Annotated in this window: 48 protein-coding genes and 2 tRNA genes (1 of these 50 running past the window's edge); 21 read left to right on the top strand and 29 right to left on the bottom strand. The window is 32.8% G+C overall.

The window, feature by feature from the left end:
• Positions 1-1705 carry the 3' portion of a ComEC/Rec2 family competence protein gene (locus tag DPN68_RS06890; protein ID WP_113988919.1) on the top strand. It extends 308 nt beyond the left edge of the window, so the window shows 1705 of its 2013 coding nt (coding positions 309-2013); the start codon falls outside the window, past its left edge; the stop codon is at positions 1703-1705.
• A gap of 4 nt (positions 1706-1709) precedes the next feature.
• Here the strand turns inward: DPN68_RS06890 and DPN68_RS06885 are convergent, their stop codons facing one another.
• The 4 genes from DPN68_RS06885 to DPN68_RS06870 are packed head-to-tail and all read right to left on the bottom strand — an operon-like array spanning position 1710 to position 7760.
• Positions 1710-2171: a thioredoxin family protein gene (locus DPN68_RS06885; RefSeq protein ID WP_113988918.1), complete on the bottom strand. Its 462-nt coding sequence runs from the start codon at positions 2169-2171 to the stop codon at positions 1710-1712.
• Between the two features lie 50 nt (positions 2172-2221).
• The gene (locus DPN68_RS06880) at positions 2222-4039 is read right to left on the bottom strand and encodes a peptide MFS transporter (protein WP_113988917.1); all 1818 of its coding nucleotides are present in this window, start codon (positions 4037-4039) and stop codon (positions 2222-2224) included.
• A 3-nt stretch (positions 4040-4042) separates the two neighbouring features.
• Positions 4043-5587, bottom strand: a complete 1545-nt coding sequence (locus DPN68_RS06875) for a peptide MFS transporter (protein WP_113988916.1) — start codon at positions 5585-5587, stop codon at positions 4043-4045.
• A 1-nt stretch (position 5588) separates the two neighbouring features.
• On the bottom strand, positions 5589-7760 hold the full coding sequence (locus tag DPN68_RS06870; protein ID WP_113988915.1) for a S9 family peptidase: 2172 nt from the start codon (positions 7758-7760) through the stop codon (positions 5589-5591).
• 121 nt (positions 7761-7881) lie between these two features.
• On the opposite strand from DPN68_RS06870, the gene DPN68_RS06865 reads away from it, so the two are divergent.
• The 3 genes from DPN68_RS06865 (at position 7882) to DPN68_RS06855 (ending at position 14697) form a co-directional block, all read left to right on the top strand.
• Positions 7882-12279 carry a PAS domain S-box protein gene (locus DPN68_RS06865; RefSeq protein WP_113988914.1) on the top strand — a complete coding sequence of 1466 codons (4398 nt, stop codon included), beginning with the start codon at positions 7882-7884 and terminating at the stop codon, positions 12277-12279.
• Between the two features lie 41 nt (positions 12280-12320).
• Positions 12321-13637: a hydroxymethylglutaryl-CoA reductase, degradative gene (locus DPN68_RS06860; protein ID WP_113988913.1), complete on the top strand. Its 1317-nt coding sequence runs from the start codon at positions 12321-12323 to the stop codon at positions 13635-13637.
• A 136-nt stretch (positions 13638-13773) separates the two neighbouring features.
• The gene (locus tag DPN68_RS06855) at positions 13774-14697 is read left to right on the top strand and encodes a GYDIA family GHMP kinase (RefSeq protein ID WP_113988912.1); all 924 of its coding nucleotides are present in this window, start codon (positions 13774-13776) and stop codon (positions 14695-14697) included.
• Positions 14698-14731: 34 nt separating this feature from the next.
• Here DPN68_RS06855 and DPN68_RS06850 read toward each other — a convergent pair.
• Positions 14732-14804, bottom strand: a tRNA-Phe gene (locus DPN68_RS06850).
• A 122-nt stretch (positions 14805-14926) separates the two neighbouring features.
• On the opposite strand from DPN68_RS06850, the gene DPN68_RS06845 reads away from it, so the two are divergent.
• The 7 genes from DPN68_RS06845 to DPN68_RS06815 all read left to right on the top strand — a co-directional run bounded on the left by DPN68_RS06845 (position 14927) and on the right by DPN68_RS06815 (position 22578).
• Positions 14927-15664 carry a type III pantothenate kinase gene (locus DPN68_RS06845; protein WP_113989001.1) on the top strand — a complete coding sequence of 246 codons (738 nt, stop codon included), beginning with the start codon at positions 14927-14929 and terminating at the stop codon, positions 15662-15664.
• Positions 15657-16931, top strand: a complete 1275-nt coding sequence (locus DPN68_RS06840; RefSeq protein ID WP_133256576.1) for a hypothetical protein — start codon at positions 15657-15659, stop codon at positions 16929-16931. The genes DPN68_RS06845 and DPN68_RS06840 overlap by 8 nt, the downstream gene beginning before the upstream one ends.
• 22 nt (positions 16932-16953) lie before the next feature.
• The gene (locus DPN68_RS06835) at positions 16954-18318 is read left to right on the top strand and encodes a tetratricopeptide repeat protein (protein WP_113988910.1); all 1365 of its coding nucleotides are present in this window, start codon (positions 16954-16956) and stop codon (positions 18316-18318) included.
• 34 nt (positions 18319-18352) lie between these two features.
• Positions 18353-18877 carry an LPS export ABC transporter periplasmic protein LptC gene (gene lptC, locus DPN68_RS06830; RefSeq protein ID WP_239987050.1) on the top strand — a complete coding sequence of 175 codons (525 nt, stop codon included), beginning with the start codon at positions 18353-18355 and terminating at the stop codon, positions 18875-18877.
• Positions 18878-18928: 51 nt separating this feature from the next.
• Positions 18929-19111 carry a hypothetical protein gene (locus DPN68_RS06825; RefSeq protein WP_113988908.1) on the top strand — a complete coding sequence of 61 codons (183 nt, stop codon included), beginning with the start codon at positions 18929-18931 and terminating at the stop codon, positions 19109-19111.
• A gap of 6 nt (positions 19112-19117) precedes the next feature.
• Positions 19118-20386, top strand: coding sequence for a hemolysin family protein (locus DPN68_RS06820; RefSeq protein ID WP_113988907.1), 1269 nt, complete (start codon positions 19118-19120; stop codon positions 20384-20386).
• Positions 20387-20475: 89 nt separating this feature from the next.
• On the top strand, positions 20476-22578 hold the full coding sequence (locus tag DPN68_RS06815; protein WP_113988906.1) for a peptidylprolyl isomerase: 2103 nt from the start codon (positions 20476-20478) through the stop codon (positions 22576-22578).
• 46 nt (positions 22579-22624) lie between these two features.
• On the opposite strand, the gene DPN68_RS06810 is transcribed toward DPN68_RS06815, so the two are convergent.
• From DPN68_RS06810 to lepA, 4 genes are all read right to left on the bottom strand, one after another.
• A complete protein-coding gene (locus DPN68_RS06810; RefSeq protein WP_113988905.1) occupies positions 22625-23065 on the bottom strand; it encodes a LexA family protein in 441 nt (146 codons plus the stop codon).
• Positions 23059-24324 (bottom strand): Y-family DNA polymerase, encoded by a 1266-nt coding sequence (locus DPN68_RS06805; protein ID WP_113988904.1) that lies wholly within the window; start codon positions 24322-24324, stop codon positions 23059-23061. The genes DPN68_RS06810 and DPN68_RS06805 overlap by 7 nt, the downstream gene beginning before the upstream one ends.
• Before the next feature lie 49 nt (positions 24325-24373).
• Positions 24374-28633: a T9SS type B sorting domain-containing protein gene (locus tag DPN68_RS06800; protein ID WP_133256575.1), complete on the bottom strand. Its 4260-nt coding sequence runs from the start codon at positions 28631-28633 to the stop codon at positions 24374-24376.
• Between the two features lie 126 nt (positions 28634-28759).
• Positions 28760-30556: a translation elongation factor 4 gene (lepA, locus tag DPN68_RS06795; protein WP_113988902.1), complete on the bottom strand. Its 1797-nt coding sequence runs from the start codon at positions 30554-30556 to the stop codon at positions 28760-28762.
• 349 nt (positions 30557-30905) lie between these two features.
• Here lepA and dusB point away from each other — a divergent pair, with 349 nt between their 5' ends.
• Positions 30906-31901, top strand: coding sequence for a tRNA dihydrouridine synthase DusB (gene dusB, locus DPN68_RS06790; protein WP_113988901.1), 996 nt, complete (start codon positions 30906-30908; stop codon positions 31899-31901).
• 4 nt (positions 31902-31905) lie between these two features.
• Here the strand turns inward: dusB and DPN68_RS06785 are convergent, their stop codons facing one another.
• The 7 genes from DPN68_RS06785 to DPN68_RS06755 form a co-directional block, all read right to left on the bottom strand.
• Positions 31906-32265 (bottom strand): nuclear transport factor 2 family protein, encoded by a 360-nt coding sequence (locus DPN68_RS06785; RefSeq protein WP_113988900.1) that lies wholly within the window; start codon positions 32263-32265, stop codon positions 31906-31908.
• Between the two features lie 94 nt (positions 32266-32359).
• On the bottom strand, positions 32360-33253 hold the full coding sequence (locus DPN68_RS06780) for a pseudouridine synthase (protein WP_113988899.1): 894 nt from the start codon (positions 33251-33253) through the stop codon (positions 32360-32362).
• 103 nt (positions 33254-33356) lie between these two features.
• Positions 33357-34277: a geranylgeranylglycerol-phosphate geranylgeranyltransferase gene (locus DPN68_RS06775; protein ID WP_113988898.1), complete on the bottom strand. Its 921-nt coding sequence runs from the start codon at positions 34275-34277 to the stop codon at positions 33357-33359.
• Between the two features lie 88 nt (positions 34278-34365).
• A complete protein-coding gene (locus tag DPN68_RS06770) occupies positions 34366-35304 on the bottom strand; it encodes a mevalonate kinase family protein (protein WP_113988897.1) in 939 nt (312 codons plus the stop codon).
• 32 nt (positions 35305-35336) lie between these two features.
• A complete protein-coding gene (locus DPN68_RS06765; RefSeq protein ID WP_262510106.1) occupies positions 35337-35621 on the bottom strand; it encodes a type II toxin-antitoxin system RelE/ParE family toxin in 285 nt (94 codons plus the stop codon).
• Positions 35622-35629: 8 nt separating this feature from the next.
• On the bottom strand, positions 35630-35839 hold the full coding sequence (locus DPN68_RS06760) for a hypothetical protein (protein ID WP_239987048.1): 210 nt from the start codon (positions 35837-35839) through the stop codon (positions 35630-35632).
• 42 nt (positions 35840-35881) lie between these two features.
• Positions 35882-36961: a diphosphomevalonate/mevalonate 3,5-bisphosphate decarboxylase family protein gene (locus tag DPN68_RS06755; RefSeq protein ID WP_113988894.1), complete on the bottom strand. Its 1080-nt coding sequence runs from the start codon at positions 36959-36961 to the stop codon at positions 35882-35884.
• Positions 36962-37043: 82 nt separating this feature from the next.
• Here DPN68_RS06755 and DPN68_RS06750 point away from each other — a divergent pair, with 82 nt between their 5' ends.
• Positions 37044-37520, top strand: coding sequence for a TspO/MBR family protein (locus DPN68_RS06750; RefSeq protein ID WP_113988893.1), 477 nt, complete (start codon positions 37044-37046; stop codon positions 37518-37520).
• A 48-nt stretch (positions 37521-37568) separates the two neighbouring features.
• Here the strand turns inward: DPN68_RS06750 and DPN68_RS06745 are convergent, their stop codons facing one another.
• Complete coding sequence (locus DPN68_RS06745; RefSeq protein WP_113988892.1) at positions 37569-38153, bottom strand: hypothetical protein; 585 nt, start codon at positions 38151-38153, stop codon at positions 37569-37571.
• 143 nt (positions 38154-38296) lie between these two features.
• Between DPN68_RS06745 and DPN68_RS06740 the strand changes: the two genes are divergently transcribed.
• On the top strand, positions 38297-39943 hold the full coding sequence (locus tag DPN68_RS06740; RefSeq protein WP_133256574.1) for a tetratricopeptide repeat protein: 1647 nt from the start codon (positions 38297-38299) through the stop codon (positions 39941-39943).
• Positions 39943-41301: an LPP20 family lipoprotein gene (locus tag DPN68_RS06735; protein WP_113988890.1), complete on the top strand. Its 1359-nt coding sequence runs from the start codon at positions 39943-39945 to the stop codon at positions 41299-41301. Before DPN68_RS06740 ends, DPN68_RS06735 begins: the two co-directional genes overlap by 1 nt.
• Here the strand turns inward: DPN68_RS06735 and DPN68_RS06730 are convergent.
• Positions 41282-42502, bottom strand: a complete 1221-nt coding sequence (locus DPN68_RS06730) for a BaiN/RdsA family NAD(P)/FAD-dependent oxidoreductase (protein ID WP_113988889.1) — start codon at positions 42500-42502, stop codon at positions 41282-41284. The two genes, DPN68_RS06735 and DPN68_RS06730, sit on opposite strands and share 20 nt — an antisense overlap.
• A complete protein-coding gene (locus DPN68_RS06725) occupies positions 42499-43179 on the bottom strand; it encodes a glycerophosphodiester phosphodiesterase (protein WP_113988888.1) in 681 nt (226 codons plus the stop codon). Before DPN68_RS06725 ends, DPN68_RS06730 begins: the two co-directional genes overlap by 4 nt.
• 73 nt (positions 43180-43252) lie before the next feature.
• Between DPN68_RS06725 and DPN68_RS06720 the strand changes: the two genes are divergently transcribed.
• A complete protein-coding gene (locus DPN68_RS06720) occupies positions 43253-43693 on the top strand; it encodes a hypothetical protein (RefSeq protein ID WP_113988887.1) in 441 nt (146 codons plus the stop codon).
• 19 nt (positions 43694-43712) lie between these two features.
• On the opposite strand, the gene DPN68_RS06715 is transcribed toward DPN68_RS06720, so the two are convergent.
• From DPN68_RS06715 to rplU, 5 genes are all read right to left on the bottom strand, one after another.
• Positions 43713-45071 carry a metal-dependent hydrolase family protein gene (locus DPN68_RS06715; RefSeq protein WP_239987046.1) on the bottom strand — a complete coding sequence of 453 codons (1359 nt, stop codon included), beginning with the start codon at positions 45069-45071 and terminating at the stop codon, positions 43713-43715.
• Positions 45072-45105: 34 nt separating this feature from the next.
• Entirely contained in the window at positions 45106-45987 is an 882-nt protein-coding gene (locus DPN68_RS06710; protein ID WP_133256573.1) for a hypothetical protein, read from the bottom strand.
• Between the two features lie 67 nt (positions 45988-46054).
• Positions 46055-46136: transfer RNA gene (locus DPN68_RS06705), tRNA-Leu, on the bottom strand.
• A gap of 133 nt (positions 46137-46269) precedes the next feature.
• Positions 46270-46530: a 50S ribosomal protein L27 gene (rpmA, locus tag DPN68_RS06700; RefSeq protein WP_111567425.1), complete on the bottom strand. Its 261-nt coding sequence runs from the start codon at positions 46528-46530 to the stop codon at positions 46270-46272.
• Between the two features lie 18 nt (positions 46531-46548).
• The gene (gene rplU, locus DPN68_RS06695) at positions 46549-46968 is read right to left on the bottom strand and encodes a 50S ribosomal protein L21 (RefSeq protein WP_113988885.1); all 420 of its coding nucleotides are present in this window, start codon (positions 46966-46968) and stop codon (positions 46549-46551) included.
• Between the two features lie 190 nt (positions 46969-47158).
• On the opposite strand from rplU, the gene DPN68_RS06690 reads away from it, so the two are divergent.
• Both DPN68_RS06690 and DPN68_RS06685 read left to right on the top strand, forming a co-directional pair.
• The gene (locus tag DPN68_RS06690; protein WP_113988884.1) at positions 47159-48484 is read left to right on the top strand and encodes a M16 family metallopeptidase; all 1326 of its coding nucleotides are present in this window, start codon (positions 47159-47161) and stop codon (positions 48482-48484) included.
• A 9-nt stretch (positions 48485-48493) separates the two neighbouring features.
• On the top strand, positions 48494-50545 hold the full coding sequence (locus DPN68_RS06685; RefSeq protein WP_113988883.1) for an insulinase family protein: 2052 nt from the start codon (positions 48494-48496) through the stop codon (positions 50543-50545).
• Positions 50546-50592: 47 nt separating this feature from the next.
• On the opposite strand, the gene DPN68_RS06680 is transcribed toward DPN68_RS06685, so the two are convergent.
• Positions 50593-51462, bottom strand: a complete 870-nt coding sequence (locus DPN68_RS06680) for a DMT family transporter (RefSeq protein WP_113988882.1) — start codon at positions 51460-51462, stop codon at positions 50593-50595.
• 103 nt (positions 51463-51565) lie between these two features.
• Between DPN68_RS06680 and DPN68_RS06675 the strand changes: the two genes are divergently transcribed.
• Positions 51566-51910, top strand: a complete 345-nt coding sequence (locus DPN68_RS06675) for a heavy-metal-associated domain-containing protein (RefSeq protein WP_113988881.1) — start codon at positions 51566-51568, stop codon at positions 51908-51910.
• 84 nt (positions 51911-51994) lie between these two features.
• Here DPN68_RS06675 and gldD read toward each other — a convergent pair whose 3' ends face one another.
• From gldD to mutY, 4 genes are all read right to left on the bottom strand, one after another.
• Positions 51995-52543: a gliding motility lipoprotein GldD gene (gene gldD, locus DPN68_RS06670; protein WP_113988880.1), complete on the bottom strand. Its 549-nt coding sequence runs from the start codon at positions 52541-52543 to the stop codon at positions 51995-51997.
• A gap of 15 nt (positions 52544-52558) precedes the next feature.
• Positions 52559-53851: a gliding motility-associated protein GldE gene (locus DPN68_RS06665; protein ID WP_113988879.1), complete on the bottom strand. Its 1293-nt coding sequence runs from the start codon at positions 53849-53851 to the stop codon at positions 52559-52561.
• 69 nt (positions 53852-53920) lie between these two features.
• On the bottom strand, positions 53921-54307 hold the full coding sequence (locus DPN68_RS06660) for a single-stranded DNA-binding protein (RefSeq protein ID WP_113988878.1): 387 nt from the start codon (positions 54305-54307) through the stop codon (positions 53921-53923).
• A 46-nt stretch (positions 54308-54353) separates the two neighbouring features.
• Complete coding sequence (gene mutY / locus DPN68_RS06655) at positions 54354-55382, bottom strand: A/G-specific adenine glycosylase (RefSeq protein ID WP_113988877.1); 1029 nt, start codon at positions 55380-55382, stop codon at positions 54354-54356.
• 121 nt (positions 55383-55503) lie between these two features.
• Between mutY and DPN68_RS06650 the strand changes: the two genes are divergently transcribed.
• Positions 55504-55809 (top strand): HU family DNA-binding protein, encoded by a 306-nt coding sequence (locus tag DPN68_RS06650; RefSeq protein ID WP_262510105.1) that lies wholly within the window; start codon positions 55504-55506, stop codon positions 55807-55809.
• Positions 55810-56128: 319 nt separating this feature from the next.
• On the top strand, positions 56129-57671 hold a 1543-nt coding region (locus DPN68_RS06645), incomplete at its 3' end, for an Rne/Rng family ribonuclease (RefSeq protein ID WP_133256572.1).

The raw sequence follows: 57671 nt of genomic DNA, 5'->3' as shown, positions 1-57671 counted from the left end.
TTCCAAAGTATTGAAATCGAGTGCCAAAAATCACAAATACGAATTCGAAATTCAATCGGTTAACCAAAAACAAGCTATTGGAAAAATCCTGATTTACAATAAAAAAGACAATCCAACACAACTAAAACCAGGTGATGTAGTACTTTTTGAATCGCAATTGCAAAGTGTTCCAAAAAATTTGAATCCGTACCAATTTGATTATGCCAATTATCTAGCGAATCAACATATTTTTCACCAAGTTTTCTTGAAGCCGAATGATTTTAGAATCATTGGAAACCAATCCACATTTGCATCATTTACCCATTTCACCAGAGTAAAACTGACTTCAAGTTTTCATCATTTAAATTGGAAACCCGAAACACAAGCTTTCATCAACGCTTTGCTTTTTGGGCAAAAAAATCATTTGGAACAAGACACATTAACTTCTTTTACTGATGCTGGTGTCATGCACGTTTTAGCCATTTCAGGATTACATGTTGGAATCATTTACATGTTCATTGCTTTTGCTTTAAAACCTTTGAAACGTTACAAAAAAGGTAGATTAATCGAATTGCTTCTGACTTTATTTCTACTTTGGTCATTTGCGGCATTAACTGGATTTTCGGCTTCTGTGAGTCGGGCTGTGACTTTATTTAGTATTATTGCTATTGGAAGATTTTGGAACAAAAGAAGTTCGGTTTACAATTCCATTGCAGCATCGGCTTTGCTTTTGTTACTTGTAAATCCGAATTTTATCTTTGATATTGGCTTTCAATTGAGTTATTCGGCGGTTTTGTCGATTGTTTTATTTCAGCCTTTTTTCGAACGGTTTTACTTCAGTAAAAATAAAATTAGTCGCTATGTTGTGGATTTGATTTTGGTTTCTGTTGCGGCACAAATTGGTGTTTTACCATTGAGTTTGTATTATTTCAATCAGTTTCCAATATTATTTTTGGTAGCTAATATTTTGGTCATTCCATTCGTGACATTACTTTTATTACTTGGTGTTTTGACCTTGATTTTGAATTTTATATTTCCAATGTTAGCCCAATTTCCAGCTTTTGCCATAGAGAAAATAATCGATTTCATGACATTTTACGTCGGTTGGATTTCAAAATTTGACACGTTTATCATTCGGAATATTTCATTTTCGGCGAGTTTGTGTTTGGTAGCTTATTTGATGATTGCTTGCTTTTTGTATTGGTTGTATCAGAAAAAGAACAAAGCGCTGATCTATTTTTTGGTCAGTATCATTTTGGTTCAAATTACGTATGTTTTCTCACAAACTTCTGCGCAATTGCAGCACGAAATGCTAATTTTTAATACCAAAGGAAGTTTATTTGCCATAAAAAAGAATACCGAAACAACATTTTTCAGCACTTCACCCGAAGAGCAAATTGCAACTATTTCGGATTACAATAGAGGCAATTTTACAGAAAATAGCACCATTTTACCCATTGAAAATGTATATCTATTTGGGAATCGAAAAATATTGGTAATTGATGATTCGGGCTATTTTAAAATTGGGATAAATCCTGATGTTGTCGTTTTGATAGACAATCCAAAAATCAATTTAGAGCGTGTAATTAAAGAGCTACAACCTAAAACTATCATTGCCGACAATAGTAACGGTTTTTATAGAATTAACCAATGGAAGGCAACTTGCGAGCAAGAAAAAATCCCTTTTCATGCCACTGCCGAAAAGGGATTTTATAGGATAAAATAATTTCTTATTTCTTTTTTAAGATATCATTGGCAGTTGCCAACCATTTATCAGGTCCGCCAGCTACATAACCTGTATTTCCTAAACCATTTAAGTTGATTGTTCCGTCTTTTTTCTCTGGATTTACGAACCAAATAGTTGGATAACCCTGCACACGAAACATTGCTTGTAATTGCTGATTTTGCGTTTTAATCTCCTCTGGTTGAGGTGTTCTTCTTGGATAATCCAAATCAACCAAAACTACATTGGTTTTTGCCCATTTTTCGAATTCTGGTGTTTTAAAAACTTCCTTTTGCAAACGAATACACCAGCCACACCAATCCGAACCTGTAAAGAACATCAACAAAGGTTTTTTCTCTTTCATGGCAATTTCTGATGCTTTGCTTACATCGGTATGCCAAGTCAATTCTTGCGCGTTGATGGTTGTTGTACTTAAAATCAAAAACGCTATCAATAGTAATTTTTTCATATATAATTTCATTTTAAATTTATAAAGTCAAAAAGAATGCCAAATGTTTTTTAACGCACGCCGTGCATTAGTTTTTTGATGATTGGTGACATCACAATTGATAAAACTCCAATAGCTACAGAAACAAAAGTTAACATCCAGAAGAAATAACTAATTCCGTTTTTGTCAGCAATTGCCTCAACTTCCTCTCCAAACATACCAGCTCCTTTCATACCAATAGCAACTGCCAAATACCAAACACCAAACATAAAAGCAATCATTCTTGCTGGAACTAATTTACTCACGTATGATAAACCAACTGGTGAAATACACAATTCTCCCATGGTATGAAAAAGATATACTAAAATTAACCAAATCATACTCACCGATGCTGTTTGAGCTCCTGGTTCAATACCCATTGCTCCAAATGCAACACATGCCATTCCTAATGCCAACAAGAACATTCCAATTCCATATTTTACATTAGCATTTGGATTGTATTTACTTTCCCAAACTTTTGAAAATAATGGCGCTAAAGTAATAATAAACAAAGAGTTAAGAGTTGAAAACCAAGTTGCTGGGACTTCTGTTAAAGCTTCTGTTGTTTTCTTAATTCTTAAAAACTCTAAGGTAGCATCAGATAATTCCAAGTATCCAGCAGTGTAATAATCTTTAACTAACATCCATAATGCAATAATCCAAATAATTACAAAACTGATACTTAATACAATACTTGCAACTGAATATTTAGCAAATGTTTTTCTAAACAATAAAAACATTACCCAATTAATAATGATCAGAGGAACAATTGTCATTAAAGAATTAATTACCAAAAATATGGCGCTGGAATTCCCTGTTAAGATTCTATTTGTATATTTTTCAGCAAAAACTGTTAAACTATTTGGTGATTGTTCAAAAATTGCCCAGAAGAAAATAGTAATAAATGCAAAAAAAGTAACAGCAATTAATTTTTCTCTTGTAGTTTTTGAATATTGAGTAATTCTATAAACCAATAAAATTATAAATAAAACTAAGGCTGTGAGAATGGCTATTGCATTTCCGTTTTCGCCTAGAAAACCAAAAACATTAAAATTTCCACCTGATATTTTTGAAATTTTAGTTGCTGGCGCATTTATTATCCAAAGTAAGCCTAAAGTCGTTGATATAGCAATCACAACTAATTGCCAAGGAGTGAAAGGAACTCTTTTGTCAGTATCAAGTTTAGCAAGTTCTTCAACATCTTTTTTAACTGGTTTCAATCCAATATCACCAAAAATACTTTGGGACAACCAAAACTGAACCAATCCTAAAAACATAAAAATTCCTGCTAATCCAAAACCATAGCCCCATCCCACTTTTTCACCTAAATAACCACAAAGTAAAATTCCGAAGAAAGCACCAGCATTTACACCCATGTAAAAAATAGTGTAAGCTCCGTCTTTCTTTTCAGGTCTGTCTTTGTACATTTCTGAAATGATTGAAGTCATATTAGGCTTAAAAAATCCATTGCCAAAAACAAGTAAAACAAGTCCAAGATAAATAGTGAATTGCGTTTCAAATGCCATAGAAAAATGACCCAAAGTCATCAACAAAGCGCCAATAACTACAGCCCATCTATAACCAATTTTTTTATCAGCAAAATAACCTCCGAGCATAGTCGAAAGATAAACTAAACCAACATAAGATCCGAAAAGTGAAGATGCTGTTCCTTGATCCCAACCCCAACCTCCATCAACAACAGAAGCCATGAAAAATAGAACTAGCAATGAACGCATTCCATAAAAAGAAAATCGTTCCCACATTTCGGTAAAAAACAATACAAATAGCCCCGATGGATGTCCTAATACGGTATCTTTAAAAAAGTGGTCTGTTGAATTTGTTTGACTCATAGTTTATTTATTTAATTCTTTGTCTACTCCGTGCATTAATTTTTTGATAATTGGTGATATGATTAATAAAAATACCCCAATTCCAACTCCAGTATAAAACAAGTAAGTGAATAATTTTAAATAAGCAGGTTTCGCTACATCTAAAGCTAATGTTTCTCCTACATTCGTATCAATCGCTGCGATATTTGCTAAAACTCCTGCTATAAATTCTGAACTTGCCGTAGCTAAGAACCAAACACCCATCATAAAACCTACAATCTTAGCCGGTGATAATTTAGTAACTGCTGAAAGTCCAACTGGTGATAAACAAAGTTCTCCCATAGTGTGTAAAAGATAGGTCAATACTAACCAAATTGCCGCTACTTTTCCAGCTTCAGAAACTGAAATTCCGAAAACTAAAACACCAAATCCTAATCCAACAAAAATTAAAGCTAAAGCAAACTTAACCGCAGTATTCGGATTGTACTTACCTAATTTAACCCAAATCCAAGCGAAAACTGGTGCTAAGAAAATAATGAATAAAGCATTCAAACTTAAAAACTGGTTAGGCTTCCAATCTACTCCAAGAAATCTTGTATCTAATGCTCTATCAGCAAAAAGATTCATTGAAGTATAAGCTTGTTCAAATAACGCCCAAAACACAATAGTGAAAACAATTAAAATTGTTAATGCCAATAAACGTTCACGAGCAATTTTATCTAATTTGGTAATTGCATAATATAAAATATAAATGAAAGAAATTAACCCTGAAACAATCAAAGCATTCTGAACAATAGAATGACTTTGTACCATTTGCCAGATAATCAATGTAGATAATGTTCCTAAAATGTAAATCCAATACTCTGTTTTTAAGCCAAAAGTTACTTTATTTAATGCCTCTGGATAATTGCTTTCACCTTTTCCTTTAAAATATCTTTTTCCATAAATAAAAGTCAGCAAACCAAAGAACATTCCAACTCCAGCAGCTCCAAATCCGTAGCTCCATCCGTATTCATCTCCTAACCAAGCACAAATGATAGTAGCTAAAAACGACCCTAAATTGATTCCCATATAGAAAATAGTGAAACCAGAATCTCTTCTCACATCACCTTGCTCATACAATTCACCAACTAAGGAAGAAATATTTGCTTTCAAAAAACCAACTCCCATAACAATGAAAGCCAACGACAAATAAAACACTTGTAAAGCAAAATTATCTCTAACAATTTCACCTGTTACTGATTTTGTTGCGGCATTTCCTTCAAAAGCCATTCCAATATGACCTAAAACCAATAAAATTGCACCAAAAACGATGGCTTTTCTAAATCCTAAATATTTATCGGCTAAATAACCACCAATTACTGGAGTTGCATAAACTAAAGCCGCATAACTTCCTACCAATAAATTACCTTCTGTATCTAAAAACAAATGATATTTTACCAAATAATAAATTAATAACGCTTTCATTCCATAGAACGAAAAACGCTCCCACATTTCAGTTAAGAAAAGGATGAATAACCCAGTTGGATGTCCGAATAATTCTTTTTGATCAGTTGTAGTTGTGCTCATATTATAATTTTTCTTTAATGAAATTGGTCATTTTGGTATACAATTGCAAACGAGTTTTTCCGCCGTAAATACCGTGGTTTTTATCAGGATAAATAGCCCAATCGAATTGTTTGTTAGCTTGAACTAAGGCTTCAATCATGACCATTGCGTTTTGCACGTGCACGTTATCGTCAGATGTTCCATGAATTAATAAGTAATTTCCTTTCAATTTACTCACGTGATTGATTGGTGAATTTTCATCGTAACCCGAAGCGTTTTCTTGCGGTGTTTGCATGTAACGCTCGGTGTAAATGGTATCGTAGTATCTCCAACTCGTAACTGGTGCCACTGCAATTGCTGCTTTGAACACATCGTTTCCTTTTAAAATACAGTTGCTACTCATAAATCCGCCGTAGCTCCAACCGAAAATTCCAATTCTTGATTTATCCACATACGGATAATTTCCGATTAATTTGGCAGCATCGATTTGGTCTTCTACTTCAAACTTTCCTAGTTCTTTGTACGTGCATTTTTTGAATTCGGCACCTTTGAAACCGGTTCCTCTTCCGTCTACGCAAGCTACGATATAGCCTTGTTGGGCTAACATCATAAACCAATAATCATTTGTTCCGTTCCATTGATTGGCTACTTGTTGCGAACCTGGACCCGAATATTGGTACATAAAAACAGGATATTTTTTATTTGGGTCAAAATCTTTAGGTTTAATAAACCAAGCGTTTAATGTATGACCTTTTTCTGTAGTAATAGTTGTAAATTCTTTTGGAGCTACATCGTATTTTGCTAATTTTTGTTCCAAAGCTTCGTTAGAAACTATCGTTTTAATCACATTTCCAGATTTGGAATCGTTTAATGTGAACATTGGTGCTTTGGTAGCACTCGAAAAGGAATTGATAAAATATTGGAAATTTGGACTAAATGTTGCTCGATTAGTTCCAACTGCTGTAGTTAATCGTTTTTTGTTTTTTCCGTTGATGTTGATTGCGTAAACATCTCTATTGATTGAACCATTTTCAACCGATTGGTAATACACCGTTCCTGATTTTTCATCGAAACCGTAGTAAGCGGTTACTTCCCAATTTCCAGTTGTGATTTGTTTTTTTAGTTTACCCGTTTTATCGTAGTGATAAATATGATTGAAACCGCTTTTTTCTGAAGTCCAAATGAAACTGTTGTCTTTCAAGAACGTTAAATTATCCGTAACATCAACGTAGGTTTTGTCTTTTTCGTTTAAAACCACTTTGGAAGTTCCCGAATTTCCGTCAATGAACAATATATCTAAATTGTTTTGGTGACGATTTAAAACTTGAGCCGAAAGCACATTGGCATCGTTTGTCCATTGGATTCTAGCAATGTAAAAATCGTTGTAATTCGATAAATTTACGGTTTGCGTTTTATTGGAAGCTACATCAAACAAATGTAAAGAAACTACTGCATTTTTCTCGCCCGCTTTTGGATATTTGAACACTTCTTGTGCTGGATATAATCCTCTGTTGTATAAATCCATTGAGAATTCTGACACTTGTGATTCGTCGAATTTTATGTACGCTAATTTTGTTCCAGTTGCATTCCAATCAAAGGCTCTTACAAAACCAAATTCTTCTTCGTAAACCCAATCCGTAATACCGTTTATGATGCTGTTTTTCTTGCCATCGGTTGTGATTTGTTGGGTTTTCTTGGAAGCAATTTCGTAAACATATAAATTGTTTTGGTAAGCAAAAGCAATTTTGGTTCCGTCAGGCGAAAAAGTTGGTTCTTGAATTTTGTACTCCGCAATTTTTGTAAGCGATTTCGAAGCAATATCATATAAAAAGTAATCAGAAACTGCCGAATGTCTGAAAATTTGCTCTGAATTATTGGCAATTAAGATTTGATTTTCCTTTTTATTGAACGTGTAACTATCGATTCCTTGCAATTGCGAAAAATCTTTGGAAGAAAGCAACGTGCTTACTTTTTCTAAAGTAGCGAAGTCGTATAAATCAATTTGCGAACTTCTGCTGGCCCTATCGAAGTTTAAAACGGTGTATTGGTTGGTGGTTTTCATGGCGTTTAGTTCATCCATTCCTTTGGTTCTAAAGGCTCCACCCCAAATTTCTTCAAGCGTAATTTTTTCTTGGGCTACTATTGAAAACGATGACAATAGTAGTAAAACAACTAATTTTTTTATATTTTTCATTTTTATGGGTGTAAAAAACCACCAATTTTAGTGAAAATATATGAATTAACCATATTTTTATCCTAATTTAACAAAGGAAAAAGATTTTTTAATATCTTTAAATAAGATTTAAAACAAGGCAATGTTTTGTAATTACTTTCTAATCAAATATTTCGACCTAGCACTTGGGCTTTCATTTGAGCAGGTGCCTTTTTCCTTGTTTACTATTTTCGAAAACTCTGTTATTGCTAGCTGTGTATTACTTTACAGTTTAGCAATAGGAGTATTGATTTTGTTCTTATATATCAATAAGAAAAAAACATTACCAAAAAATTATAGCTTTATTGACGAATTAAAAGAAAGTTTTTCCAAAAACGAATATTCGTATTACTTTTTGTATTTAAGTATTATCTTTCCAGTAGCTGAGCTATTTTATCAAATCTTTGATTACCACAATCATGAAGAGTTAATTTATTCATATTTATTGGGCTTGGTTTGTATGATAGGCTATTTGCTTACCTCTTACACGAGTTTAAAAAAGTATGCAATGTCACTTTTTTCTATTTGTTTCTTTGGTTATTTTGCTCACATAACTATATCAACAGCTTCTCAAACTATTAATTTTACCCTTTTCTCAGAGTATTTGTTACTTCTTTTCTTTTCGTTTGTTATTTTTAAAAGTTTTAAAAATCATTTGATTTTTATTTCACTCACATTTGTATATCTATTTGCTTTACTATTACTAAATACGACTGAAAAGGAAACAATAATTGCTTTAATTAATGCTAATTTTATCTTACTAATTATAAATTTTGCTAGACGATTAAATACAATTCAAAACAATCGAAAGTTCTTATTTACCAATGAAATCATAAACAATACCAATTCCATAATCATAGCAACAGATAAATTTGGCAATGTATTATTTTGCAACGAAACCATTCTTAAGATTTTAGGATTTTCCAACACTGAAGTATTACGTGACGGATTTTGGAAATTAACAGAAGACAAGGATTTTGAACCCATAGATTACAATTTAAAGTTTGTTCCAAATCAGCTATACATAAGAAAACTAAAATGTAAAAATGGTGATTACAAATACATTCAATGGACCGACGTAAAGCATAACGACAATTTATTTGTAGCTACCGGACAAGATGTTACTAGCAAAGTAGAATTAGAAAAAAAGTATTACGATTTAATCCAAAGCGCTAAAGATATTATTTATGAAAGCGACCAATGGGGTTACATTACTTATGTAAATAAATTTTCAACCGAATTATTAGGATACGATTTTGATGAAATCATTGGTAAACATTTTAGTTATTTTATTGTAGAAAATTACAAAGAAAAAATCATTGATTTTTATCGTCCTGAAAACTTAGATTATAATGACTTTGACATCTTAGAATTTCCAATACGCAAGAAAAACAACGAAATTATCTGGGTTTCACAAAAAGTAGCCGTAAAAAGAAATGAAATATTTGAAATCATTGGTTATTCTTCTATCATTCGCGACATTACCATAACGAAAAACTTGGAAATTGAAGAAAAAGAGCGCATGGATCGCATTTCGAAATTAAATGAAATATCCAATCGCTTATCAACCCTAAACTTTCTTACTTTCAAAGACCTAAAAACCTTGATTGAACATATCTCTGTCGAAGCTTCTGCAGGACTTGGAGTTGATAGAGTGAGCTTGTGGGATTATTTTGAAGATTATATTGTACTAAGTAATATCTTCGTTAAGAGCGAAAACAAACACTATAATGATCTAACGCTTTATAAAAAGGATTTTCCTAAGTATTTCAAAGCTATAGAAGAGATTCCTGTTTTAGTAGCTTCAAACGCACTTACTAATGTTCATACTGAAGAATTTGTAGAAGTTTATTTCAAAAATTATAACATAAAATCACTTTTAGATGTTCCCATTTATATTTCAGGAAAACTAGTTGCAATCAGCTGTTTTGAAGCTACCAATGAAATCAAAAACTGGACAAATGAAGACATTAATTTTGCTAAAACGGTTTCCGATATTATTGCGCTAGCCATTGAAACTTTAAAACGTAAAGAAGCTGAAAATCAAATTTTATATAAAAATAAGATTCTTATAACTTTAGCAGAAGTAACTTCAAATCTAATTCGAAAACAAAGAATTGAAGACTTGTTTGATGAGTCTTTGGTTGTGATTGCTAGAACAATAGAAACAGATAGGTTCTATTATTTCGAAAACAACTTAGAAACAAACCTAATTAGCCAGCGCTTCGAATGGGTTTCCGAACAAGAATTTACAGAAATTGACAACCCCGAACTACAAAACATGTCTTTAGATGCTTTTCCTGAATTCAAAGAATCCGTAACAAAAAACGATTTTTTTTCAAGAATCGTAAGCCAAATGCCAGATTCAAACATGAAAGTTGCTTTAGAGAGTCAAAATATCCTGTCAATCTTAATTATTCCTCTTTTTTACAAAGATGTTTTCCTAGGCTTCATAGGATTTGATGATTGCAAAAGTGAACGTATTTGGAAAGAGGAAGAAATTAATATCTTAAGAACCCTTGCCAATAATATTGCAACCACAATTATCCGTATTAAAAACGAAAATGCTATTCAAGAAAGTGAAGAGAAATTTAAACTTTTAGCTAATAACATTCCTGCTGCTGTATATTTAGTTAAATATGATGAAGCAAGATCTAAAGTATATTTAAACAATGAAATTGAAAAACTCACAGGCTATTCTAAAGAAGAATTTTTAACAAATCGTATAAAATTATCCGATTTATACCATCCAGAAGACAAACAAAAGGCGCTAACTATTATTGAAAAAGCAGTAAAAAACAAAAAATCGTTTGTAATCACTTGTCGCTTAATCAAAAAAGACGGTTCTGAAGTTTGGATTGAAGAATATGGCGAAGCTATTGTAATGAACAATAAAGTAGAATACCTAGAAGGCGTTTTATTAGATATTACTGAAAGAAAAAGCGCTCAAGAAGCCATATTAGCAAGAGAAATAGCCGAAAACTCCAACAAAGCAAAATCAGAATTCTTGGCCAATATGAGCCATGAAATTAGAACACCTTTAAATGGAATCATTGGATTTAGTAAATTGCTATTGAATACAGGAATCAACGAAACACAAAAGCAATACTTACAAACAGTTAATCAATCTGCAGAAAGCTTATTAGATGTTGTTAATGATATTTTGGATATTTCAAAAATAGAAGCCGGAAAACTAAGTATTGAAAACTCAAAATCCAGCTTAATAGACATTGTTTACGACTCTGTAGACATGATGAAATTTAATGCACATCAAAAAAACTTAGAACTCATTGTAAATATTGATAATGACGTAGATTGCGCCATTTGGACAGATCAAATTCGACTCAAACAAATTCTGCAAAACTTATTAAGTAATGCCATCAAATTTACACCAAAAGGACAAATTGAAATAAAAATAGAAACAGTTGAAAAAAAAACAGATTGGAGCAAAATAAAATTCGCTGTAATAGATACTGGAATTGGAATTAAAGAAGAAAATAAATTAAAAATACTTGAACCTTTCTCTCAAGAAGACACTTCAACTACAAGAAAATTTGGTGGTACTGGACTAGGTTTATCTATTACCAATAGCTTGTTAAAACTAATGAAAAGTGAGCTCAATATTGAAAGCACAATTAACGAAGGTAGTACTTTTAGCTTCATTTTAGAAACCAAAACCGAAAATTGCGAACGCCACAAAATACTAGAAAACAACGCTATAAAAGAAGCTCTTCTTATAGAAGATAATCCATCAACAGCAGCGGTTATCATAAAAATGTTTGAGGATTTTGACATACAAGTAGATCGTAGTACTAAAGAAAAAATTATTGAAGACATCTCAACCAAACCTTCCGTTCAATTAGTTATGCTTGATTTAGAGTACATTTCAAAAGCTAAATGCATTGAAATTTTAAAAGAACTAAATCATTTTCCGAACATTGCTTGTTTAGTTATGCAAAACGTAACGAGCTCATTTATTATCAATGAAAATTTAAAAAACAAAAAATATTTTTCGGTTATTAAACCAATTAAAATAAATGTTATTCAGAATATTTTAAACAAAATAAACAATCCAGCGGCAATTGCTAAACAAAATGAATTAACAAAATCAACTAAAAACAAAAGTCGCGCTTCTTTATTAATAGTTGAAGACAACAAAATTAATATGTTACTAACCAAAACCTTAGTGCAAAAATCATTTCCAAATCTTACCATATCTGAAGCCACAAATGGTTTAGAAGCCGTTGAATTATTCAACACAAACGTATTCGATATTGTACTTATGGACATTCAAATGCCTGTTATGAATGGTTACGAAGCATCATTACGAATTAAAGAACTTCATCCTAAAACAATTATAATCGCCTTAACTGCTGGAATTATAGCTGGCGAAAGAGAAAAATGTATGGATATTGGTATGAACGATTTTATCGTAAAACCAATTGATAAAACCATTTTCGAAAACACACTAATTAAATGGTTAAATAGGAATGAAAATTAATTCAATTAGTATCTTTGTACTTCTAAAGTTGCTAAAAGAATATGACACAAATAAATAAAGGCTTTTCAAAATTATCGAAAGAAGAAAAAATCGATTGGATTGTTTCTCAATATTTTACCAATCCACAAGAAGCAAAACAAACCGTTACTCAATATTGGAATTCCGATGAAAACATTCAAAAATTACATGATGAATTCATCGAAAACACCATTTCCAATTTTTATTTGCCATTAGGCGTTGCACCAAATTTCATTATCAACGGAAAAAATTACACCATCCCAATGGCGGTTGAAGAAAGTTCGGTTGTAGCAGCAGTTGCAAAAGCAGCCAAATTCTGGAGCGAACGCGGCGGTTTTAAAGCAACCGTTTTGAACACGGAAAAAATTGGACAAGTGCATTTTCTGTTTTCAGGAAATTTTGAAAAATTAAACAGTTTCTTCCAAAGCATTAAAACACAATTCTTCGCTGATACCGAAAATTTCACCAAAAACATGCAAAAACGTGGCGGCGGAATTCTCGATATCGCTTTGGTAGATAAAACCAATGAATTGCCAAATTACTACCAATTACACGCTACTTTTAACACAAAAGACAGCATGGGAGCCAATTTCATTAATACGTGTTTGGAACAATTTGCCAAAACTTTAGAAAATCAAGCCCAACAAAACGAAGCTTTTTCGGAAGAAGAGAAAAAAATACAAATCATCATGAGTATTTTGAGTAACTATGTTCCTAATTGCGTAGTTAGAGCCGAAGTTTTTTGTCCAGTCGAGCAATTAAGTGACGATGCCAATATCGATAGCAAAGAATTTGCAGAAAAATTTGTAACCGCCATCAAAATTGCCGAAATTGAACCGTATCGCGCAGTAACACACAACAAAGGCATTATGAACGGAATCGATGCTGTAGTACTAGCAACTGGAAATGATTTCAGAGCCATCGAAGCCGGAGCGCACGCATACGCTAGCCGAAACGGAAAATACAGCAGTTTATCACATGCCAAAATAGAAAACGGTATTTTCACTTTCTGGATTGATATTCCACTAGCACTAGGAACCATTGGCGGATTAACTAATTTGCATCCATTAGTAAAATTTTCATTGGAAATGTTAGGAAAACCAAACGCCGAAGAATTAATGAAAATCGTTGCTGTTACTGGCTTAGCACAAAATTTCGCAGCCGTTCGCTCATTAACTACTACTGGAATTCAAAAAGGCCACATGAAAATGCATTTAATGAATATTTTGAACCAACACCACGCTACCAAACAAGAGAAACAACAAGTATTAGATTATTTTACCAATACTACAATTTCCCACAGTTTAGTCGTGGATTATTTAGAAAAAATTAGAAGTTAATTATTTTTTAGGAGCTATTTCCCGCTATCCGTTACAATCTTTTTTTAAACCTAACAGGTTTTTGAAACCTGTTAGGTTTAAAAAAAGGATTTCCACTGCTATCGGGGCTAGGGCAATTGAATTTCAATAGAACAACATGCAAAATCAAACTTTTTACAGCAACGGAAAACTACTACTAACCGCCGAATATGTGGTTTTAGATGGTGCAAAAGCATTGGCAGTTCCCACAAAATTCGGGCAAAACTTGATAGTAAAACCAGGTAAAAACCAAGAAATTCATTGGACAAGTTTTGATTCCGATAGTACTATTTGGTTTGAAGACACCATCACATTCGAAGAAATCAAAAACAAAACCACTTCCGATAAAAATTTGGCTGTAAAAAACACATTAATTGAAATTTTACACCAAGCCTATTTACAAAATCCAGATTTTCTGCAAGCAAACGGCTATGTTGTAGAAACGCATTTAACATTCCCTAGAAATTGGGGTTTAGGAACTTCTTCCACCTTAATTAATAACATTGGACAATGGCTAAAAATTGATGCTTTTGAATTGTTACGCAAAAGTTTTGGCGGTAGCGGTTACGATATTGCTTGCGCCCAAACAAACGAACCCATTTTATATTGGTTAGAAAATGAAAAAGTGCATTTCGAAGCCATAGCTTTTGATCCTGAATTTAAAGAGAATATCCATTTTGTGTATTTGAACCAAAAACAAAGTAGCAAATCAGCCATTTTAAATTATAGGAACAAACAACACAGAGTCCACAAAATTATTCCAGAAATCAATCAAATTACGGAAGAAATTTTACAATGTAATGATGGTAGAAGTTTTGCTTTATTAATGGAAAAACACCAAGCCATTATGAGTAATCTTTTAGAAACAATTACGATTAAAGAACAACTTTTTTCGGATTTTAAAGGAATTGTAAAAAGCCTAGGTGCTTGGGGCGGCGATTTTGTAATGGTTATTTCCAAAGAAAATCCTACTCAATATTTCAAAAACAAAGGATACGAAACTGTACTTTCATACAAAGAAATGATTTTACAAAAGGTATAAAAACAAAAAATCCCAACAAAGTTGGGATTTTCAGTGGTACCTCCAGGGATCGAACCAGGGACACATGGATTTTCAGTCCATTGCTCTACCATCTGAGCTAAGGTACCTTTCACAATTTCAAACAAACTGCTTGATGATTGCGGGTGCAAATATAGAACCTATTTTATATTTTCCAAAACAATTTTTAAAAAAAATCAATTTGTATATTTGTCAGCAAGAAACAAACACTATGCTTTTAGCAATCGACATTGGGAATACTCGAATTAAATGTGCTGTATTTGAACAGCATACAATTATTGAACACTTTGTTTTTGAAAAAGAACTTGCTGAAAAAAAATTTAAAGAAATTTTAAAATCACATCCTAAAATCACACATGGCATCACATCTTCGGTTGGAAAAATGGAAGAAAGTGTGATTAAAAACTTGGAAAAAGTAATTATTTTAGAGAAAATCAATCATCAAACAAAAGTTCCATTTCAAAATTTATACGCTACACCGACCACTTTAGGAATCGATAGAATTGTATTGGCAGCAGGCGCATCATTAAAATTTCCAAATCAAAATCGGCTAATTATTGATGCTGGAACCTGCATAACTTATGATTTTGTAGATTCAAACAACAACTATTTTGGAGGTGCCATTTCTCCTGGGTTATCTTTAAGATTAAAGGCATTGCACAATTACACAGCTAAATTACCGTTATTAGAAGCAGCTTATCCCGAAAATTTTATTGGCAACACTACAAATGAGGCAATTTTATCTGGCGTAGTAAATGGGATTTTCCATGAAATAAATGGCTTCATTGCGCAATATTCTGACAAATATGAAGATTTAACAATAATTTTAACAGGAGGCGATGCCATTTTTTTGGCTAAAAACATAAAAAACACCATATTTGCCAATTCAAATTTTCTATTGGAAAGTCTGAATGAACTTTTTATATACGCAAAAAATCAAAATGACTAAAAAAATAGTTTTATCATTCACCTTGTTAGTTACAGGGTTATTAGGATTTTCACAAGAAAACACATCTTCACCATACTCCTATTACGGGCTTGGAGATGTAAGATTTAGAGGGACACACGATGCAAGAGCCATGGGCGGTTTAAATATAACTGGTGACAGTATTTCTCTTAACTTACAAAACCCTGCATCTTATTCAAGACTTTATTTAACAACTTTTGCAGTTGGCGGAAGTAGCAACTTTAATAATTTAAAAAATAACACAACAACCGAACAAGCACAACGAACAAGTTTAGACTATTTAGCTGTTGGAATTCCTATGGGAAAATTTGGAGCATCATTTGGATTAATCCCCTATAGTGCGGTTGGTTACAAAATAAACTTAAGAACAACCGATGAAAACAACATTCTTAGAAATAGACAATTATTAGGAAGTGGAAATGTTAATAATTTTTTTGTTGGTGGAGCCTACAATTATAATCAACATTTGAGCTTTGGATTTAATATTGAATATAACTTTGGAGTAATCAATAATACTTCAAAACAAACCATGTTTGACTTAAACACAAATACAATTGTCCAACTAGGCACAAAAGAAGAAAATTCTTATAATATATCTGGTTTTTCTTATAATTTAGGAATATTATTTAATAAAAAAATTCAAAACAATTTAAATCTTTATTCTAGTCTTACCTACAGACCTAAATCTGAATTTAAAACAAATAAAACGAGAAATCTATCTTTAATTGCATTTGATAATTTAGGAAACGAATTCCAAGTTACTGAACCAGTAGAAATAGAAATACCAGACGAGAACATTGTCTTACCTTCAAAATTAAGTTTAGGCTTTGGAATTGGAAAAACTAATACGTGGATGTTGGGTTCAGAAATTAGTTTTTCTAATTCTAGTAAACAAAATAATTTATTTATAGAAAACTCAAATTCAACCTACAAAAATTCTCAAAGATATACTATCGGAGGCTATTATATTCCAAAGTATGATTCCTTCAACAGCTATTTAAGTAGAGTTGTTTATCGTGCTGGTTTCCGATATGATACTAATGGACTAGTGATAAATAATCAGACCATAAATGACTATGGCATGAATTTTGGTTTAGGATTACCACTAGGAGTTTCTAAAATTGATGTTGGTTTTGAATTTGGTAAAAGAGGAACAACTTCAAGTGGCTTAATTCAAGAAAACTATTTCAATCTTAGTATAGGATTATCCTTAAGTGATAAATGGTTTAAAAAGACCCTAATAGATTAATTAACCTGAAAATTAAATAAAAATGAAAAAGACGTTAACTTTATTAGCACTTACAGCAATTAGCTACATAGGTTACACTCAAAATGCTGAAGCTTGTACTGAGAACATCAGTTTACTTGCCACATCAGTAAAAGCAAAGGATGGTGCCGCTTATGATTATTTAACTACGTTAAGAAAAGACTGCCCTTCTTTTCATAAAGGCATTTACAACTATGGTGAATTTGCAATCAAACAACGTATTGATACAGCTAAAGATAATGCTGAAAAAGAAAAATATGTAGCTGATTTATTGAAATTATACGAAGAATTTTTTAAATATTTCCCAAATGATGGAGCTGGGGTAGATATGAAGAAAGGATTAGCTTTATTTAGCTATGCGCCTGAAAAGAAAGTAGAAATCTACAACTATTTTGATAATGCATTTAAAAGTGATAATGCTAATTTTAGCTCAACAAGAGGATTATATGCTTATTTCGAAATTTTCGTAAACGATTACAAAGCAGGAACGAAAGGAATTACATTACAACAAGTTTTCGATAAATATGATGATATTTCTGAAAAACTTGCTGAACTAGAAAAAGTTGATTCTGAAGCTAAAGACATTTTAATTGCAAAAGAAGAAGCAGGCGCTCAATTAGATTCTAAAGAAGCTAAAAGAAAAGCCAAATTGGAAGAAAATTTAGAAAACATAACCATTGTAACTTCTAGTATGGATGCTATTATTATAGAACTTTCAAGCTGTGATAAATTAATTCCTTTCTACCAAAAAGGATTTGAAGAAAACAAAAATAACGAAGTTTGGTTAAAAAGAGCCGCTGACCGTTTAGAGTCTAAAGAATGTGATACTGATCCATTGTTTTCTAAAATTTCTGAAGCACTTTACAAATTAAACCCAAGTGCAGATGCAGCATACAAATTGGGGGTTGTTGAAATGCAAAAGAAAAATACAACTAAAGCAATGAGTTATTTTGAGCAAGCCGCTAACTTGTACACCGATAACACTAAAAAAGCGACAGTTTACATGAAAATTGCTTCAACTTACATGAATTCAAACAAAAGTCAAGCTAGAGCTTATGCTAGAAAAGCTTTACAAGTGAAGCCATCATACGGAAGAGCCTATTTATTAATCGCTCAATTGTATGGAAACAGCATCAATGATTGTGGAAAAACGCCATTTGACAAAAGAGCAATGTATTGGTTAGCAGCTCAATATGCAGACAAAGCAGCAGTAGCAGATTCATCTCTAAAAGAAGCAGCAAATAAAATGGCAGCAAGCTACAGAGCAGCAGCTCCTTCTAGAACCGATATCTTTAATGAAGGTATGTCTGGAAAAAGAATTGCCTTTGATTGTTGGGTAGGCGAAAGTGTTGTAGTACCAACATTATAAGATGAACCAAAAAATTAAAAATATATTTTTAAACATGGTCACGGTATTTATCGTGACTATGTTTTTTTCATGTGAAGGTTCTTTAAAAGATGTGCAACGCTTTAATCAATCGTCATTTGTTCCTTCAGGTGAAGCCGACACTATTAATCTTCGTTATACAGACTCAGGTAAAATAAAGTCTATTTTACAAAGTCCAAAAATGTTGGATTACGCCACTATAGAAAACCCTTTTACCGAATTTCCAAAAGGAATTCTAGTAACCATGTTTGATGATAAAGGAAACACTACTATTATTAAATCCAATTACGCCATTACCTATAAAAAAACAGATATCATTGATTTACAAGGCGATGTTACCATTACTTCTCACGATGGAAAAAAACTAGAAACATCGCAATTGTATTACGATCAAAAAAACGAATGGTTTTTTACGGAGAAGTTTTTTAAATTTACAAAAGAAGACGGTGGTTATCTTCAAGGACCAGGCGTAGATTTTAGCAAAGATTTCAAAATCTTCAACATGCAACAAAGTAGCGGTGAAGTAAATTCTTCTGAGTAATTCGTTTTACCAACTCAAATAATTTACCTACTTTTGGTAAAATTTCACATCATGACATATTTAAAATTTATTCAATATTTCTATTTAGCTTTTGCTATTTTTTCTTTTGGTTTTGCTTATACACAATGGCAAGCAGGTGAAGATTTTATACTTCCAATCGTTGTTGGAGTGGTTTGCATTGGCATGTTCTTTTTTAGAAGACATTTCTACAAAAAATATCAAAACCGTCAATAATTACCTATGGAAATTACGGTAATTGTAATTTGTCTTTTACTCTCAGCCTTTTTCTCTGGAATGGAAATAGCATATGTTTCTTCAAACAAAGTATACCTTTCCATAGAAAAAAAACAAAACAATTTCAATGCAAAAATTCTAAACAAACTCATTGAAAAACCATCGCAGTTCATAACCTCTATGCTCGTTGGTAACAATGTGGTTTTGGTAGTTTATGGTATATTTTCTGGAGAACTGTTAATGAATTGGCTAACGTCATTTTCGTTTTCTTTTACTCCATTTGTAAATTTATTACTCCAAACCATACTTTCAACAATCATTATTTTATTTACAGCAGAATTTCTTCCAAAAGTTTTTTTTCAGATATATGCAAATTCATTTGTAAAACTTTTTGCATTTCCGGCTTATGTTTTCTATCAATTATTCTATTGGGTTACTAAATTTATTATTTGGATTTCTGATTTTATTTTAATTAAATTCTTTAAAACAGAAGGCGATCAAGTTCAGGAATATTTTAGTAAAGTTGAACTAGGAAATTACATTTCCGAACAAATAAACGGCATTTCCAATAGCGAAGAGATTGATTCCGAAATTCAAATTTTTCAAAATGCATTAGAATTCTCAGCGCTCAAAGCCAGAGACATAATGACGCCACGAACAGAAATTGCTGCAGTCGATATTACCGATTCAGTTAACGAGCTAAAAGAACTGTTCATTTCAACTGGATATTCTAAAATTGTCATCTATCAAGAAGGAATAGACGACATCTTAGGTTACGTGCATTCGTTTGAATTGTTCAAAAAGCCAAAATCCATCAAATCAGTAATGATTCCAATAGAATTTGTTCCCGAAACCATCTTTATTAAAGATTTATTAGACATGCTTACCAAAAAAAGAAAAAGCATGGCAGTAATTCTGGATGAATACGGCGGAACTTCAGGGATTGTAACTGTAGAAGACATTATAGAAGAGCTTTTTGGTGAAATTGAAGATGAACATGACGAAGACGAAACCTTAATTGATGAAAAAATCGAAGAAGATATTTATCTTTTCTCTGCGCGTTTGGATGTAGAATTCTTGAATGAAAAATACAATCTCAATATTCCAGAAACAGATTCATACAGTACCTTAGGTGGTTTTATCGTTCATAATACCAATGAAATTCCGCAAAAAGAAGAAAAAATAAGAATAGAAAATTTCGAAATTACCATACATTCCGCTTCAAATAAAAAAATTGAATTGGTTCGACTTTCGATTCTTGATGAAAAACAATAAAAAATTAACTGAAATTATGCATTTTCTATTTTATTATTGAATAGATAATTGTATTTTCGCCCTCTGAAAAAAAGTAAATTGATATAAAAATGGCAGTTTTATCTAAAATTAGACAACGTTCATTCGTTTTAATCGTAATCATTGCGCTAGCATTATTTTCATTTGTATTAGCAGATGTAATCCAAAGTGGTGGTTTCGGTTCAAATTCTAATAATGTAGGTTCTGTAAATGGTACCGATATTTCTTCAATTGAGTTCATGCAAAAAGTAGCTCAAGTTGAAAAACAAGGACAAAACACTTCAAACACGCAAGCAATCAATAGTGTTTGGGAACAACACGTAAGAAGCATCATCATTGGTGATGAAATCGAAAAATTAGGATTAGGAATTGCGGGTGACCAACTTGTAAAAGTAATTAAAGAAAATCCATATTTTGCTCAAAATCCTCAGTTTTTAAATGCGGCAGGAACATTTGACGAAAATAAATTCAGAGAATTTGTAAAGTCTATCAAAAATGATCCAAATCAAGATCGTTGGAGAGAATGGCAAAACTTTGAAGCAGAGGTAGAAAAAACTGCTATAGAGCAATTGTACTACAACTTAATCAAAGGTGGAGTATACACTACTAAAGCTGAAGGAAAGTTCAAACATATGGTTGAAAACAAAAAAGCGAATTTCGAATACGTAACTGTTCCTTATAGCTCAATTAATGATGAAGAAGTAAAAGTTTCTGACGATGAAATTATTGCATACATGAAGAAAAATGCAAAAAAATACAAGTCAGACAACACAAGAAGCATCGAATATGTTTTAATTGAAAACAAACCATCTGACGAAGATGAAAAAGCAATGGTTGGCGCTATTAACTCAGTTTTGTACGGTAAAGTTGTATACAATGAGAAGACACAACAAAACGACACATTACCTGCATTCAAAGATGTAACGGATGTAGCATCATTTGTGAATGCTAATTCAGATATCAAATTTGATTCTACTTACTTAGCAAAATCACAACTTCCAGTTGAATATCAAGAACAATTATTCAATTTATCAAAAGATGAAGTTTTTGGACCTTATACTTACAGCGGATTCCAATGTGTTTCTAAAATGATTGACAAAAAAGCAAATGCAAGTGCAAAAGCTAGTCATATTTTAATTTCTTATGAAGGAGCAGAACGCTCATCAGCTACAAGAACTAAAGACGAAGCGCAAAAATTAGCTAACGAATTATTAGCTAAAGCAAAAGCAAATCCAGTAGGTTTCGGTTTATTAGCTGACGAAAACACTGATGATCCAGGTTCTAAAGGAAAAGGTGGTGAATATGACAATATTATGCCAGGACAAATGGTTCCAAAGTTCAATGATTTCGTATTTGATAGCCCAGTAGGCGCAATTGGATTAGTTGAAACAGAATTTGGTTTCCATGTTATTAAAGTAGCTGATAAATATAGCTCTGTGTTAATTGGAACAGTAGCACAAAAAATTGAGCCTTCAAGTAAAACTATTGATGCTGTTTATACAACAGCTTCAAAATTAGAAGCAGATGCAACTACTAAAAATTTCGAGGAGATTGCTAAAGCAGCTAATTTAACAGTTGTTCCTGCAGGAAACATAAAAGCTTTTGATGAATTCGTTTCTGGTTTAGGAGCACAAAGAGAAGTGGTTCGTTGGACATTCAATGAAGACACAAATGTGGGAAGCGTAAAACGTTTTGAAACACCTCAAGGATATATTGTTGCAAAATTAAAAGAGAAAAACGATACGGGTTTACTTCCATTAGAATATGCTAGAGAAAATGTTGGTGTAATTTTACGCAACGAGAAAAAAGCAGACTTAATTAAAAAGAAAATGACAGGTGCCACATTAGAGGAAGTAGCAAAAGCTACTGGAAGTTCTGTTTTAACTGCTAACGATGTGATTTTAGGAAATGTTTTAATTCCAAATGTTGGTCAAGAACCAAAAGTTGTTGGAACTGCATTTGCTTTAGCAACAGGAAAAACTTCGAAATTAATTGATGGGAATAGTGGTGTATTTATCATCAGAGCCAAATCTGTAATTGAAGCTCCTGCTGTAAACGCTTACACAAGCCAAATTACTCAAGAAATGCAAACACAACAAAACAATGCACAAATGAGAGCATATGAAGCTTTAAAAGATAAAGCTACTATCAAAGACAATCGCTTTCAGTTTTAAATAAAAAAAATAGAGTACAAAAAATCCCGATTTTATCGGGATTTTTTTATGTCAATTTTTTAATCACATAGGTTACAATTCCCCAAACTACAAACTCATTTTCTTTTGAAACCTCAATTGGTTTGTAATTTGAATTTTCGGGCAAGAGTAAAATTTTATCTTCCTGAATTTCAATTCGTTTAACGGTAAACTCGCCGTCTATAAAACAAACCGCGATTCGATTGCTAATCACAGGCAAACTTCTGTCGATTACTAGAATATCACCATCACTTATTCCTGCGTCTATCATTGAATTACCACTTGCTTTAGCATAAAAAGTTGCCTCTTTGTTTTTAATTAGAAACGCATCTAAACTAATTTTTTCTTCTTCAAAGTCGGCAGCTGGAGAAGGAAATCCAGCATTAATTCCCTGATTAATAATTGGTATACTAATTCCAGAATTAAAATCGGGCTGAAAGAATTGTAATTTTGTGGTTTTCCCTAACATTTCACTTTTAGTATTTCATTAATATCAGTAGTATAACATTGCGACAAATGATTTTGACGCATTTTCCATGTTTTTGATAAATCTTGCCCAGCCAATTTAATCTTGCGTTCTCCCGATTTTTTCTGCCAAAAATCCATTACCTCAACAATACGTTGGTATTTCGGATTTTCTTCATCAAACAAAGAAAACTGTTTCTGCCCTTGAGGAATAATTGTTGTAACGATAATTCCAGCTTTTTTATAAGCTGTGCCTTCTTGGTAAATATCGTTTAACATTTTAGTTGCTGCTTGTCCAATAGAAAATGAGGTATTAGTTGCAAAAGGAAGCGATTCCATTCGATAAAAATTGTATTTATCTCCTTGATTTACTTTGAATTTATTCTTTTTTAAGTATAAAATAACAGTCGTACAACATAAGTTTTGCTTTCGCAATTTCTCTGAACAAACCGATGCAAAAGTCAGAATTCGCTCCTTCAAACTGTCAAAATCAGCAATATCATTTTCAAAACTTCTAGTAACAGCAATATTTTTTTTAGACTTAGGCTCTTCCATTTCCAAAACGGAAATACCGAGTAGTTCCATACGTAAACGAATACCAACTACACCAATTTCACGTTGGATAAAAGCTTCATGTTGTGGTAACGTAAAATCATAAGCGGTACGGATGTTTTTTGCTAACATTTTTTTTGCCAATCGAAAACCAATACCCCAAACGTCTTCAATTTTAGTCCATTTAAGAGCTTTTAACCGCTTCTCTTCTGTATCAACTACATAAACGCCTTGCGTACGGTCTGGAAATTTTTTTGCAATTTTATTGGCAACTTTCGCTAATGCTTTCGAAGGAGCAAAACCTACACAAATGGGGATTCCAACACATTTATGAATTAATGTCTTCATTTTAGCACCATAACTTTCATAATTAGGAATTTTCATTCCTTCAAAATTCAGAAAAGCTTCATCAATACTATATACCTCAACATTGGGAGTAAAATGAGTTAGCAACCGCATAACCCTACCGCTTAAATCACCGTATAAAGCATAATTAGATGAGAATACATGAATACCATTGGCCTTTATTTTTTCACGAAGTTGAAACTCGGGTGCACCCATTGAAATTCCTAGTTGTTTTGCTTCGTTACTGCGCGAAATAACACATCCATCATTATTAGACAAAACGACTACTGGCTTGTTATTCAATTGAGGTTGAAAAACACGCTCACAGGAAACATAGAAATTATTACAATCAACTAAAGCATACATATTACAAAATTACTGCTTTTAATTCTTGAATAAATGCTACAAATGTTAATTAACGTATTAAAGAAAAGTGGGCTCTAAATTGTTGCTTTTCGGTTGAATTTTGTGGATAATATTCTACTAGAAACCAATAATCAGTAGAAGGCAAATCCTGACCATTGAATTTACCATCCCAACCATCACTGGAAGCAGACATTTGTTTTAAAAGTTTACCATAACGGTCAAATATCGAAATTATAGCTTCTGGTTGATGACTTAAATCCCAGATATTCCATGTTTCGTTATAACCATCTCCATTGGGAGTAAAGAAATTAGGGTAATTGATAATATAAATTGGACCCACAATTGTAGGTGAACAATTTCCTAAAACATCATAAATATTTACGTAGTATTCGCCAGTGGGCAAGTTAGTAAACACATTACTAGATTGATATTCCGTTACGCTTCCATCAGGATAAACCAATTGATACAAATAATCGCCAAATCCACCAGTAAGATTTACCGTGATAAAAGTATTGTTTTCAAACGGAGTACTTACCGTAAAGTCAGCAACAGCAGGACTAGACTGTATGATAGTTGCTGTGGTTGAATTATAGTTGCAATCTGCGCCAACATCTGGTGTTAACTTAATAAATTCAACCGTATAAACTCCAGCTTGAGAAGCAGTATAACTTGGTCCAGTTCCCATTAAAGTACCGTTTAAAAACCAATTTACTGTAAAAAATGCAGGATTTAAACCCGAATTCATTGTAAAGGTTCTTAGTACATCACCGGTTTGAGAATCTACACAGATAATTCCTCCTTCAATGGTAATATCAAGTAATGGGTGAACTGTGAATGTAAATGAAATTTCGTCATTACAATTTGGATTTCCGATAGCCGAAGCATACACATAATACGTATAGGTTCCTGGAGCTGAAATATTCAAATTCGTAATCAAATCCGAAACATTACCCCCAGATTGCGAATAATAACCAATATTATAAGTTGTTGTTGGCAATGTAGGTAACACGTAAGTTCCGCATTCTTCATTATCGAAAACTAAACCCAAAGTAGCTAAGTTAGGTGTTTCGGAAACTACAATATCAAAGCTATCTTCTTCCGTACAAATAATTCTATCACCATTAACCGCATATACATAAATAGTTGTAGTTGTATTTGACGTATTGAAAACGGTTCCTGGTGGCACAGGATTTACTCCATTGGAATCATAAAAATATCCAATAGTATAATCAAATGGCGTTGGAGCTACATGTGTTAAAGCAGGTAGTTGAAAATTTTCAAACTCACATACATTTACATTTGGATAATCTGGTAAATTAATACCATTATAAGTGATTGTAAAAGGTAAATTTATTTCACAACCAGTTGAAGTATAAATATTGTATAAATAAAAAGTTTGTGTAATATCAAATACTTGAGTTGAAGAAACCACTGTCCCTCCTCCACTTGGTCCATCTGGAGCCGTATAAATGGTCCCGTTTACAGGTGTTGGTATAGAATAAGGCAAACATTCTGTTCTACTAAACACATTATCAGCAGATGGAAACGGATTTAAAGTAATGGTAAAACTTGATTCGTTTTCACAACCATTAGCATCAATTCCATTATAAATATAATAGGTTCCAGGCGATAAGTTTAATCCTGATAAATCAATTCTATCTCCCGCATTTAATTGTTGCTGACCAGATACTGTTGGTCCACCAGATAAGGTATAATAAGTGCCATTGTTAAGAACAGGCAAGACAAATTCACCACAATAAACATCACTTGCAATTGTATCAACTAGCGGTAAAGGATTAATCGTAATATTGTAATTTAAGTTAGACGTGCAATTAGGCAATGTGGTTGTATTGGTAAAATAATAGACTACTTGAGAAGACGTAATATTCAAATCAGTAATTGGAGTTCCGCCACCATTAGGTGCTGTAAAATATCCTCCGAAAGGAACAACTGGCAATGTGTAAACACCACAACCTGAAACAGTCGTAAAAACGGTTGTATCTACCAAATTAATTACCAAATCATTAAAGTCGATACAAGCTCCGGGTTGCCCCTGACTATTAGTATGAGCTAAAGAATTAACAACATAATACGTTCCTGGAAAGTTTGGTCCGCTGATACTAATTATATCACCTGTATTTAAAGTTGTTCCGCTTCCGTCAGGAGTCGTATTATAAAACCCGTTTGCTAATGGAGGCAATACATAAGAATCACAAGTAGTAACATCGTCTGGATCATCGACTAAAGGTAATGGATGTACATAGAAAACAAACTGTTCGTCTCTACACAACACACCATCAATCTCTGCATAATAATACAAAGTTTCTGTAAAAGTAGTATCTGAACTATTTATATATTCAGTGCCTGATGGAACAATAACTCCCGTTCCTGCTGGCCCTCCGGGTTGTGTATAAAAATTTCCAATATTTTCAGGTGGTGTTGGCACAACAAATCGCCCACAATGATCTAATTGAGGAATATATTCGTCAATTAAAGTTAAATTAAAGCTTGACTCATTTGTGCATCCATTTGCATCTGGACCAGCAAAAACATAGTAAGTTCCTCCATCAACTAATATGTCACCTATGTTATATTGCACTTGACCAGGTGTTGTTGGTCCGCCTGACAACAAATAATAGGTTCCATTTACAATAGTTGGCAAGGTGAATTGACTGCACTCTATAGGGTCAGGAATATCATCCACAATAGGTAGTGGATTAATTGTTATAATAACAGAAGTAACATCGAAACAATTAGGATTTGAATTATCTTGGATTCGAATTCCAACAGTAATTGTAGTTGTTCCGTTAGGAATTGAAATAGAAGTTATAGGATTTGTTCCAGAAGAAGCTTCTCCTAAAGAATTATAATAGGTAACGGTATAATTAGCTGGAGATTGACCATTTAAAACTTCATCAGTTGTTGTGCTAGTAAAAGTATATGTTGTACTTCCTTGACCTTCACAAACTGAAACAGGACTAGGTTGTGTTGCTACAACAGCATTGGTTACAATCAAGTCGAAGACATACTCGGCATCACAAAAATTACCAGTTACCGTATTGAAAATCTTTATATAAATAGTTTGACCACCTGCACTTGGGTAAGAAGTTAAATCTCCATTTGGAATTGGATTATTTGCTACTATATCTGCTGGGGATTCGTAATAAAAAACATCGTAAATAGCAGTATCAATACCTAAAGCCGCTTCATTATTTGTAGTAAGATTAAAATTATAAGAGGCTGCACCCGTGTTACAGGTAAGCAAGTCGGCCGGATTTGTAACTGCCAAATCAGTAAAGACAATCGTATCGGTAATCAAACACGTTCCTCTAACCGCTTCAACCGTGTAAGTTCCTGCCTGAGTTACTGTATAAGTTGAATTTGTTTCACCAGGGATAGGATTTCCATTTTCAAACCATGTATAAGTAAAGGTATTATCTAAATTAGTATCCAACTGAAACGTATCGCCAGTGCAAATAATTTGATCTTCTCCTAAATCTAAAGTAGTAGTAAAACTTCCTGCCGCAATAAAAACTGCAGAATCAAAACCTGAATTGGCATAATCCCCAATTACCAATCGAATTCTGTAAGGTGTATTTGGAACAACAGATGAAGAAGCATTCATAACCACCGTTTGACCTCTCATATTTAATGTTGAAGCCGGATTTCCAACATTATAAATTCCAAAAAAACCAGGATTAACAGAAGCGCAACTATTATTTGGGCTAGACGGATCATTGTAAATACTATTTCTGATTGTCGTAACCGAAACGGGTGTGCTTGTCCCTGGAATTACCGCTAAATTAGTTGAAACTCCTGACGACAAATTAGTTAGCACAAAAGCAAAAACATCACTGAATTCACATTGATAAAACCCGTATTCGTTTGAAGCAAATAAGAAATTAAAACTAAAACTGTTAGAAAGTGGAATGAAATCAAACTCTAAATACTCTGCATCTACTATAGGGCTTGTTCCTCCATTAGCATCACTTAAAGTTTGCAAAAAAGGATCACCAGAAGCAGTAACCGAACTACTTAAATTAGCACCTGTATAAGGTCCTTGAGTAAAAGTTGCAACACCATTTCTTATAATTATTCCCTCTGGAATTGGGAAAGTAGAGCCATTTTGATTAAAATAAGCAACAGCTTGAGTTGATGAAACGGAAATATTAGAAACTTCTACACAAGAATTTCCCAACAACAAATCAACTAATTGCGCTGGGGAATTTGTAGTATTATCAACTGTTATCGCTTGAGAAAACAAACAACTAGTATATAAAAAGGCGAATATAAAAAATGTTTTTTTCAAAATTCCTTCAGATTTAATACAACAGATCTAAATTTAACAAAAAAACACAAATAAAGATGAATTAAAACTAAAAAAGTTTGAATATTAAATAATATTCAAACTTTTTGTTAATTATGTGATTTTTTATTAATCGTTCAATTTCAAAACAGCCATAAAAGCTTCTTGTGGAATTTCTACGTTTCCTACCAAACGCATTCTCTTTTTACCTTTTTTCTGTTTTTCTAGTAATTTACGTTTACGTGAGATATCACCACCATAACATTTGGCAGTAACGTCTTTTCGTAATGCTTTAATGGTTTCACGAGCAATGATTTTGGCTCCAATTGCAGCTTGAATTGGAATATCAAATTGTTGTCTTGGAATTAATTCGCGTAGCTTTTCACACATTTTTTTACCAATGTTGAATGCATTACTTTCATGAATTAAAGCCGAAAGCGCATCTACTGATTGTGCATTTAACAACACATCTAATTTTACTAATTTCGATTCTTTCATTCCTATTGGATGATAGTCAAAAGAAGCGTATCCTTTAGAAACTGTTTTTAATCTATCATAAAAATCAAATACAATTTCCGCTAACGGCATATCGAAATTCAATTCAACTCGTTCGGTTGTTAAATACGTTTGATTGGTAATAATACCGCGCTTTTCGATACACAAACTCATTACATTTCCAACGAAATCTGACTTTGTAATAATTGTTGCTTTTATATAAGGCTCTTCTACTCTATCTAATTTGGAAGGCTCTGGTAAATCGGATGGATTGTTTACAATCAAAACCGTATCAGGTTCTTTTTTGGTAAACGCATGATACGAAACGTTAGGTACCGTAGTAATAACCGTCATATCAAACTCACGCTCTAAACGCTCTTGAATAATTTCCATGTGCAACATTCCTAAGAATCCACAACGGAAACCAAATCCTAAAGCCGCCGAACTTTCAGGAGTAAATACCAAAGAAGCATCATTCAATTGTAGTTTTTCCATCGAAGCACGCAAATCTTCGTAATCTTCAGTATCAACAGGATAAATTCCGGCGAAAACCATTGGTTTTACATCCTCAAATCCGGTAATCATATTGGTTGTTGGCGTTTTTGCATCCGTTAAGGTATCACCAACTTTTACTTCTTTTGCTTCTTTAATTCCCGAAATTAAATACCCAACATCACCAGTAGAAATGACGTTTTTTGGAACCTGATTTAACTTCAACGTTCCTACTTCATCTGCAAAATATTCATTGCCAGTTGCCATGAATTTAATTTTCTGCCCTTTCTTAATTTCTCCATTTTTCACACGGAAAATAACTTCAATTCCACGAAACGGATTGTAATGCGAATCGAAAATCAAAGCTTGTAACGGTTCATCAACATTACCTTTTGGTGCAGGAATTTTTTCAATAATGGCTGCCAAAATATTTTCAACACCAAAACCTGTTTTTCCAGAAGCATGAATAATATCTTCCAATTTACAACCTAGTAAATCGATAATATCATCACTAACTTCTTCCGGATTAGCACTTGGCAAATCTACTTTATTTAAAACTGGAATAATCTCCAAATCATTTTCTAAAGCCAAATATAAATTGGAAATTGTTTGAGCCTGAATACTTTGCGCTGCATCTACAATCAACAAAGCGCCTTCACAAGCAGCAATAGAACGAGAAACCTCATACGAGAAATCCACGTGACCTGGAGTGTCGATCAAATTTAGAATATATTGTTCTCCTTTGTAGGTATATTCCATTTGAATAGCGTGACTTTTTATGGTAATTCCACGTTCGCGTTCTAAGTCCATGTTATCTAGTAACTGTGCCTTTTCTTCACGAGCGGTCACCGTTTGTGTAGCGCCCAATAAACGGTCTGCCAACGTACTTTTTCCGTGGTCAATGTGTGCAATAATGCAGAAATTTCTAATGTTTTTCATCTTTCAATGTAAAGTTCAAGTACAAGAGCCATTTTCATCTTCCAAACTCTTGTTCGTTTAATCTGCAAATATAAGCTAAAGTTTTGATTGTATATCAACAAAAAGCAACGCTAAATACCAAAAAAAGAATACAAACCACATAGAAACATAGATTTTTAATAAAGGCTTTAGTAATCCACAGGAATTGCATTCAAACATAGGCAGATATAATCGTGAAAGCCTATACAAACTATCCAAAAGCGAAGCTTCTTATTTTTTAACACAAACCAACTATCTTTCTATGTGGTAAAAACCAAAAAAAACAATAATTAAAAAATCTTGTCGTATTTTTGCAAAAAATTGAATCAAAATGCCTAAAATTGGTAACATCATACTACCGGATTTTCCTTTATTGTTAGCTCCAATGGAAGACGTAAGCGACCCACCATTTCGTCGTTTATGTAAATTACATGGAGCCGATTTGATGTATTCGGAATTCATTTCTTCAGAAGGATTAATTCGTGATGCTATGAAGAGCAAACAAAAATTAGATATTTTTGATTACGAACGTCCAGTTGGAATTCAGATTTTTGGTGGTGATGAAGAAGCAATGGAAATGTCTTCAAGAATTGTGGATGCAGTCCAACCTGATTTGGTAGACATTAATTTTGGTTGTCCCGTAAAAAAAGTAGTTTGTAAAGGTGCTGGAGCAGGCGTTTTGAAAGATGTCGATTTGATGATTCGCTTAACGAAAGCGGTTATTAAAGGAACTAGTTTGCCTGTTACGGTAAAAACACGTTTGGGTTGGGATGAAAATTCGATTAATATTGATGAAGTTGCTGAACGTTTGCAAGATATTGGCGTACAAGCTTTAACCATTCACGCTAGAACTCGTGCGCAAATGTACAAAGGTCATTCAGATTGGTCGCACATTCAGCGAGTGAAAGAAAATCCGAGAATTACAATGCCAATTTTTGGAAATGGCGATATCGATTCTCCTGAAAAAGCATTGGAATACAAAAATAAATACGGTTTAGATGGTATGATGATTGGTCGCGCTGCAATTGGTTATCCTTGGATTTTTAATGAAATCAAACATTATTTCGCCACAGGAGAAAAACTAGCACCACCAAGCATGAACGACCGAATTGAAGCCGCAAGAAATCACTTAATTTGGAGTATCGAATGGAAAGGCGAAAGATTAGGCATCAACGAAATGCGTCGTCATTATACCAATTATTTCAAAGGTATTCACGGTTTTAAAGAATACAAACAAAAATTGGTTACTACAGATGGTATCAATCAATTATTGGATGTGTTTACTGAGATTGAACAGGTTTATGCGGATTATGTTTTTGAGGGGTAATTATTTACCCATGATACACCTTAGAAAACACAATTCTTCCCTCTTTAATTTCTAAGACTTCAGCTACCAACATATCGGATTCGCCTTCGACTTGACGAATGTATTCCATGAAAACACGGTCAGTGTTAGCGGTTAATGAAGTTACTTTGTAGTGTAATGTTGGCAATCTATCAAAAGCATCTTGCCACCAAACACGCATCGCTTCTTTTCCAATGATTAAACCATTAGTTTCGGGTTGACGAATTTTTAACTTCGGACTGAAATGTTGGGCTTCGTCGTCGTATAGTTCTAGTAATTTCTCTAAATTTTTGGTATTAAAAGCATCGAACCATCGAATGGCAATTTGTTGTAATTGATTGGGCATAAAGTATAGATTTTAACGCAAAGAGCGCAAAGGTTGTTAAACAAAAAAAGACACAAAGAAGAATCGTTGTGCCTTTGTGTTTTAGAAAATGATATTACGCATTTTTCAAGTTAATGATTTCTTGTTCGGTTAAGAACCTCCAATCACCTCTTGGTAAATTTTTCTTGGTTAAACCTGCGAATGTTACGCGATCTACTTTTAAAACATCGTATTTTAAATGTTCAAAAATTTTACGTACGATTTTAACATTTGAAGTCTTCATTTTTAAACCAATTTCACTCTTTGGTTGATCTTCAATATAAGTGATTTCTTCTACATAAACTCTAAAATCATCAATTGTTAATCCTTTTTGAATGCGTTCCAAATCTTCAAATCGCAAGTTCTTATCTAAAGTCACTTGGTATACTTTTGACGAACGTTGGTTTGGAGCCGTGAATTTCTGAACAATTTCAGTATCATTGGTAAACAATAATAAACCGGTAGTGGTTTTGTCCATTCTTCCTACTGGCATTAAATTCGCTTTGGTAGCATTTCGAACCAAATCCAAAACGTTAGCCGAACCTGGAGAATCATCACCAGCAGTTGAAAAGTTTTTTGGTTTATTTAATAAAATATATTCTTTTTTCTCTGGTGTAATGTTAACACCGTCAAATTGAACAGAATCGGTTAATTTTACTTTGTAACCCATTTCGGTAACCACAACACCATTTACTTTTACATTTCCACTTTGGATGTAAATATCGGCATCTCTTCGGCTGCACATTCCTGAATTAGAAATGTAGCGATTCAAACGAATTTCATCTGGATTTGATGGTTTTTTTGGTGCTTTTGAAGCTTTTGGCGCTTCTTTTGCTGCTTCTGGTTTGGTTTTAAACTTTGAAGGCGCTTTGCGAATAGGTGAATTTCCTCTTGAATTACTATCTTTCTTGTAACCTCCTTGTCTTCCTGAACCCGGACGACTTTTATCGCTATCTTGATGACGTGACATATTATAAACAAATTTCTGCAAAGATATAACTTATATGTGGAAACGCACACTTTAGTTTTTTAAATACCAAAATGTTATGGGCGTAAACCTGTCCAATTGAGGCTTATGGCGTTAAAATCAATTTTTTTCCATGAAGTAAAACTTCAGGCTCTATCAAAACGATACTAAAAACACCAGCTACAATGATAAATTTCAATAAAAAATGCAACTTCAAAAAACCTGATTTGGATTGAATTTTCCATAATTGCAAGACAAAAAATAAAAGCAACAACAAACTGATATAGAAATACGTATCCATATAACCCACAAAAAACACATTGGTTAAATAATACACTGGAATTAAGGTTCCAATAACCAACAATGTAACCACTATTTTAGCCGTTTGTAAACCAAAAACTACTGGAATAGTTTTGTAATCCGTAATTAAATCACCTTCAACATTTTCTAAATCTTTGATTAATTCTCGAATTAAAATCAGTAGAAATAAAAATGTAGCGTGAGCAAAAATGACTTGGTAGAAGTTTTTGTAGTACATCAAAACACCAAAAAAAGGTAAAACCGCCAAAATAGCGGCCGTTAAATTGCCTAACAAGAATATTTTCTTCAATTTATGGGAATAAAACCAAATGAGAAAAATGTAAGTAGAGAAGAATAAAACCGCGCGCCAAGAAATGAAAAACATCAAGAAAGCAACAATGAAATTAATTCCAAAATAGACTTTCAGTTTTGTTTCCTGACTTACCAAACGGTCAATCATAGCTTTTTTAGGGCGATTGATTAGGTCTTTTTTGGCATCGTAAAAATTATTGATAATATAACCCGAAGCAATGGCTAAAGTGGATGCCAAAACTATCAAAAACAAACGCCAATCGAGGATAATATCCAACGCTCGTTTTTCGGGAGCCAAAATGAAAATAGCAGAAAGATATTGTGCTAATGCTACAACCCAAATATTGTATCCTCTAATTACAGAGAAGAAACTGAGGACTTTTTTTAAAAATAATTTGGATTTGCGAGTGAGCATTTCTCTTTTGGTTTTGGGTTATGGGTGATTGGTAATTGGCATGAAAATATAAAAACCCATTACCTATTACCAATAACCTGTCACCTATCTAAAAATTATAAACTACTTCTAATTTATAGTCTTTTAGCGATTCTTTTGCTTTATCTAAATCTTGGGTGAATCCCAGAATATAACCGCCACCACCAGAACCACATAATTTCAAATAGTAATCGTTGGTGTCGATTCCTTTTTGCCACACTTGGTGAAATTGCTCTGGAATCATTGGTTTAAAGTTATTCAAAACTACTTTTGATAATTGTTTGGTATTTTCTAACAACGATTTCACATCGCCATGCAAGAAATTTTCCACACAAGCATCGGTATATTTTATGAATTGTGATTTTAACATGTTTCGGAAACCGTTGTCTTTTAAGTTTTCCATGAAAATAGAAACCATTGGAGCCGTTTCGCCCACAATTCCTGAATCAATTAAGAAAACTGCTCCTTTTCCTTGCGTGCTTTGTGTTGGAATTCCAGTTGCTTCGATATTTTCTTTTGAGTTGATTAAAATTGGAATACTCAAGTAACTGTTCAACGGATCTAAACCTGAACTTTTTCCGTGGAAAAACGATTCCATTTGAGAGAAAATCGTTTTTAATTGCAATAATTTTTCACGCGTTAAATTTTCTAACACCGTGATTTTTTTATTGGCATATTGATCATAAATCGCAGCAACTAAAGCACCACTACTCCCTACTCCATATCCTTGCGGAATACTTGAATCAAAATACATTCCGTTATTTACATCATTTTTCAATGTCGCTAAATCAAAAGTTACCAACTCAGGTTGCTCCGATTGCAATTGCTCTAAATAAGTGGCAAACTTTTTTAAACTTTCGTTTGATTTCACAGCACTTTCAGACGAATTTCCATCGTTCTTTAAAGCACCATTATAGAAATTATAAGGAATTGAAAGTCCTTTCGAATCTTGGATAATTCCGTATTCTCCGAAAAGCAATATTTTTGAGTAAAAAAGTGGTCCTTTCATTTTTTTTGTATTCAGTTTACAGTTTATAGTAATCAGATTTTTAATTTCTTTGGGTTTTGTCTTGTGTCGAAAACAGCAACCACTACAATATGTTTTTCGTTATAATGATAAAAAAGTGTATTTTGTTTTGTAACCACACACTTTCTGATTTTAATATTTTTACTTGAAGAAGGAAATGATTCTGGGCTTTTTGCTACAATTTTCAAAACTAAATATAGCTTATTTACAAAATCGTCTTTAACCTTCAAATTCCATTTTAACTCCAAATATTCAAAAAGTTGATTCAACTCTTTTTGAGCTCTTGGAGTTACTACAATTTCTCTTATTATTTCAAATGCGGCTTGATAAAATCGTCAAAAGAAGAAAATTCTCCCTTTTCATATTGCTCCATTGATTCGTTTAGAATATTTTGTTGCTCTTCCGTTAAATCATCCCACCAATCTTTCTCTTCTTTTTGGAAAATTTTCCTAATAGCTTGTAATACCGAAGGGTTTTCTGTTTCCATCAGCAATTTCATAAGCTCTAATTTTTCCAATCGAATATCCATTTTTATTGAAATCTATGGTAAATATAAGAATTATTTTAATTGATTTGCACCATTCCCAATTTCATCGCAAATATACTGACCATTTTGACAATAGCCAACTAATTCATCTTGAATAAATTGCAATACGTTTTCTTTTACATTTTCAGGATACAAAACATGCACATTGGCACCAGCATCTAACGTAAAACAAACGGGAATTTGGGTTTCATTTCTGAATTTCCAAATTTTATTGATAATTTCTAATGTATTGGGTTTCATTAAAATAAAATACGGCATAGACGTCATCATCATGGCGTGTAAAGTCAAGGCTTCGCTTTCTACAATTTTGATAAATTCTGCTACATTTCCAGATGATAAAATTGCTTTTATTTGGGATAAATTTTCGTGTGCTTGCGCAAAACGTCTTTCCGCATATGGATGATTGTGCATTAAATCGTGCCCAACCGTACTCGAAACTTGCTTTTCACCTTTATCTACTAATAAAATCGTGTCTTGATAGTTTTTGAAATTTTGATGAATTTCTGAAAATTCAACACCAAATAAATCCGAACTTCCGTTGATTTCAGCATGATTGCCCCAAACTACGACTTCACCTTTGATGCTTCTGCAAGCACTTCCGCTTCCTAATCTGGCTAAAAATGATGCTTTGGAATAGAAATAGTCATCAGAAATCGTTGGATTAATTGCTTTTTCCAAACTCATAATATTCATGGCTAAAGCTGCCATTCCAGAGGCTGAAGAGGCAATTCCTGAACTATGAGGAAACGTATTTTGGGTGTCAATTTTAAAATGATATTCTTTTAAAAACGGACAATATTTTTCGATTCTTTCGAAGAATTTTTGAATTTTTGGTTTGAAATCTTCTTTTGGTTTTCCTTCAAAAAGTAAATCGAATGAAAAATCATTGGTTTCCGATTTTTTAATTACTTCCAACTTCGTAATCGTCTTACAATTGTTTAACGTAAAACTTATCGATGGATTCGCCGGAATTTGGTTTTCTTTCTTGCCCCAATATTTCACTAAGGCAATGTTACTTGGCGCGCTCCATTCGAAACTAGCCGATTCAATGGAATTATATGTGGTTGTGATAAAATCTTTTTCAGTAAGCATAGCTTAAAATTTTGACAAAAATACCGATTTTGATTGATTTGTTCTTCTGATATTTCGTTAATTTGCTGATAAATTTAAAAGTATGAAAACTTATCTTCGAATTTTACTTTGCGTTGTTATTTGTTTGGCAGTAGGTTATTTGTCGAGCATCACTACGCAATCTGGTATAAAAACTTGGTATCCAACTATTGAAAAGCCTGTTTTCAATCCGCCAAATTGGGTTTTTGCTCCAGTTTGGACTATGCTTTTTATCCTAATGGGAATTGCTGCTGGAAGAGTTTGGAACCAATTGGAAACCAACAAAGAATTAGTTAAAAAAGGATTACTATTTTTTGCTATTCAACTCGCATTGAATGCTTTGTGGTCGTATTTGTTTTTTGGATTGAATAATATTTTATTGGCTTTAGTTGAAATTATCCTACTTTGGTTGGTGATTTTCGAAACGTATTTAATTTTCAAACAAATTGACAAAAAAGCATCTTATTTGTTACTTCCGTATTTGGCTTGGGTTGGATTTGCAACGATTTTAACAGCAAGCATTTATTGGTTAAATCGATAAAAAAAGCGACTCCATTTCTGAAGTCGCTTGATATTTAGATGAAAGAAATTATCTATTTTTAAACTCTTCCATTTCTTTGTTGAATGTTTCTTTGAATTTTTCGTAGTTGTAATCTACTTTCAAACGATCATCAGCAGAAATTCTATTGTTTAAAGTGCTTAACAATGCCGCATTGTTTAACTCAATAGCAATATACGTTTTGTATTTTCCTGTTGCCGTTTTAGTTAATTCTTCACAAATTGTTTTTGTTCCAGAAATAGACTGATTGATTACCTCACGACTTAAACCTTCATATTTTGCAATGTATTCTTGTTTTCCAGCAGAATTTACATCGTTAAAATAGTTATCAATAACTGCTTTTAAAGTTACTTCAATTTGTCCAGCTAATTCTAAACGCGCATTACTCAATGCCATTCTTTTAGAGTTTGCTTGATCTGGACTTTCTCCAACGCTATTTGCTCTGAAGAAATCTTTGTCTGTAAAATATTTTGGACCACTACACAAAACTTCTACTTTAACTTCTCCTTTTGGAGCGTCAACTGGAGCGTCAACTTTTTTACTTTTACATGAAGCAACTCCTAGAGTAACTAATGCAACTAAAACCGATTTTCTTAAAATTGTAATTTTTTTCATAAGATGAAATTAATGTTTAACGAATTATTTTTGGTATCATATTTGAAACATTTGTCAATATTAACAAAAAAAACAACTAAAAAAAACGTTTGTTTGTTATTTTTGTTTTAAAATTGCTAAATGAACACAAAAAGTTTTACAAAATGCATGCCAAGAAAATTACAAGATTAAAAACATACTTATTTCTCTTACCTTTTTTTATACTAATTATCAGTTGTAGTGTAAAAAACAGCACGCTAAAAAAAGGATCGGAAATTGAAAAAAATGGAAATTTCAAAGAAGCTTCTGAGCTTTATATGAATGTTTTATTTCGCAAAAATAACATCCCCGAAGTACAAAATGCATTGAGAAGAAGTGCTCAGTTGCACATTTCTGAAACCGCTTTTAGCATTGCAAACAAAAACGAAAGAAACGATCAAAAAGGTGTTGTTGACGACTATTACAGCCTTACGCAATTTGTAAACCGAGTAAATGCTTTTACAAAAAACATCGATATTGACAGCCAAACCAAAGCTATTTACCAAAAAAACTTAGCTTTATACTTAAACAATGAGTACGATTTAGCCAACAAATACCTTTCAGAAGAAAAATTTGCTGATGCTGAAAATACACTTAAAAACATCCAAAAATTTGATTCAAATTACAAAGACACTTCAAAAAAACTAGTTACTGCCGTAAACGAACCTTTATATTTGAGAGGAATTGAAGAATTTTCAAACAAGAAATATATTGCTTCATACCAAACTTGGAATAGAATTGCAACAAAAGAACCAAATTATAAAGACGTAAAAAACAAACTCCAACAAGCTTTAAACGAACGCTACAAAGAAGGAAGTTACTTCTTAATGCAAGAAAATTTTAAAGAAGCCGAACAAGCTTTTTATGATGTTTCGCAAATTAATAACAATTACTTAGATGTTAGAAATCTTTACAAAGAAGCTTACAGCGAACCCATCTACAGAAAAGCCGTGAAAGATTTAAAAATTGACAAATGTAGAACCGCTTATTTGGGATTAGAAAATATTATAAACAAATTTAACAGCTACAAAAATGCTGAAGAATTAAAAAATACGGCTTTAAAATGTGCTGAATATCCAATTATTATTGAATCGTACCGAACTTCATCATCAAACGGATTTGAAAACAGGATTCAGAATGCGGTGATTGAAGATATTCTAAGTAGCAAAAACCCTTTTGTAACAATAATTAAAGGCGGAACATCCAATAATTCTCCTTTATTTAACATTAATTCAACACGCCCAACGAACAGCCAATTGTCTCGTTATGTTAACAATTCGTATGCTAATACAAGAGCGAAAGCAATTTTAACGGTTCACATCAACGAATACAAACTTCAAGAAAGCCAACCTAGAGTTTTCAACAGAAATGGTATTGAAGTGAAGCGCATAAAAGCAAGAAACGGTTCCGACTCTATTGTTGAAAAAGCCGTAACTTATAAAGAGTATGAGCGTCGAAATACTTTGTCATCTAGTATCACTTATAGTTTAATTGAAATCAAAACTGGAAAAATTTTGATGCAAAAAACCATCCAAAAAAACGACGAACAAGAAGTTCGCTACGCTAGATACAACAGCAACAATTTGAGTTTAATCTATCCAACAAGAATAATTGGTTCTACTTTTAGCCGAGACGATTCCAATTATAAAGTTTTGCAAAGTTTATTTCAAACTCCAGAAATTATTGATAACGAACAATTGAGTGAAAACATACTAACCGATTTTAGAAGAAGAATTACAAACGACGTTTTAGTGTTTAATCCCGAAGAATAATGAAAAAAGCATTTCTTGTAATTTATAGTAGTTTTATCCTTTTAAGTTGTGGTGGTTCTAAAAGCAGTTCCACAATTCCTGCCAATGCACCAGATTGGGTTCAAAAAACACCTTTGAGTTCATTCAATTATGTTGGTATTGGAATGGCGCCAAAAACTTCTTCTGATTACAGAGAAAAAGCACAAAAAATGGCTTTGACCGAAATTTCCAATAGTATTTCGGTTACGGTTTCTAGCAATAATTCGCTAAATGTTTTTCAATACGACAATACGTTCAATGAATTTTACCGTATGAACAGCATGGTTTCAAGTGCTTCTTTCATTGAAGGTTTTGATGTTGTAGATAATTTTGAAGATAAAAACTATTATTATGTTTACATCAGTCTTTCAAAACAAAAACACGAAAGTTTAAAAAGAGCGCGTATTAGAAAAGCATTAGAAAGTTCGCTTTTTAAGTTTGATTATGCCAAAAAAATGTTGGAACAAAAAAACTTTTCCGAAGGAATCAAGCAACAAATTTATGCTTTGGAAGACATCAGTGAAGTTTTGAATGAAGATTTGCGTTTTACCGAAAATGGCATTGAAAAACCGTATGTTAGTGTTTTAATGAATTCCATATTTTCAACTTTTAATCAGGTAGAAATCGTTTTTCCTTCCAAAGAACTGAATATCAATCACGCTAAAGACAGAATGGAAATTAGTATTTATCCAATTCTAGCGAATATTCAAGGAGAAGCTTTGGGTAATTTTCCGCTTAAATCGAATTATTCATGGCTTCCAGGGCAATCGCAATTTTGGAAAACAGAAAATAGTGGTGTTTTTGGAATTAACTTAACTAGAAATTTCAACAAAAACACTAGAGAAAGAATTACAACTTATGTTGACGTACCAACTTACGTTAAAAGTATTAGCCAAAATAATGTCGTTCACAAAATTTTTGAAAATTACCAACCTAAGAAATTTGAGCTTCCAATAAATAAAACGTTACCTGTTTTTGAAGTAAATTTTTACGCAGTTGATCAAACGAAAAGAAAAATTACCAATCTAGAAGAACAATTAAATAGTCTTTTAGAACGAGATTTTTTCACCAAAGCAACCACAAGAAACAAACCTGATTTCCAAATAGCTATCGAAAGTAAAAAAGTAGAAAACCTTGCTGTTAATGGGAAAACGTCTATTAAATTGGAATCTAAAATTGTAATTACCAATAAAGCCAAACAAATCATTTATCAGGAAACCATTCATAATTTAATTGGCATTGGAAACACCTTAGAATTAGCGGAACAAGACGCAGTAAATTCACTATTCGATAAAATTAAAATTGTGTATTACAATCCTATTATTCAATCGATGCTATAGCATTTGCCGCTATAAATCCGTCTGTCCAAGCATTTTGGAAGTTAAATCCGCCAGTAATGGCATCAATGTTTAGAATTTCACCTGCGAAATACAAATTGGGTAAAATTTTGCTTTCCATCGTTTTGAAATTCACTTCTCTTAAATCGATTCCACCTGCAGTAACAAATTCCTCTTTGAAAGTGCTTTTTCCGTTGACTTGAAATTCGCCGTTGGTTAATTGTTCGGCTAAAAAATGGAGTTGCTTTTTGTTCACATCAGCCCATTTGGTTTCTTCTGAAATTGTTGCTGCTTTTGTCAAGCTTTCCCATAAACGTTTGGGTAAATTAAATTGAGCATATTTAGTGACCAATTTCTTCGCATTTTCTTCTTTTATTGTTTTTAATTCTTCCACAATTTCATCAAAAGAATATTCTGGAATCCAATTGACTTGAATAGCAAAATGATACTTTTTTTCAGCCAATTCACGAGCGCCCCAAGCGGATAAACGTAAAATTCCAGGTCCGCTCATTCCCCAATGCGTAATCAATAACGGTCCAGTTGCATTTAACTTGGAATTTTTAACTTTCACAGCGGCATTTGTAGCAACTCCCATCAAATCTTTGATACGAACATCTTTGATATTGAAAGTAAAAAGCGATGGAACAGGCGGAACAATAGAATGACCTAAACTTTGCAAAAGTTCCCAAATTTTCGGATTACTTCCGGTTGTCATAATCACTTTTTGGCAACTGAAAACGTCCTGATTGGTTGAAATTTTCCAATAATTTTCGCCTTGATACAATTCCTGAACACTATGACCAGTTAAGACATCTATTTTAAGTTTTTGAGTTGCATTCAAGAAACAATCAATGATGGTTTGCGAAGAATCTGAAATGGGGAACATTCTGCCATCTTCTTCAATTTTAAGTTCCACGCCGTGTTTTTCGAACCATTCAATCGTATCACCAGAACAAAATTGATGAAACGGTCCTTTTAATTCGCGTTCGCCTCTAGGATAAAATTTCACTAAATCATTGGGAACAAAACAAGCATGAGTTACATTGCAACGACCACCACCAGAAATTCGGACTTTCTCTAAAACACTTTTCCCTCGTTCTAGAATAGCAACTTTTAATTTTGGATTTTTCTCTACCAAATTAATTGCAGTAAAAAACCCGGCTGCGCCTCCGCCAATAATGATAATGTCGTATTTTGAATTCATAGTAAATCTGGAAAATCTGAAATTATGCCGTTAATTGGATATTGTTTCAAATGAGAAATAGTTGCACTTTCATTAACTGTCCAAGTATTAATCTGAAACCCTTTTTCTTGTGCCAATAAACAATTTTCAAAGGTAAGCAAAGAAAAGTGAGGATGAATGGCTTTTGCTTTTAATTCTGTAGCCCACTCAATGGCTTGCTCTACACTAGCCTGCGTTAACACAGCCATTGGAATAAAACTATCTAATTTTCTCAAGGTTTCCAATTCTTCTCTTTGAAAACTTGAAATTAAAAAATGCTCCAGCTTCCAATTGAATTTAGTTATGTATTTCTCTACCAATTGCAAAACACTAGAAGCAGTATTTCTTCCTTTCAATTCTATATTCACCCAACAGCGTTTGTCAATCAATTGTAAAACTTCCTCTAAAGTAGGAATTTGATACTGATTATTAATTTGTAAAGCTTTCAGTTCTTGAAGTGTAAGTTTACTGATTTCTCCGGTTCCATTGGTTAATCTATCCACAGTAAAATCATGAAAAACCACCAATTCACCAGAAGCACAAATATGAACGTCTAATTCTATGGCATCGACATGCAATTCCAATGCTTTTTCAAAAGAAGAAATGGTGTTTTCGGCAATATAACCAGCTGCTCCACGATGACCAATGCGTTGTATCATACACAAAATTTACATTACAAATATACAATAGAATAGCTTTTAATTCGTTACTTTACAAGAAGACCTTGATGTTATGAAAAAATTAGCCCTATTAGTTCTCGTTCCATTTTTGATTATGTGTGGCCCAACAAACACACAAGTACGTGATGATTTTAAATCGGTAAGTGAAAAAGAAAAAGAACGCATTTTGAAAGAGATGAACGCATCAAGTCCAACAAAAAGCGTATTAATATTCACCCAAGGATTTAAAGGTGAAAAAATCATAGCCAAGCAAAATGATAAAAATGTATATTCAGGCTATCCTATTAGCAATTTAAAAACCCAATATGCCGCTAGTTTCAGCTTTACAAATACTTCCAATTTGATTATTAACGATACTTTTTCAAAAGAAGAACTTGTTATTGAAACGAAAAAAGCACAACAACATAAATTCATTTATATCAAAAAGGAGTACAAAGAAGGCAAAGCGAAATACTTGATTACTTTTAGTAATACGTTGCGTCCTTTGGAGTAAAGATTTTTAAATAAATTGATTATTCTAACAAATTTTTCTCCACTCGTCCATCTTTTAGTATCACAAGAAATTTATCATTCGGTTGTGCAATCAAATCAATATCTTCTAATGGGTTTCCATCAATTAATATTAGATCTGCTAGTGCGCCTTGTTTTATTACTCCCAACTCACCAGGGTAAGGACTTCTATTACCAGACAAACTCAATAACTGTGCATTATCATGAGTTACCATTTTTAAAATTTCGTATGGTGTAAACCATTCTTTTAATTTTAGGAGATAGGAATTTTGCTCTTCATTTAACCATGGTTCGAATAAAAAATCTGTTCCCCAAGCCAATTTAATTTTCATTTTTTTTGCCAAAGGCCATATCATTTTTTGTCCGTCTACAACGGGTTTGCGTTTTTCTTTTCTGAGTTCGCTCATTTCAGGAGTATTGTCAATTAAATTTTGACAGCTCAACCAAATACCTTTTCGTTTTATTAGTTTTAAAGTAGACTTATCAAGTAATTGACCGTGCTCAATGCACTTTACACCTGCGTCAATTGCTTTTCTTACCGCTCTAGGTGTATATGCATGGACGGTTACATAAGTTCCCCAATCTTCTGCAGCTTCTACAGCCGCTTTCATTTCCTCTAGTGTATACTGAGTTACATCTACAGGATCATAAGCAGAAGAAGTTCCTCCACCGGCCATTAATTTGATTTGACTTGCTCCAAATCTAAGATTTTCTCTTACTGCAGTTAACACCTCTGCAGTTCCATCTGCTATAAATGAAGCTCCGAAATTTTCAGCTTTAGATATAGGTCCAAAAAATCGACGTGAACGTTCTTCAGGCAAACGTAAATCTCCGTGACCAGAAGTTTGGCTAATCATTGCTCCCGAAGGCCAAATACGAGGTCCTTGTATAGTACCATCATCTATAGATTGTTTTAGTTGAAAAGAAGGTCCGCCAACATCCCGCACAGAAGTAAAGCCTCGTAACAGCATTTTTTTGGCTTCTGGCACAACTTTCATTAATAAATTTTCAGGTTTCAAATTTGGATCCATCATATCTTTCATAGACAATGCTCCAAAAATCATATGAACGTGAACATCAATTAAACCAGGGATTAATGTTTTCCCCTTTCCGTCAATAACAATCATGTTGTCATTTTTTGGGAGAGCTGTTTTAGATATTAATGCAATCTTATTTCCTGATATTAAAACATGCTGATTAGTTAATATCAATTCATTTTTACCATCAAAAACAGATACATTTTCAAATAGTATTTCTTTATTATGTTGCTGAGCATTAAGCCAGTTACATAAAAAAACCATACAAAATAAAACTTTTGCTCTTTTAGTAATACGCGTAAAAACTAGTTCTCTTTGCTTCATATTTTAAATTACATATGATTAATTCCTATTTGTTTTATTTTTTTAGTGTCCAAAAATCAAACCCTATTCCAACTCCTAAATATGGCTTTTGGTTATAATTCCAGTCATTCGTGTTTTTAGTCAAGCCAACATCCCATCCTAAAAACCCAAGAACTTTAAACCCTCTAACATTAAGACCAACACCAGGTGTAATAAAAAAAATAAGACCTTCTTCTTCACTAGTATAATTTGCATTTGACAGACTAGTCGAATCGTTATTTAACTCAACGCGTCCTAAACCAAAACCCAGTCCTGCAGAAAAACCATACGTGCTTTTTTTCATTTCCATTCTTCGATTTCTATAAATCAACCAATCATGATTTAAACTGAAGGCAGTTCCAATTTTAAACTCACTGGTAACCTGACTTCTTAATTTACCATTTATTGCTGGACGAATAGAAAAAGGAATTGTAATAGCACTCCATCTCGTATAAGTATGAGTAAATGTTGCTTTCTCATTTACTGGAATTACAATATATCCAATTGAATTTAGTTTATCATCAAAGTCGTTTGTAAAATATACTGGATTTAAATAAATTTTACCTATTTCTGTAGTAGATGGCGTGATGTTCTCTAACCTCCACTTTTGAACAACATTTATAAGACTGTCTTGTTTCGAAGTGATAAGGGTATCATTTACCAATGTTCGTTGATATTCTAACCCAACTTTTTTTTCAGTTAAAACCCAGCCCTTTTTCAGTAACTCTTTTTTAGTACCAATTGGCATATAAACTTTGTTCAAATGTAATACATTTGGATTTAGTGTATAAACACCAACATGCTTTTTTCTTTGCTCTTGATTTTGCTGTCCATAAAGACAACTTGTAAATGAAATTAAAGCAAAAAGTATAAATAGAAAGGGAATTTTACAATTCATCTTAATCGGTTTGACCATAAAATAAAAAACCTAAGATATAAAATATATCTTAGGTTTACAAATTTTGTGCGGGTGAAAGGACTCGAACCTTCACACCTTGCGGCACCAGATCCTAAGTCTGGCGTGTCTACCAATTTCACCACACCCGCAGTGGTTGTAATTATGGGTGCAAATATAGCCAATTGGACTTTATTTGCAAAACATTTGGAATAAATATTACCCAAAAAATTAATAAAAAGCCTCAGTAAATTAGAGGCTTTTTATCTAAGTTTTATCAAACAGTTATGCTTCGAAAGGAACAACAGATACATATGATTTGTTCTCCCCTTTTTTCTGGAATTTTACTACTCCGTCAACTTTTGCATGTAATGTATGATCTTTCCCCATGTAAACATTTTCACCTGGGTTGTGTTTTGATCCTCTTTGTCTAACAATGATGTTACCTGCAATTGCAGCTTGACCACCATAAATCTTAACGCCTAAACGTTTCGATTCTGATTCTCTACCATTCTTAGAACTACCGACACCTTTCTTGTGAGCCATGACGTTATATTTTAAATGTTATTCTTCAGTTTTTTTTGCTTTAGTTGCTTTAGCTTTTGGTTTCACTTCTTCAGTTACTTCCGCTACTTCAACTTCTGCTTTTTTAGTAGCTTTCTTCTTAGCTCCTCCTGCAACGATACCTTCAATTACAATTTGAGTTAAAGATTGTCTGTGACCATTTTTCTTTTTGTAACCTTTTCTTCTTTTCTTTTTGAAAACGATTACTTTATCACCTTTTAAGTGTTGTAACACTTTGGCTTCTACAGAAGCACCTTCTACAGCTGGGGCGCCTAAAGTTACGCTACCATTATCATCTAACAAAAGAACTTTGTCGAAAGAAATTTTCGAACCTTCTTCTGAAGCTAAACGGTGAACATAAACCTTTTGGTCTTTGCTTACTTTAAATTGTTGCCCTGCTATCTCTACGATTGCATACATACGAATATGAATTTAGTTAATTTTTCAAGAGCGCAAATATACAACTATTTATGAAATGAAAAACACTCAATTATAAAAAAGTTTTAAAAAAAGCAATTTTAACAAAAAAAAATAATTTTACAGGCTCAAATTGTAACATTTTTCAGAAATTGCGTCTTATAAAGGAATTACTAAAACTAAATATTAATTTATGAAAAAATCTTTAATGGCTTTGGGTACTGCACTTATACTAGGCGGCACAGCTACAGCTCAAAAAGTAACCTTTGAAGAGTACAAACTTGACAATGGCCTTCACGTGGTGCTACACCAAGACAATTCAGCTCCTGTTGTTATTACATCAGTAATGTATCATGTAGGCGCTAAAGACGAACAACCAGACAGAACTGGAATGGCGCACTTTTTTGAACATTTATTATTTGAAGGAACAAAAAATATTGAACGCGGAGAATGGTTCAAATTAGTTACAGCTAACGGTGGAACTAACAATGCAAATACTACAGACGATAGAACGTACTATTACGAAATCTTCCCGTCAAACAATTTAGAATTAGCATTGTGGATGGAATCTGAAAGATTAATGCATCCAGTAATCAATCAAATCGGTGTAGATACTCAAAATGAAGTTGTAAAAGAAGAAAAAAGACTTCGTGTGGACAACCAACCTTACGGAAACTTAATCAAAGCCGTAAAAGAAAACATGTTCAAAGCACATCCATATCGCTGGACAACCATTGGAGAAATGGAGCATTTAGATGCTGCAACTTTAGAGGAGTTTATGGCTTTTAACAAAAAATTCTATGTGCCAAATAACGCTGTATTAGTAGTTGCAGGACAATTTGACAAAGCACAAGCAAAAGAATGGATTCAAAATTATTTTGGACCAATCAAAAAAGGCGCTCCTGTTGAAAGAAAGAAATATGAAGAGGCTCCTATTACTGAGCAATTCAGAGCAAAATGGGAAGACCCAAACATTCAAATCCCAATGATGGTTACTTGTTATAGAACCCCTTCTATGAAAACACGTGACGCAAGAGTTTTAGACATGATTTCATCTTATTTATCAGACGGAAAAAGCTCTAAATTATACAAAAAAATTGTAGATGATAAAAAAATGGCATTGCAAATTGGCGCTTTTAACTACAGCCAAGAAGATTATGGCATGTATTTAATTTATGGCTTACCAATGGGAGCTACTCCAGCTGATGACATCATCAAAGAAATTGATGAAGAAATTGTAAAATTACAAACAGAATTAATTTCTGAAAACGATTATAAGAAATTACAAAACAAGTTTGAGAATCAATACGTAAATAGTAACGACAACGTAGAAGGTATTGCTGACAATTTAGCTACTTATTATATGTTGTATGGCGACATCAACTTAATCAATACTGAAATTGACATCTATCGTTCTATTACAAGAGAAGAAATTCAAGCCGTAGCTAAAAAATATTTAAATCCAAACCAAAGAATGATTTTGGATTATGTACCAGCTTCTGATAAAACTCAAAACTAAGATTGACTCATGAAAAAAATAGTATATATCGCAGCCTGTTTATTTTTAACAATAACAATGCAAGCACAAGATAGAAAAATGCCTCTTCCAGGGCCAGCACCAGCAATCAACATTAACAAGCCACAGACTTTCACAATGAAAAATGGCTTGAAAGTGATTGTAGTTGAAAACAATAAATTACCAAGAGTATCATACACCTTAACTTTAGACAACGCACCTTACGCTGAAGGCGACAAAAAAGGAGTTTCTAGCTTATTGAGTGCTATGATGGGTAACGGAACACAAAGCATTTCTAAAGATGCATTCAATGAAGAAATTGATTTCCTAGGTGCTAACATGAATTTCTGGTCTTCTGGGGCTTCAGCAAGTGGGCTTTCAAGATACTCGAATCGTTTATTGGAATTAATGGCTGATGGCGCTTTAAATCCACTTTTAGTTCAAGAAGAATTTGACAAAGAAAAAGAAAAAGCAATCGAAGGTTTAAAAGCCAATGAAAAAAGCGTAACAGCTATTGCTGGTAGAGTTGAAAATGTTTTGACCTATGGAAAAAACCACTACAATGGTGAATTCATGACAGAAGAAACATTAAACAACATCTCTTTGGCTGATGTGAAAAAAAATTACATCACTTATTTTGTGCCAGGAAACGCTTATTTAGTTGTTGTTGGTGATGTAAAATTCAAAGACGTAAAGAAAAATGTAGAAAAATTATTTGGTAAATGGAGAAAAGCTATTGCGCCAAACGTAACTTATCCAGAACCAAAAGACGTACAATACAGTCAAATTAACTTCATTGATGCTTCAAACGCAGTTCAATCTGAAATTGCTTTGGTAAACTTGTCTAACTTAAAAATGACAGACAAAGACTATTTCGCAGCTTTATTAGCTAACCAAATTCTTGGTGGTGGTGGTGAAGGAAGATTGTTCTTAAACTTACGTGAAGCACATGGTTGGACATATGGTGCTTATTCATCAATTGGATCAGGAAAATACACTACAAAATTCCGTTCTAGTTCATCTGTAAGAAATACTGTAACGGATAGCGCTGTAGTTGAAATTTTCAACGAACTAAAGAAAATTAAAACAGAACTAGTTTCTGATGAAGATTTGAAAAATGCTAAAGCAAAATACGTAGGTAACTTCGTAATGCAAATCGAAAAACCAACAACAATTGCTCGTTATGCATTAAACAAGTATACACAAAACTTGTCAGATGACTTCTACGAAAACTACATTAAAAACATTAATGCAGTTACAGCTCAAGACATCAAAAATGCAGCGAATAAATATTTCTCAACAGAAAATACAAGAGTAGTGATCACAGGAAAAGCTGCTGATGTATTACCTGCTTTAGAAAAGTTAAGCAAAGATGCTAAATTACCAATTTTCTATTTTGATAAATTTGGAAATCCAGCTGAAAAACCAGTAGTTAAAAAAGAAATTCCAGCTGGTGTTACTGCACAATCAGTAATCCAAAAACACATTGATAATATTGGTGGAGTTGATGCTCTAAAGAAAGTTAAAACTGTTGCTATCATGTCTAGTGGAACAGTACAAGGAACGCCTTTAAACATGACTACTAAGTTAGCAAAAGGCAAAATGTTAAATGAAATTTCTGCAATGGGAATGAGCGTAATGAAGACTGCAGTTAATGACAAAGCAGGCTATGCTGTTATGCAAGGTCAACGTCAAGACATTACTGGAGATGATTTAAAAGAAATGCAGGCAAATGCAAACACTTTTAAAGAACTTGCTTTACTAGCTGACAAAAATGCTACTTTAAAAGGAATTGAAACGATTAAAGATGGTGATGCTTACGCAATCGAAAGTGGAAAAGTAACTTATTATTTTGATGTAAAATCAGGTTACAAAGTTGCAGAAGCTGTTGAAATGGAGCAAATGGGTCAAAAAATGACACAAACTACTTACTTTGAAGATTACAAAGAAGTGAAAGGTTTAAAATTCCCATACAAAACTACACTGAACGTAGGAATGGAAATTGAGTTCATCACTTCAGAAGTTAAAATTAACGAAGGAGTTACTGACGCTGATTTCAACTAATCTTTTTATAAGTTATACCAAAAGCACTCAAGAAATTGGGTGCTTTTTTATTTCCTACTCGAAAAATAAACGCCAACTAAAACAATTAGAGCTCCCAAACCTTGAAGCAAACTCAGTGATTCATCCATTACAAAAAAACCTAACATAAAAGCAACAACAGGAATAATATAGGTTACCGAAGAAGCAAAAACAGGAGACGATAATTGAATCAAGCGAAAGAAAAGAATGTTTGAAAATCCTGTTCCTACAATACCTAAAATAGCTATGAAACCTAATGACGTTACTACTTTTTCATCAGTTGCGATAGCGAAGAAATCACTAAAATACAAAACCAGCAGCGCTGGAAATAACATGATTAAAAAATTTCCCGTACTAATCGTTAGTGGTTTTAAATCGGATAAATATTTCTTGATAAAATTCACATTGATTCCATAAAAAAGAGAAGCTATCACAATTAAAATAGCATAATAGTAATTTTCAGAAGTATTTCCACCATTTTCAGAAAGCACTAACAAAACACAACCAATAAACCCAATAATTACTCCAAAAACTTGTCGGCGTTGCACTGGAATACCAAAAAATATAATTCCAATTAATAAAGTGTTTAAAGGTGTTAGCGAATTCAAAATAGAACTCACAGAACCATCAATTTTAGAAAGTGCAATAGCAAACAAATAAACCGGAACAAAAGTGCCAAAAATAGCCGTCAAAGCAATATATTTCCATTTGTACAATGGAATTTTTGGAATTTCTTTGAAACCAACTAACAACAGAAAAAAACCTGCAAAAACAATTCGCAAACTTCCTAATTGGACTGAATTCACTCCTTTCAAACCCATTTGCATTAAGATAAAAGAGCTTCCCCAAACTGCACCTAAAAAGGCTAAGAGATACCATTTTGTATTGTTGTTTTCCATAACAAGTTTTAAAGCACCAAATTTCAGGTATTATTTTTTAAAAACCCTTTAATTTTTCTTAATTTTGTAAAGCTTAGAAAAAGAGCTATTTAATTATATCATTATGAAAAATTTAAAATTTATTGCCATTGCTACTTTCGCTTTAGGAACATTAGTTTCTTGTAAAAACGACGCTAAAGAAACAACAGAAAAAACAACCATAAGCGCCGATGCAGAATTAGCAACAACCAACTTAACTATCGACGGAATGACATGCGAAATAGGTTGCGCGAAATTAATTGAAGGCAAATTACAAGGCTTAAACGGAGTAAAAGAAGCTAAAGTAGATTTTGAAACCAAAACTGCAAGTATCACTTATGATGTAAGCCAACAAGACATTACTTCATTAACAGCAACTGTAGAAAAAGCTGGTGGTGGCGAATTGTATAAAGTAGTTGAAAATAAATAAAACGTTTTAATTTTCTTTATTCAACAACACGAATTTCACTAATTGGCACTAATTTATTGGTGTTTACTAGTGAAATTCGTGTTTTTATTTCCACTCAAAAGATTCCATAATACGGCGAATATCTTCTTTGATATAACTCGCTGCTGGTAAAATAGAATCAAAATTGGGTTTAGCATAAAAATACATACTACCCGTTAAGAAGTGCTTAGTACTATCGGTTAAATAAAATTGAGAATTTGTTGCTGCATTTCCGCCCACTTCTGAAAACATTCCATATACTCTTTTTTCTGAATTTAAGAAAGGTTGAACCATAATATCATCGGCTTTTATAGCGTGCTCATAAGTTAATTTTTGCGCATCGCGAAGTAAATTTTCAATATCACCATTTACTTTTTTATACGTCAAATAAACCGTTGCTTTCATTTTGGGATAATGCAACTCAATAGCACATTCTTGCTTCGTTTTCGTTTCGGCATTTGTATTTACATCAAAAGTAAAATTACAATCTGATGCTAATTTTTCATACGTTGGACTAGGATATTCCAAACGCAATTGTCCTTTTGGTTTTGGAATAGTTTCATCTCCACAAGAAATCAAAGTCAATGTTAATAATAAGGCAATTATTTTATGCATAAGTAAATCTTTACGCTACAATAACGTAACTTTTATTTGTTTTATTCTCTTTTTGTCTAAACTTTCTACTGTAAATGTAACGTTTGAAAAGGCAATCTTTTGATTTTTCTTTGGAAAATTACCTGAGATTTCCAAAATAAATCCAGCTAAAGTTTCAGCTTCACCTTTGGCATTTTCCCATTCGTCTTCGTTCACATCTACAATTCGGTAGAAATCTTTCAAACTGGTTTTTCCTTCAAACAAGTAATTTTTGTCGTCAATTTGGGTGAAGTTTACACTTTCATCATCAAATTCGTCGCTGATATCCCCAACAATTTCTTCCAAAACATCTTCCAATGATATTAAGCCCGAAGTTCCGCCGTATTCATCAACCACTATGGCCAAATGGTTTTTCATTCCTTGAAATTCCTTTAACAAATTATCTAATTTTTTGTTTTCTGGAACAAAAAACGGTTCACGAATGAGCGATTGCCAATCAAACTCCTTGTATTCAATATACGGAATCAAATCTTTGATAAACAAAACGCCTTCAATTTGATCCACATTTTCACGATAAACTGGAATTCGGGAATAGCCTTTTTCAATAATTTTTCTCATTACAACCGCAAATTCTTCTTCAATATCCAAAGCAAAAATATCAATTCGCGGGCTCATCACTTGGCGTACTTCTGTATTTCCGAAAGTTACAATTCCTTCCAAAATTTTTTGTTCTTCTTGAGTAGTTTCGCCATCTTGCGTTAATTCAAGTGCTTGCGACAATTGATTTACTGAAAAATTGGTTTTTTGGGCACTAAATTTCTTTTCAACAAATAAAATAAAACTTCTCATTGGTAAAGTCACTGGCGAAAACAACTTATCAAGTATCGTAATTGGGATAGCAACCATTTTTGAAAAAACTACGTTGTTTCTATTGGCATAAATTTTTGGTAATACTTCACCAAAAAGTAAAATTAGAAATGTAACCACAATTACATCCAACAAAAACAAAACCCAAGGAGTTTCAACACCACGAAAAAGTTTATCACTCGATGATGCAAAAACAATTACAATTGCTATATTAATGAAATTATTAGCCACTAGAATAGTTGCCAATAGTTTTTTCGGTCGTCGTAACAACTTTTCAATTAACGTTCCTTTATTGTAATCTTCGGTCGTTAAATCGTCAATGTCTTTTTGGGAAAGTGAAAAAAGCGCAACTTCTGTTCCTGAAATAAAAGCAGAGCAAATTAACAGCAACGCTACGATTACTAAATTAATCAGCAATTCAAAATCAATACTTTGAAGTAAACTGGAAGGATCTGGATCCAATTTGAAAAAAATTAGTTAAACAATATAAATTTGCCACTCTATTAAAGCGACAAATTTACTCTTTATTTATTACTCAGACGGATTTGATTTAAAATTTTGGTGACTAGCATCCGTTTCTTTTTTCGTATTTAAGAAAGTGAATTCTGTTACTTGAATTTCGGTAGTATATTTTGTTGTACCATCTTCAGCTTGCCATTGACGTGATTTAATACGTCCTTCAATATAAATCTTATCTCCTTTTGATAAGTATTTTTCACAAATTTCAGCGGCTTTATTTCTAACAACAACATTATGCCATTCCGTTGAAGTGATTTTTTCACCTGTAGTTTTGTTAATATAAACTTCATTGGTAGCCAAAGGAAATCTTCCTATGCAGTTACCACCGTCAAAATAATGCATTTTAACTTCATCTCCTAAATGCCCTATTAAAAGGACTTTATTTACTGTACCGTTCATGGCGTGTATTAATTTGGTTTATTCAAATATACAGTTTTTCATGAAATTACAAGTAATTTGCTTCAAGAAATTTATGAATTACTATTGGAAAAGGCAATTTCATGATAGTTTCTAATGGTTTTGCAGCTTCAATTTCGTTTGAAAATTCCAATTCAAAAAAGCGAATATGCAAATGCTGGTGCGACAATTTATGAACCAATGGTGTTTCATTTTTTAAAATCACTTGTATAGGATTGAAATCATCTTTAATAGTAGTTACCAAACTTTCAAGAGGAACATTTTGTGGAGTTTCTACCAATTGGAATTCGTATAAATTTTTCCAAATTCCATCATGAATTCGTTTTTCTACTACCAAAAAACCCCGAACGTCTTTCATAATCAAGTAATTGAAATAACGATTTGTGACTTTTGTTTTTTTGGATTTAACAGGCAAAGCATTTACTTTATCATTTTGGAAAGCAAAACAAGAAGTCGCCAAAACACAATTGGAACAATCAGGACTTTTTGGAACACATTGCAAGGCACCAAACTCCATTATTGCTTGATTGAAGAGGGCTGCTTTCTTTATTGGTAATAATTCTTGAGCTTTATTTTGGAACGTTTTCTTGGTGCTCAACAAAGCCGTATCTTCATTCATTCCAAAATACCTAGCCAAAACGCGAAACACATTACCATCAACAACAGCAACGGGTTCGTTATATGCAAATGAAGCAATTGCAGCCGCAGTATATTCACCAACACCTTTTAATTGCAATAATTTTTGATAATTATCTGGAAATTCACCCTTATAATCATATGCAATTTGTTTGGCTGTTGCATGTAAATTTCTTGCTCGAGAATAATAACCTAAACCTTGCCAAAGTTTTAAAACTTCTTCTTCTTCCGCTTGAGCTAAATCAAAAACCGTTGGAAATGCATCCATAAACGAATAAAAATAAGGCAATCCTTGTGCTACTCGCGTTTGTTGCAGCATAATTTCTGACAACCAAATAGCGTATGGATTAGTAGTTTTTCGCCAAGGCAAATCGCGTTTGTTTTGTAAATACCAATTAATTAGCGAGTTAGAAAAATTCATTTGAGCAGGATTGAAAAGCAAAAATATGAGTTTATGAGTTAAAATTTAATTAATTAAGGTTGATAAATTGTTTTTTTAATTCATATATTTGCACTCTTAAAAAAATGAACATAAAATATTAATACGAAAGAAAATGACGAAAGCAGATATCGTAGCGAAAATTTCTGAAAAACTAGGTCTTGAAAAAACTGATGTTCAAGCAACAGTAGAGTCTTTTATGGAAGAAGTAAAAAACTCACTAGAAACTGGAGATAACGTTTACTTAAGAGGATTTGGTAGTTTTATTATCAAAACAAGAGCGGAAAAAACAGGTAGAAACATTTCAAAAAACACTACTATTAAAATTCCAGCACACAACATTCCTGCTTTTAAACCAGCAAAAATATTTGTTGAAAGCGTAAAAACAAAAACAGAAGTAACAGTATAATTTATTTATTAATCTAAACCAACAACGTTATGCCAAGTGGTAAAAAGAGAAAAAGACACAAGATAGCGACTCACAAACGTAAAAAGAGAGCGAGAGCTAATCGTCATAAAAAGAAAAAGTAGTTCAAAACTACTTTTTTCTTTTTAACGTTCATTGAAATTAATCAATCTAACAAATTGATTTTCGGGTAAATACCTGTAAAAAACTAATATTAAATCCATCTGTGAAAATGTTAGATGATGGGTGTTAGGTGTTAGGTGTTTTTTACATCAGGCATCAGACATCAAGCATCAGACAAAAGCAGATAAAAATGTACTGCATGAACAAAGAATTAATTATTCGTTCGGGTTCAGAAGCTGTAGATTTTGCCTTATTAAAAGATGGAAAACTAATAGAATTACATAAAGAAGAAGAAAAAGGCACCAATTTTAGTGTTGGCGATATTTTTATCGCTAAAATTAGAAAACCTGTTGCCGGATTAAATGCGGCTTTTGTTAATGTTGGTTATGAGAAAGATGCTTTCTTACACTATCATGACTTAGGACCTAATTTATCTTCAGTTATGAAATTTATTAAACTTGTAAGCGCAGGTAAACTAAACGATTATTCACTCAAAAATTTTCCATTTGAGCCAGAAATTGACAAAAACGGAGTAATTAGCGATATTTTAAGCGCTAACCAATCGGTTTTAGTACAAGTGGTAAAAGAACCTATATCAACTAAAGGTCCTAGAATTAGTTCTGAGATCTCATTAGCAGGAAGATATGTGGTTTTGGTTCCCTTTTCTGATCGCGTTTCCATTTCACAAAAAATAGAATCGAAAGAAGAAAAAGACCGTTTAAAACGACTTGTAATGTCAATAAAGCCAAAAGGTTTTGGGGTTATTGTGCGAACAGTAGCCGAAGGCAAAAAAGTAGCTGAACTAGACAAAGATTTACAAAACTTAATGGACCGCTGGTCTATTATGTGTAAAAGGCTACAAACCGCGCATCATCCGTCAAAAGTATTAGGAGAACTAAACAAAGCTTCTTCTATCTTACGAGACGTGTTTAACGATACTTTTACCAGTATCCAAATTGATGATGAAGAATTGTATATTCAAACGAAGGACTATTTGCAAGAAATAGCTCCGGATAAAGTGTCTATCGTAAAACACTATCAATCAAAAGATTTACCTCTTTTTGAGAAATATCATATTGAACGCCAAATAAAAACCTCTTTCGGAAAAACCGTTTCCATGAGTAAAGGTGCATATTTGATAATTGAACACACCGAAGCTTTACACGTTATTGATGTAAACAGTGGTAACCGTTCTAACAAAGCACTTACACAAGAAGGAACAGCGCTTGAGGTAAATATGATTGCCGCTGCTGAAATAGCAAGACAATTACGTTTACGTGATATGGGTGGTATTATTGTTGTCGATTTTATTGACATGCAAAATGCCGAACATCGAAAAGAATTGTACGATTTCTTAAAACAAGAAATGAGTGACGATAAGGCTAAGCACAAAATCTTGCCTCCTAGTAAATTTGGATTAATTCAAATTACTAGACAAAGAGTTAGACCAGAAGTCAATATTAAAACTAGAGAAGAAGACCCAAACAATGAAAATGGGGAAATTGAAGCTCCAATATTAATTATTGATAAAATTGCGTTTGATCTTGAAAAAATTATTAAAGACCACAAGAAGATTGTACTTAATGCACATCCGTTTGTGGCAGCATACCTTACCAAAGGTTTTCCATCAATACGTTCAAAATGGTTTTTTGAACATAAAAAATGGGTGAAAATAATACCTCGTGACGCTTACACGTATCTTGAATACCATTTCTTTGACAAAGAAGGAAATGAAATTAAAT

Source organism: Flavobacterium tibetense (assembly GCF_003293845.1).
In the GTDB taxonomy this organism is placed as follows: Bacteria; Bacteroidota; Bacteroidia; order Flavobacteriales; family Flavobacteriaceae; genus Flavobacterium; species Flavobacterium tibetense.
The sequence above is the reverse complement of the archived record's forward strand: the minus strand, read 5'-3'. Positions and strand labels throughout refer to the sequence as shown.

Excerpts from the sequence above, each read along its gene's own strand:
- rplU (WP_113988885.1), bottom strand. The coding sequence starts at position 46,968 with ATGTATGCAATCGTAGAGATAGCAGGGCAACAATTTAAAGTAAGCAAA.
- DPN68_RS06775 (WP_113988898.1), bottom strand. The coding sequence starts at position 34,277 with ATGCTCACTCGCAAATCCAAATTATTTTTAAAAAAAGTCCTCAGTTTC.
- DPN68_RS06745 (WP_113988892.1), bottom strand. The coding sequence starts at position 38,153 with ATGAAAAAAATTACAATTTTAAGAAAATCGGTTTTAGTTGCATTAGTT.
- mutY (WP_113988877.1), bottom strand. The coding sequence starts at position 55,382 with ATGAATTTTTCTAACTCGCTAATTAATTGGTATTTACAAAACAAACGC.
- DPN68_RS06660 (WP_113988878.1), bottom strand. The coding sequence starts at position 54,307 with ATGAACGGTACAGTAAATAAAGTCCTTTTAATAGGGCATTTAGGAGAT.
- DPN68_RS06855 (WP_113988912.1), top strand. The coding sequence starts at position 13,774 with ATGCAAAATCAAACTTTTTACAGCAACGGAAAACTACTACTAACCGCC.
- DPN68_RS06875 (WP_113988916.1), bottom strand. The coding sequence starts at position 5,587 with ATGAGCACAACTACAACTGATCAAAAAGAATTATTCGGACATCCAACT.
- DPN68_RS06710 (WP_133256573.1), bottom strand. The coding sequence starts at position 45,987 with ATGAATTGTAAAATTCCCTTTCTATTTATACTTTTTGCTTTAATTTCA.
- DPN68_RS06880 (WP_113988917.1), bottom strand. The coding sequence starts at position 4,039 with ATGAGTCAAACAAATTCAACAGACCACTTTTTTAAAGATACCGTATTA.
- DPN68_RS06865 (WP_113988914.1), top strand. The coding sequence starts at position 7,882 with ATGTTTTGTAATTACTTTCTAATCAAATATTTCGACCTAGCACTTGGG.
- DPN68_RS06780 (WP_113988899.1), bottom strand. The coding sequence starts at position 33,253 with ATGTCACGTCATCAAGATAGCGATAAAAGTCGTCCGGGTTCAGGAAGA.
- rpmA (WP_111567425.1), bottom strand. The coding sequence starts at position 46,530 with ATGGCTCACAAGAAAGGTGTCGGTAGTTCTAAGAATGGTAGAGAATCA.
- DPN68_RS06750 (WP_113988893.1), top strand. The coding sequence starts at position 37,044 with ATGAAAACTTATCTTCGAATTTTACTTTGCGTTGTTATTTGTTTGGCA.
- gldD (WP_113988880.1), bottom strand. The coding sequence starts at position 52,543 with ATGCATAAAATAATTGCCTTATTATTAACATTGACTTTGATTTCTTGT.
- DPN68_RS06870 (WP_113988915.1), bottom strand. The coding sequence starts at position 7,760 with ATGAAAAATATAAAAAAATTAGTTGTTTTACTACTATTGTCATCGTTT.
- DPN68_RS06755 (WP_113988894.1), bottom strand. The coding sequence starts at position 36,961 with ATGCTTACTGAAAAAGATTTTATCACAACCACATATAATTCCATTGAA.
- DPN68_RS06845 (WP_113989001.1), top strand. The coding sequence starts at position 14,927 with ATGCTTTTAGCAATCGACATTGGGAATACTCGAATTAAATGTGCTGTA.
- dusB (WP_113988901.1), top strand. The coding sequence starts at position 30,906 with ATGCCTAAAATTGGTAACATCATACTACCGGATTTTCCTTTATTGTTA.
- DPN68_RS06885 (WP_113988918.1), bottom strand. The coding sequence starts at position 2,171 with ATGAAAAAATTACTATTGATAGCGTTTTTGATTTTAAGTACAACAACC.
- lptC (WP_239987050.1), top strand. The coding sequence starts at position 18,353 with ATGGTCACGGTATTTATCGTGACTATGTTTTTTTCATGTGAAGGTTCT.
- DPN68_RS06785 (WP_113988900.1), bottom strand. The coding sequence starts at position 32,265 with ATGCCCAATCAATTACAACAAATTGCCATTCGATGGTTCGATGCTTTT.
- DPN68_RS06860 (WP_113988913.1), top strand. The coding sequence starts at position 12,321 with ATGACACAAATAAATAAAGGCTTTTCAAAATTATCGAAAGAAGAAAAA.
- DPN68_RS06735 (WP_113988890.1), top strand. The coding sequence starts at position 39,943 with ATGAAAAAAGCATTTCTTGTAATTTATAGTAGTTTTATCCTTTTAAGT.
- DPN68_RS06715 (WP_239987046.1), bottom strand. The coding sequence starts at position 45,071 with ATGAAGCAAAGAGAACTAGTTTTTACGCGTATTACTAAAAGAGCAAAA.
- DPN68_RS06825 (WP_113988908.1), top strand. The coding sequence starts at position 18,929 with ATGACATATTTAAAATTTATTCAATATTTCTATTTAGCTTTTGCTATT.
- DPN68_RS06690 (WP_113988884.1), top strand. The coding sequence starts at position 47,159 with ATGAAAAAATCTTTAATGGCTTTGGGTACTGCACTTATACTAGGCGGC.
- DPN68_RS06675 (WP_113988881.1), top strand. The coding sequence starts at position 51,566 with ATGAAAAATTTAAAATTTATTGCCATTGCTACTTTCGCTTTAGGAACA.
- DPN68_RS06770 (WP_113988897.1), bottom strand. The coding sequence starts at position 35,304 with ATGAAAGGACCACTTTTTTACTCAAAAATATTGCTTTTCGGAGAATAC.
- DPN68_RS06720 (WP_113988887.1), top strand. The coding sequence starts at position 43,253 with ATGAAAAAATTAGCCCTATTAGTTCTCGTTCCATTTTTGATTATGTGT.
- DPN68_RS06680 (WP_113988882.1), bottom strand. The coding sequence starts at position 51,462 with ATGGAAAACAACAATACAAAATGGTATCTCTTAGCCTTTTTAGGTGCA.
- DPN68_RS06835 (WP_113988910.1), top strand. The coding sequence starts at position 16,954 with ATGAAAAAGACGTTAACTTTATTAGCACTTACAGCAATTAGCTACATA.
- DPN68_RS06820 (WP_113988907.1), top strand. The coding sequence starts at position 19,118 with ATGGAAATTACGGTAATTGTAATTTGTCTTTTACTCTCAGCCTTTTTC.
- DPN68_RS06685 (WP_113988883.1), top strand. The coding sequence starts at position 48,494 with ATGAAAAAAATAGTATATATCGCAGCCTGTTTATTTTTAACAATAACA.
- DPN68_RS06815 (WP_113988906.1), top strand. The coding sequence starts at position 20,476 with ATGGCAGTTTTATCTAAAATTAGACAACGTTCATTCGTTTTAATCGTA.
- lepA (WP_113988902.1), bottom strand. The coding sequence starts at position 30,556 with ATGAAAAACATTAGAAATTTCTGCATTATTGCACACATTGACCACGGA.
- DPN68_RS06805 (WP_113988904.1), bottom strand. The coding sequence starts at position 24,324 with ATGTATGCTTTAGTTGATTGTAATAATTTCTATGTTTCCTGTGAGCGT.
- DPN68_RS06840 (WP_133256576.1), top strand. The coding sequence starts at position 15,657 with ATGACTAAAAAAATAGTTTTATCATTCACCTTGTTAGTTACAGGGTTA.
- DPN68_RS06740 (WP_133256574.1), top strand. The coding sequence starts at position 38,297 with ATGCATGCCAAGAAAATTACAAGATTAAAAACATACTTATTTCTCTTA.
- DPN68_RS06730 (WP_113988889.1), bottom strand. The coding sequence starts at position 42,502 with ATGAATTCAAAATACGACATTATCATTATTGGCGGAGGCGCAGCCGGG.
- DPN68_RS06810 (WP_113988905.1), bottom strand. The coding sequence starts at position 23,065 with ATGTTAGGGAAAACCACAAAATTACAATTCTTTCAGCCCGATTTTAAT.
- DPN68_RS06725 (WP_113988888.1), bottom strand. The coding sequence starts at position 43,179 with ATGATACAACGCATTGGTCATCGTGGAGCAGCTGGTTATATTGCCGAA.